This is a genomic window from Streptomyces sp. JLBT605 (genome assembly GCF_058215555.1).
Genome location: NZ_CM177087.1, coordinates 5,461,364 through 5,519,034 on the forward strand (window position 1 = coordinate 5,461,364; position 57,671 = coordinate 5,519,034).

The window sequence follows — 57,671 nt, forward strand, 5'->3', positions numbered from 1 at the left end:
GCTGCGATACCGCGAGGTGGAGCGAATCTCAAAAAGCCGGTCTCAGTTCGGATTGGGGTCTGCAACTCGACCCCATGAAGTCGGAGTCGCTAGTAATCGCAGATCAGCATTGCTGCGGTGAATACGTTCCCGGGCCTTGTACACACCGCCCGTCACGTCACGAAAGTCGGTAACACCCGAAGCCGGTGGCCCAACCCCTTGTGGGAGGGAGTCGTCGAAGGTGGGACTGGCGATTGGGACGAAGTCGTAACAAGGTAGCCGTACCGGAAGGTGCGGCTGGATCACCTCCTTTCTAAGGAGCACAGCACCGTCTGCGAGCGAATGTCTCGCACGGTCAGCTCATGGGTGGAACGTTGACTACTCGGCAGGATCGTCTGATCCGTCTTCCTAGTACTGCTCTTCGGGGCGTGGAACGGGACGCGGGGATGGGGATTGTGTCGGGCACGCTGTTGGGTGTCTGAGGGTGCGAGCGTTTGCTTGCCCTTCAAACGCCGGCCCCGGTAAAGCATCGCAAGTTTTGTGGTGTGTGACGGGTGGCTGGTCGTTGCTTGAGAACTGCACAGTGGACGCGAGCATCTGTGGCCAAGTTTTTAAGGGCGCACGGTGGATGCCTTGGCACCAGGAACCGATGAAGGACGTGGGAGGCCGCGATAGGCCCCGGGGAGCTGTCAACCGAGCTTTGATCCGGGGGTGTCCGAATGGGGAAACCCGGCAGTCGTCATGGGCTGTCACCCATACCTGAACACATAGGGTATGTGGAGGGAACGCGGGGAAGTGAAACATCTCAGTACCCGCAGGAAGAGAAAACAACCGTGATTCCGGGAGTAGTGGCGAGCGAAACTGGATGAGGCTAAACCGTATGTGTGTGATACCCGGCAGGGGTTGCGCATGCGGGGTTGTGGGAGTGAGCTTCAGTCGTCTGCCGGCGGCTGGGCGAGTCAGAAACCGTATGGATAGGCGAAGGACATGCGAAAGGTCCGGCGTAGAGGGTAAGACCCCCGTAGCTGAAATCTGTACGGCTTGCTTGCTTATTTCCCAAGTAGCACGGGGCCCGAGAAATCCCGTGTGAATCTGGCGGGACCACCCGCTAAGCCTAAATATTCCCTGGTGACCGATAGCGGATAGTACCGTGAGGGAATGGTGAAAAGTACCGCGGGAGCGGAGTGAAATAGTACCTGAAACCGTGTGCCTACAAGCCGTGGGAGCGTCGCATGCAAGCTTGCTTGTATGTCGTGACTGCGTGCCTTTTGAAGAATGAGCCTGCGAGTTTGCGGTGTGTTGCGAGGTTAACCCGTGTGGGGAAGCCGTAGCGAAAGCGAGTCCGAATAGGGCGATGTAGTAGCGCGCTCAAGACCCGAAGCGGAGTGATCTAGCCATGGGCAGGTTGAAGCGGAGGTAAGACTTCGTGGAGGACCGAACCCACCAGGGTTGAAAACCTGGGGGATGACCTGTGGTTAGGGGTGAAAGGCCAATCAAACTCCGTGATAGCTGGTTCTCCCCGAAATGCATTTAGGTGCAGCGTCGTGTGTTTCTTGCCGGAGGTAGAGCACTGGATAGGCGATGGGCCCTACCGGGTTACTGACCTTAGCCAAACTCCGAATGCCGGTAAGTGAGAGCGCGGCAGTGAGACTGTGGGGGATAAGCTCCATGGTCGAGAGGGAAACAGCCCAGAGCATCGACTAAGGCCCCTAAGCGTACGCTAAGTGGGAAAGGATGTGGAGTCGCAGAGACAACCAGGAGGTTGGCTTAGAAGCAGCCACCCTTGAAAGAGTGCGTAATAGCTCACTGGTCAAGTGATTCCGCGCCGACAATGTAGCGGGGCTCAAGCGTACCGCCGAAGTCGTGTCATTGCAGTACATACCCCCAACGGGGACTGTGATGGGTAGGGGAGCGTCGTGTGCCGGGTGAAGCAGCGCCGGAAGGTAGTTGTGGACGGTTCACGAGTGAGAATGCAGGCATGAGTAGCGATTCACACGTGAGAAACGTGTGCGCCGATTGACTAAGGGTTCCTGGGTCAAGCTGATCTGCCCAGGGTAAGTCGGGACCTAAGGCGAGGCCGACAGGCGTAGTCGATGGACAACCGGTTGATATTCCGGTACCCGCTTTGAAACGCCCAATATCGAGCCCATTAATGCTAAGGCCGTGAAGCCGCCTCTGATCTCTTCGGAGTGAGGGGGAGTGGTGGAGCCGCTGACCCAAGGTGGTAGTAGGTAAGCGATGGGGTGACGCAGGAAGGTAGTCCAGCCCGGGCGGTGGTTGTCCCGGGGTAAGGGTGTAGGCCGTGTGGTAGGCAAATCCGTCACACGTTAAGGCTGAGACCTGATGCCGAGCCGATTGTGGTGAAGTGGATGATCCTATGCTGTCGAGAAAAGCCTCTAGCGAGTTTCATGGCGGCCCGTACCCTAAACCGACTCAGGTGGTCAGGTAGAGAATACCGAGGCGTTCGGGTGAACTATGGTTAAGGAACTCGGCAAAATGCCCCCGTAACTTCGGGAGAAGGGGGGCCATTTCCGGTGATGGAATTTACTTCCTGAGCTGGGGGTGGCCGCAGAGACCAGCGAGAAGCGACTGTTTACTAAAAACACAGGTCCGTGCGAAGCCGTAAGGCGATGTATACGGACTGACGCCTGCCCGGTGCTGGAACGTTAAGGGGACCGGTTAGCTCTGTTTCGACGGGGCGAAGCTGAGAACTTAAGCGCCAGTAAACGGCGGTGGTAACTATAACCATCCTAAGGTAGCGAAATTCCTTGTCGGGTAAGTTCCGACCTGCACGAATGGCGTAACGACTTCTCGACTGTCTCAACCATAGGCCCGGTGAAATTGCATTACGAGTAAAGATGCTCGTTTCGCGCAGCAGGACGGAAAGACCCCGGGACCTTTACTATAGCTTGATATTGGTGTTCGGTTCGGCTTGTGTAGGATAGGTGGGAGACTGTGAAGCATGCACGCCAGTGTGTGTGGAGTCGTCGTTGAAATACCACTCTGGTCGTGCTGGATGTCTAACCTGGGTCCGTGATCCGGATCAGGGACAGTGTCTGGTGGGTAGTTTAACTGGGGCGGTTGCCTCCTAAAGGGTAACGGAGGCGCCCAAAGGTTCCCTCAGCCTGGTTGGCAATCAGGTGTTGAGTGTAAGTGCACAAGGGAGCTTGACTGTGAGACCGACGGGTCGAGCAGGGACGAAAGTCGGGACTAGTGATCCGGCGGTGGCTTGTGGAAGCGCCGTCGCTCAACGGATAAAAGGTACCCCGGGGATAACAGGCTGATCTTCCCCAAGAGTCCATATCGACGGGATGGTTTGGCACCTCGATGTCGGCTCGTCGCATCCTGGGGCTGGAGTCGGTCCCAAGGGTTGGGCTGTTCGCCCATTAAAGCGGTACGCGAGCTGGGTTTAGAACGTCGTGAGACAGTTCGGTCCCTATCCGCTGTGCGCGTAGGAGTCTTGAGAAGGGCTGTCCCTAGTACGAGAGGACCGGGACGGACGAACCTCTGGTGTGCCAGTTGTTCTGCCAAGGGCATGGCTGGTTGGCTACGTTCGGGAGGGATAACCGCTGAAAGCATCTAAGCGGGAAGCCTGCTTCGAGATGAGGACTCCCACCTCCTAGAGAGGGTAAGGCTCCCAGTAGACGACTGGGTTGATAGGCCAGATATGGAAGCCGGGTAACCGGTGGAGTTGACTGGTACTAATAGGCCGAGGGCTTGTCCTCAGTTGCTCGCGTCCACTGTGTGGTTCCCGGGTTGCGAACAGTCGCACCGGCACACCACACCATTAATTGAAGAGTGTGCTTGTTCGCTCGAACCCGATAGGGTTTCGGTGGTCATTGCGTTAGGGAAACGCCCGGTTACATTCCGAACCCGGAAGCTAAGCCTTTCAGCGCCGATGGTACTGCAGGGGGGACCCTGTGGGAGAGTAGGACGCCGCCGAACAATCTTTCAGGACCCTTGGTCCCAGCGTTCACGCTGGGACCAAGGGTCCTTTTGTTTTGCCAAGACGCGCCGAAAAGCCAGGTGCGCGAGAATGACTGCGGTACCTCATGACAGGAGTCACGTCGATGACCAACAACTCCCCTGACGACAGGCCGGAGCGCGAGCCGCGACGGCGCGACAGCGGCGACCGGCGTGATTTCCGCAGCTCGGGACCGCGCCGGGACGACCGCGACCGTGGGCCGCGTCGGGACGACGACCGCGGCGGTCGGTTCGGCGGCGGCTACGGCCGCCGTGACGATCGCCGCGATGACCGCCGTGACGACCGGCCGGCGTACCGCCGGGACGATCGGCGCGATGACCGCCGTGATGACCGGCGTGACGATCGTGGCGGCTTCCGGCGCGATGACCGCCGGGATGAGCGGCGTGACGAGCGCCCCGCGTTCCGCCGTGATGACCGGCGTGACGAGCGCCGTGACGAGCGTCCCCGTGGGCCGCGTCGGGACGACCGTGCCGGCGGGTTCCGCCAGGACCGGGAGCGCGACGACCGTCCGCGTTTCCGTCGCGATGACCGCGACCGTGATCGGGACCGTGGGCCTCGCCGCGACGACGACCGTGGTGGCTTCCGCCGCGACGATCGCCGGGACGACCGGCGTGACGAGCGTCCCCGCGGGCCGCGTCGGGACGATGACCGTGGTGGGCGTCCCGGTGGCTTCGGCCACCGCGATGACCGCGACCGCGATCGCGGCGGTCGCCCGGGTGGCTTCGAGCGCCGTGACGACCGGCCGGCGTACCGCCGGGACGATCGGCGCGATGACCGCCGTGATGACCGGCGTGACGATCGTGGTGGCTTCCGGCGCGATGACCGCCGGGACGAGCGGCGTGACGAGCGCCCCGCGTTCCGCCGCGACGACCGCCGTGACGAGCGGCCGGGATTCCGCCGGGAGGAGCGTCCCGCGTTCCGCCGTGACGACTTCCGCCGGGACGAGCGTCGGGATGACCGCCGTGACGAGCGGCGTGATGAGCGGCGTGACGACCGCCGTGATGAGCGGCCGCGTGGGCCGCGCCGGGACGACCGGGACGGTGGTTTCCGTGGTGGCCGTGACGACCGGGACCGCGGGCCGCGCCGTCCGTACGGGCAGGGGCGTGGGCGGGACGACCGCGAGCGCTCCGGTGGCTACGGGCGTCGTGACGACCGCGGCTACGGTCGCCGGGACGATCGGGGCCGTGACCGCGACCGCGACCGTGACCGCGAGCCGGTGAAGCGGCTGCCGATCCCCGAGGACGTGACCGGCTTCGAGATCGACAAGGACGTCCGGCAGGAGCTCCTGAGCCTGCCGAAGACGCTGGCCGAGGACGTCGCGAGGAACCTCGTGATGGTTGCCAGGCTGCTGGATGAGGACCCGGAGCAGGCGTACGGGTACTCGCGCGTGGCGCTGCGGCTGGCGTCCCGCGTGGCGGCTGTCCGAGAGGCGGCGGGCTTCGCCTCTTACGCCGTCGGCAAGTACGCGGAGGCCCTGGCGGAGTTCCGCGCGGCGCGCCGTATGACGGGCTCCGCGGAGCTGTGGCCGGTGATGGCCGACTGCGAGCGTGGCATGGGCCGCCCCGAGCGGGCCCTGGCCATGGCCGGTGAGCCGGAGGTGCAGAAGCTGGACCGGGCCGGACAGGTCGAGATGCGGCTGGTCGCGGCCGGTGCGCGGCGTGACATGGGGCAGGCCGAGGCCGCGGTGGTGACCCTCCAGAGCTCCGAGCTGGCCTCGCACTCCATCCAGCCGTGGACCGCGCGGCTCCGCTACGCCTACGCCGACGCGCTGCTGGCCGTCGGCCGTGAGGACGAGGCGCGCGAGTGGTTCGCGAAGGCGCTCGAGGCGGACCAGAGCGGTACGACGAACGCCTCCGACCGGCTCGCCGAGTTGGACGGGGTGGAGTTCGTGGACGCGCTGGCCCCCGAGGCCGAGGACGACCTCGCGGACGAAGAGGCCACCGGCGACGCCGAGGCCGGGGCGGCCGCGGGCGGGGAAGCGCGCGCTGCGGACCTGGACGAGGCGCCGTACGACGTCGACGACGCGGCCGAGAGCGACGACGAGAACGGCGGCGAGAGCGACGACGAGAACGGCGGCGAGGACGCGGCCGAGAACGTCGCCGTCGCCAAGGCGGAGGCCGAGGACGCGGAGCGCGACGGAAACGACGGCTGACAGCTGACAGTCGACGTCTGCCGCAGCCGGGTAACGCGCCCGGCTGCGGCAGCCGCGTAAATGATGAAAAGCGAGGGCGGAACCCGGTGGGGTTCCGCCCTCGCTGTGTAGGGGGCCGGGCCGGGTACGCGGCCCGGGGGGCGTCAGCCGAGTGCGAGGCTGCGCAGCACCAGACCGGTGGCCGGTTTGGGACCGAAGGAGGTCGACTTGTGCGGCATGGCGACCCCCTGCCGGGCGAGGTCGTGCACCACCTGCTCACGCACCGGACGGAGCAGGACGGCGGTGCCGCCGTGGCGCTCCGCCTGCTCCACGGCCGCCTCCGCGTCGTGGATGTAGCCGATGTCGCTGGGGGCGTCGGGGACCTTCCAGAGGTGATCCAGCAGTACCGAGTGGAGGACCGTGGCGTCCAGCGTGCGCCACTCCTCCGGCCGGTCGGTGGGGACGGTGCCGGCCAGCAGCGCCGGATTCGGGCGGTCGAGGAGATGGAACCGGCCCTCTCCGGCCAGCAGGAAGGCGTTTCCGCTGATGGCGAGGTCGGTCGCCCCTCCGGCGCCCCCGGAGCCGGCGGCGGCCGGGGCGTTGAGGACCTCCAGCGCGCGGGCCAGCGGGCCGTCGATGGTCCGTACCCGGAAGGCGTCGCCGAGTGCGTCGAGTGCGGTGGCGATGGGCAGTTGGTGCAGCAGGCGGTGGATGGCGCGGACCCGCAGCGGGTAGCGGGCGGTGTCCACGAGCAGCACCAGGCCGAAGTCCCAGGGGCCCGGACCCTGCTCGGCGCGCAGCCGCAGATAGGTGGCCCAGCGGTGGTGTCCGTCGGCGATGAGCGCCTGGTGGTGGGAGAGGTCGGTGGTGATCTCCGAGAGCTCGGCCGGGTCGGTCACCTGCCACAGCACGTGGCTGAAGCCGTCCTCGGTGGTCGTCGACAGCAGCGGCGGCCGGGTGGCGACCTGCTCGATGACCCGCGCGGCGCTGGGCGCGGGGATGGCGCCGGCCGCCGGTGCGCCGCCGACGGCGTCCTCGGCGGGGGCGCTGCCGTTGCCGCGGTAGGCGAGGAGCAGCGGATCGAGGTTGGCCCCGGTGGCGCGCAGCAGCGCGGCCCGGTCCTCGACGACGTGCGGCATCACCTCCTCGTGCGGCAGGACGACGCCCTCTTCCCGGGGACTCAGTCGCAGGGCGCCGATCAGGCCGCGTTGCAGCATGCCGTCGCCACGCTGCTCGTACACATAGAGCGCGGGCTCGGGATCGGGTGCGAGGATGCCCTCGGCCTGCCAGCGGCGCAGGGTCTCCGCGGCCTGCCGGTGCCGGTCGGCGGGGGTGTCCGCCTGCGGGAGGATGAGCCGGACGATGTTGTACGGGTCGGCGGTCTCCAGCTGACGCAGTCCGTCCGGCCGGACCACCACGTCGTAAGGCGGGGAGGTGACGGCGGCGAGGGAGCCGACGCGCTCCGGGACGTACCGCAACGCACGGAACGGGGCCAGCTCAAGGCCGTGCCCGACAAGCCCTGGAATGCTCATCAGTGCATGTTATGCCGCGTCGGAGCATGAGCGATGATCGGGGGGACTCCCGCGGCGGATCCGGCGTCATCCGGCCATGGATCCGCCGGCGGGAGAAGTCCACGATTCGCCAGCGATCCGCTAAGGAGCGGCCACCTCATGAACGACACGGTCCGGACCCGGCCCGATGCCAGCGCACAGCCGCTGAGCGAGGCGTACGACACCGCGCTGCTGGATCTCGACGGGGTCGTGTACGCGGGCGGGGAGGCGATCCGGCACGCCGTCGAGTCGCTGGGCGCGGCGCGGGACGGTGGTATGCACCTGGCCTACGTGACCAACAACGCGCTGCGCACCCCGCAGGCGGTGGCCGGGCATCTGACCGAGCTGGGGGTGCCCGCCGAGCCCACCGACGTGATCACCTCCGCGCAGGCGGTGGCCCGGCTGATCGCGGAGCAGGTACCGGCCGGGGCGCCGGTGCTGGTGATCGGCGGTGAGGGGCTGCGGGTGGCGCTGCGCGAGCGCGGCCTGCGGCCGGTGGAGTCCGCGGATGAGGACCCGGCCGCGGTGGTGCAGGGCTACGGCGGTCCCGAACTGCCGTGGGGGCGGCTGGCGGAGGCGTCGTACGCGGTGGCCCGGGGGGTGCCGTGGTTCGCGTCCAACACCGACCTGACCATCCCCAGCGCGCGCGGCATCGCCCCGGGCAACGGCGCCGCGGTGGAGGTGGTGCGGATCGCCACCGGCGGCACTCCGCAGGTCGCGGGGAAGCCGCTGCCGCCGATGCACCGGGAGACCATCCTGCGGACCGGGGCCCGGCATCCGCTGGTCGTCGGGGACCGGCTCGACACGGACATCGAGGGCGCCTGGGCCGGTGGGGTCGACTCGCTCCTGGTGCTGACCGGGGTGACCACGGCGGCGCGGCTGCTGGCCGCCGAGCCGAAGTACCGGCCGACGTATGTCGCGGCGGATCTTCGGGGGTTGCTGACCGGGCAGCCCGAGGTGGTGCCGGTGTCCGGGCCGAGCGAGGGCGGGTTCGGCTGCGGTGGCTGGGTGGCCCGGCTCGATCACGGCGTACTGCTGCTGGAGGGTGCGGGTGACGATCCGCTGGACGGGCTGCGCGCGCTGTGCGCGGCGGCCTGGACCGCCGCCGGAGCGGGCAGCTGTGCCGCGGACGCGGGGAAGGCGCTGGCCAGGCTGGGTCTTTGACGCCCGCTCGGAGCCGGGGACCGGGCGGGGCCCGGAACGGGCTGCCGGGCGGGGGCCTTCGGCGGCGACCGGGCGGGGGCCTTGAACGGCGGCAGTAAGATTAGGTTAGCCTAACCTCGCCATTCTGTTCCGGTTGTGCTGCTGCGAGGTGGAGTTCCGCGTGTCCCTGGCCAGTCCTCCCCGCGCCGGGGTCGCGGCAAAGCCCTCGCCGCCGCCCCGGCCGCGCACCTCGCGCCGCGCGACCGGGCTTCTGCTCTCCCTCGCCGCGCTGGCCCTGGTCACGGCGGCGAGCATCGCGGTGGGGGCCAAGCCCATCCCGCTGGACCAGGTCTGGCACGGCCTCTTCGCCTACGACGGCGACAAGACGGACGTGGTGATCCGGGACGTGCGGGTGCCGCGCACCCTGCTGGGGCTGCTCGTCGGCGTCGGCCTCGGGCTCGGCGGCGCGGTGATGCAGGCGCTGACCCGTAATCCGCTCGCCGACCCCGGGCTGCTCGGGGTCAACGCGGGCGCCTCCGCCGCCGTGGTCTCGGCCATCAGCTTCCTGGGCGTCACCTCGCTGACCGGCTATGTGTGGTTCGCCTTCGCGGGTGCGGCGGTGGTCTCCGCCCTGGTCTACCTGCTGGGCGGCAGCCGCGGCGCCACACCGGTGCGGCTCGCCCTGGCCGGTACCGCGACCTACTCCGCCCTCTACGGCTACGTCTACGCCGTGCAGCTGCTGGACACCGCCGCGCTGGACAAAGTGCGCTTCTGGACGGTCGGTTCGCTGGCCTCCGCGAACATGTCGGTCGTCGAGCAGGTCGCCCCGTTCATCCTGGCCGGCGTGGTCCTCGCGCTGGCCCTCGGCCGCCCGCTGAACGCCATCGCGCTCGGCGACGACACCGCGCGCGCCCTGGGTGCCCGGCTGGCTCTCACCCGGGCCCTCGCCATGGTGGCGATCACCCTGCTGTGCGGGGCCGCGACCGCCGCCTGCGGCCCGATCGCCTTCGTCGGACTGATGGTCCCGCACATGGTGCGCGCGCTCACCGGCCCCGACCTGCGCTGGATCATGCCGTACGCGGCCACCCTCTCCCCGGTGCTGCTGCTCGGCTCCGACATCATCGGCCGGATCGTCGTCCGCCCCTCCGAACTCCAGGTCGGCGTCGTCACCACCCTCATCGGCGGCCCCGTCTTCATCTACCTCGTACGCCGCCGAAGGATGGCTCAGCTGTGAGTGCCCGCAGGGATGACAAGATCAGCGCGCGCGGCTTCCGCGGCACCACCCTGCGCGCCGGCGGCCTGTCGGTGCGGGTGGACACCCGCGCCCTGCTGGTGGGGCTGCTGCTCGCCGCCGCCGCGCTCGCCATGAGCGTGGTGCTCATCGGAACCGGCGACTTCGACATCCCGCCGGCCGATGTCGTGCGGACCCTGATGGGCGACGGGACGGTGGCCCAGGACTTCATCGTCAACGAACTGCGGCTGCCGCGGGTGCTGGTGGGACTGCTCGTCGGCGCCGCGCTCGGGCTGTCCGGCGCGATCTTCCAGAGCGTCTCGCGCAACCCGCTGGGCAGCCCGGACGTGGTCGGCTTCGGGCAGGGTTCGGCGGCCGGCGCGCTCACCGTCATCGTGCTCTTCCAGGGCGACACCACCGCCGTCGCCCTCGGCGCGATCGGCGGCGGCCTGCTGACCGGGCTCGCTGTCTACGCCCTGGCCTGGCGCCGCGGCGTCAACGGCTACCGGCTGGTGCTCGTCGGCATCGGGGCCTCCGCCATGCTCAGCGGCGTCAACAGCTATCTGCTGACCAAGGCGGACCTGGTGGACGCCGCCCGGGCGCTGGTGTGGGTGACCGGCTCGCTCAACGGACGGGACTGGGAGCAGGTCTGGCCGCTGCTGGGCGTCTGCGCCGTCCTGCTGCCCGTGGTGATCGGACACTCCCGGGCGCTGCGCATGCTGGAGATGGGTGACGACAGCGCGTACGCCCTGGGGGTGCCGGTCGAGCGGACCCGCTTCGTCATGATGGTCACCGCCGTGCTGCTGACCGCCTCGGCCGCCGCCGCGGCCGGCCCGATCGCTTTCGTCGCCCTGGTCGCGCCCCAGGTCGCCCGGCGGCTGACCCGCGCGCCCGGCCCCAACCTGCTGCCCTCCGCCCTGCTGGGCGCCACGCTCCTGGTCACCTCCGACTGGGCCTCGCAGCGGGTCTTCGGCACCGATCAGCTGCCGGTCGGCGTGCTCACCGGCATCCTCGGTGGCGTCTATCTGCTGTGGCTGCTGGTCAGCGAACGCCGGGCGGGCCGGATATGAGCGGGCAGCGCGGCGCCGAGACGCCGCGGGCACCCGGGGACGCACAGCGGCCCGGGGACGCACAGCGGCCCGAGGACCCACAGCCTCGCGAGCAGCCTGAGAAGTCCGAGCAGCCCGAGAACCCCCAGAGCGCCGAGACGGCCGAGAACGCCGGGCCGGCTCAGACCGCCCAGAACACCGAGAACGCTGAGAATCCCGTGGACAAGGACACCCGACCGACCGTGCCTGCCGCAGCCGCCCGCCAGCGCCTCACCGCGCAGGGCCTCACCCTCGCCTACGACGGCCGCACGGTCGCCGAGAACCTCTCCGTCACCATCCCCGACCACTCCTTCACGGTGATCGTCGGGCCCAACGCCTGCGGCAAGTCCACCCTGCTGCGCGCTCTGTCCCGGATGCTCAAACCGGCCGCCGGCTCGGTGCTGCTGGACGGCGAGGCGATCGGCAGGATGCCGGCCAGGAAGGTCGCCCGCACCCTCGGCCTGCTCCCGCAGTCCTCCATCGCCCCGGACGGCATCACCGTCGCGGACCTGGTGGCGCGCGGCCGCTATCCGCACCAGGGGCTGCTGCGGCAGTGGTCCGAGGCGGACGAGCGGATCGTCGAAGAGTCGATGGCCGCCACCGGTGTCGCGGACCTGGCCGACCGCTATGTGGACGAGCTCTCCGGCGGCCAGCGCCAGCGGGTGTGGATCGCCATGGCCATCGCCCAGCAGACCCCGCTGCTGCTGCTCGACGAGCCCACCACCTACCTGGACATCCAGCACCAGATCGACGTCCTGGACCTGTGCGCGCAGCTCCACGAGGAGCAGGGCCGCACCCTGGTCGCGGTGTTGCACGACCTCAACCACGCCGCCCGCTACGCCACCCACCTCATCGCGATGCGCGGCGGCACGGTGGTCGCCGAGGGCGCGCCCCGGGAAGTGGTGACCGCCGAGCTGGTGGAGGAGGTGTTCGGGCTGCGCTGCCAGATCATCGAGGACCCGGAGACGGGCACCCCGCTGGTGATCCCCGCCGCCCGCAAGCCCCGGAACACGGCCCTGGGCGGGCAGAAGGCGCCCAGCGGCCAGAAGGCGCCCGATGATCAGCAGAAGCCCGATGGTCGTCAGACGTCGGCTGGTCAGCGGACGCCGGGTGGTCAGCAGAAGCCCGGCGCTCAGCGGACCCCGGGTGGTGCCTCCGAGGTGAGCCTCACAGCAGCTTCCGCAGCCGCAGCAGATCCCGCAGGCCCGCTTCCAGCCTGACCCGGCCGCTCGCCCAGGCGCGGGCGAAATGCAGCTCACCGGCGACCAGGGCGAGCAGATCGTCGCCGCTCATCGCCAGCCGGATGTCGGCCCGGCCGGGCGGAGGGCCGGGCACCGGCGTCACATCGGTCAGCCGGCCGCCCGCGAGCCGGCCGGTGAAGGTGGTGTCGAGGTCGGTGATGCGGCAGCTGAGCGAGCGGTCGAGCGCGGCGGCGCTGCGCAGGTCGCCCTCGGCCCCCGCGAGATTCTCCGCCAGCTGGTCGAGCGCGCCCCGGCACTCCTCGATGGTCGCCATGGTCATGGACCGTACCCCAGGGGTCCGTACGCCGGAGAACGGCTGGTTCGCGGTAGCGTCGGGACCATGAACGAGCCGATGCCGGACGCACCTCCGCGGCCCAGCGCCACGGAGCCCGCTACTCCGGATCCTGTCGCCGCCCGGGCCGCCGCGGCGGGTCCCGCCGCTGCCGGGCAGCCCGCCGCCGCTCAGGCCGGTACGGGGCCGTCCGCCGCTGCTCAGGCCGGTGCGGATTCGTCTGCCGCCGTGTCCGCCACCGCGGAATCGGTCGCGGAATCGATCGCGGAATCCACCGCGGAATCCGCTGCCGGGCAGACGGCCGCCGGGCAGGCCGTTCCCGAGGAGCCGGCCGCCGGTGGCCCCGCCCCGCTCGGGGTGGTGCGCACCCCCACCGGGCACCCCGGGACCGACGCGGCCCTGGACCGGCTCGCCGACGCCGACCACCTCCCCGTCGGCGGTCATCCGGAGGTGTACGAGGATGTGCACCGGGGCCTGCGCGACACCCTGACCGCACTCGACCGGCAGCCCGGTCCACCCGCCCCCTCACGCCCGCACGACATCAGGAGCTGAACCGCACCGTGGCAGCGCCCCGCAACCAACGCAGCCAGCGCCGACGACTCGACGCCGAGCTGGTGCGCCGCAAGCTGGCCCGTTCGCGCGAGCACGCGAGCCAGCTGATCGCCGCGGGCCGGGTGACCGTCTCCGGGACGACCGCCACCAAGGCGGCCACGCAGGTGGAGACCAGCGTCGCGCTGGTGGTCACCGAGGACGACAGCGACCCGGACTACGTCTCCCGCGGCGGTCACAAGCTCGCCGGGGCGCTCGCCGCCTTCACCCCGCTGGGCCTTGAGGTCGCAGGCCGCCGGGCGCTCGACGCGGGCGCCTCCACCGGCGGTTTCACCGACGTCCTGCTGCGCGCGGGCGCCGCCCATGTGGTCGCCGTCGACGTCGGCTACGGACAGCTCGCCTGGTCCCTGCAGAGCGACGACCGGGTCACCGTGAAGGACCGCACCAACGTCCGCGAGCTGACCCTGGACCAGATCGACGGCGAGCCGGTCGACCTGATCGTCGGCGACCTGTCCTTCATCCCGCTGGGCCTGGTGCTGCCCGCCCTGGTGCGGTGCGCGGCGCCCGACGCCGACCTGGTCCTCATGGTCAAGCCGCAGTTCGAGGTCGGCAAGGAGCGGCTCGGCAGCGGTGGAGTGGTCCGCAGCACCGAGCTGCGCGCCGAGGCCGTCCGCACCGTCGCCCAGCAGGCGGCCGCCCTCGGCCTCGGGGTGCTCGGCGTCACGGCCAGCCCGCTGCCCGGTCCCTCCGGCAACGTCGAGTACTTTCTGTGGATGCGCGCCGGGGCGCCGGCACTGGACCCGGCCGATGTCGACCGTGCAGTGGCGGAGGGGCCTCGTTGACCACTTCAGAAGCAGCATCAGCAGCGCAGGGAACAGCAGCGGCACCGCGGGTGTCGGCGGGGGCGCCCGTGGCGGCTCCGGCACCGGTATCGGTGCCGGCGTCCGCGTCGGTGCCGGCACCAGCCGAGGCGGGCGGACGCACCGTTTTCCTGCTCGCCCACACCGGCCGCCCGGCCGCCGTACGCAGCGCCGAACTGGTCGTCCAGGGGCTGCTGCGCAACGGCATCGGGGTGCGGGTGCTCGCCGAGGAGGCCGCGGACCTGCCGCTGCCGTCCGAGGTCCAGCTCGTCGACGGCGGCGCGGACGGCCTGGACGGCTCCGAACTGCTGGTGGTCCTCGGCGGGGACGGCACGCTGCTGCGCGGCGCGGAGTTCGCCCGGGTCTCCGGGGTGCCGATGCTCGGCGTCAACCTGGGCCGGGTCGGCTTCCTCGCCGAGGCCGAGCGGGACGACCTGGACCGGGTGGTGGAGCGGGTGGTCAGCCGCGACTACGAGGTCGAGGAGCGGATGACCCTCGACGTCCTGGTCCGCACCGACGGCAAGGTCGTGCACACCGACTGGGCGCTCAACGAGGCGTCCGTGGAGAAGGCCGCCCGCGAGCGGATGCTGGAAGTCGTCACCGAGGTCGACGGGCGCCCGGTCTCCCGCTTCGGCGGCGACGGAGTGGTGTGCGCCACACCGACCGGCTCCACGGCCTATGCCTTCTCCGCCGGCGGACCGGTGGTCTGGCCCGAGGTCGAAGCCCTGCTGATGGTGCCCATCAGCGCCCACGCGCTGTTCGCCAAGCCGCTGGTCACCGCGCCGGACTCGGTGCTCGCGGTGGAGGTGCAACCGCAGACCCCGCACGGCGTGCTGTGGTGCGACGGGCGGCGCACGGTCGAACTGCCCGCCGGCGCGCGGGTGGAGGTCCGGCGCGGGGCGGTGCCGGTGCGCCTGGCGCGGCTGCACCACGCCTCCTTCACCGACCGGCTGGTCGCCAAGTTCGCGCTGCCCGTCGCGGGCTGGCGCGGCGCCCCGCAGTGACCCGCACGGATGCCTGCTCGGGCGCCCGTTCGTCCAGCGGCCGGGCCCGCCCGTCGCATCACACGCCCTGAACCTCGTAAGGTCATGGGCGTGCTGGAGGAGATGCGGATACGTGCGCTGGGCGTCATCGAGGACGCCGTGGTCGAGCTGTCCCCGGGATTCACCGCGGTGACCGGCGAGACCGGCGCGGGCAAGACCATGGTCGTCACCAGCCTCGGCCTGCTGCTGGGCGGGCGCGCCGACGCGGGCCTGGTGCGGATCGGGGCCAAGGCCGCGGTGGTCGAGGGCCGGATCTCGGTCGACGGGCGGTCGCCGGCGGCGGTCCGCGCCGAGGAGGCCGGGGCCGAGCTCGACGACGGCGCGCTGCTCATCAGCCGGACGATCTCCGCCGAGGGACGGTCCCGGGCGCACGTCGGCGGCCGGTCGGTGCCCGTGGGGCTGCTCGGCGAGCTCGCCGACGAGCTGGTCGCCGTCCACGGCCAGACCGACCAGCAGGGGCTGCTGCGCCCGGCCCGCCAGCGGCAGGCGCTGGACCGCTACGCGGGCGACGCGGTCGCCGGGCCGCTGGAGAAGTACGCCGGCGCCTACCGCAGGCTGCGGGCCGTCGCCGCCGAGCTGGACGAGCTGACCACCCGTGCCCGGGAGCGCGCCCAGGAGGCCGACCTGCTGCGCTTCGGGCTGGACGAGATCGCCGCCGCCGAGCCGCGGCCGGGCGAGGACGCCGAACTCGCCGCCGAGGCCGAGCGGCTCGGGCACGCCGAGGCGCTCGCCTCCGCCGCCACCGCCGCGCACGCCGCGCTGGCCGGCGATCCGGAGGACCTCGAGGGCGTCGACGCGGCCACCCTGGTCGCCGGGGCGCACCGGGCGCTGGAGGCCGTCCGCTCGCACGACCCGGCGCTGGCCCAGCTCGCCGACCGGATCGGCGAGGTCGCCATCCTGCTGTCCGACGCGGCGGGCGAACTGGCCGGATACGCCGACGACCTGGACGCCGACCCGCGCCGGCTGGCCGCCGTCGAGGAGCGGCGGGCCGCGCTGACCCAGCTGACCCGCAAGTACGGCGACACCATCGCGGACGTGCTGGCCTGGGCCGAGGCGGGCGCGGCGCGGCTGGCCGAGCTCGACGGCGACGACGACCGGATCGGCGAGCTGACCGCCGAGCGGGACGCCCTCCGCACCGAGCTGGGCGAACTCGCCCAGACACTCACCGACGCCCGTACCGAGGCGGCCCGGCGGTTCGCCGACGCGGTCACCGCCGAACTCGCCGAACTCGCCATGCCGCACGCCCGGGTGAGCTTCGCCATCCGGCAGACCGAGGTCACCGAGGAGAGCGCGGGCATCGAGGTCGGCGGCCGCGCGGTCCAGTACGGCCCGCACGGCGCCGACGAGGTCGAGCTGCTGCTCGCCCCGCACCCGGGCGCGCCGCCCCGGCCGATCGCCAAGGGCGCGTCCGGCGGTGAGCTGTCCCGGGTGATGCTCGCGGTCGAGGTGGTCTTCGCCGGCTCCGATCCGGTGCCCACCTATCTCTTCGACGAGGTGGACGCCGGCGTCGGCGGCAAGGCGGCGGTCGAGATCGGCCGACGGCTGGCCAAGCTCGCCAGGACCGCGCAGGTCGTGGTGGTCACCCACCTGCCCCAGGTCGCCGCCTTCGCCGACCGTCATCTGGTGGTGGAGAAGACCAACGACGGCTCGGTGACACGCAGCGGCGTCCTTGCGATGGAGGGGGAGGACCGGGTGCGCGAACTCTCCCGGATGCTCGCCGGCCAGGAGGACTCGGCCCTGGCCCGCGCCCACGCCGAGGAGCTCCTGGAAGCCGCCCGCACCACCCGCTGACCGCCCGCCGGCCGCGCCTTGGTGCGAGGCCCGCGTCCCGGTGCGCGGCTCGCGCTTCGCGCTGCCTCGCGGTTGGCCGGGCCTCGCGTCGCCTCCCGGCCGTCCGGCGCTGCGCATCCGCCCGGCGCGTGGTGCTGCTCGAGTTTCGGACGTGCGCATGGGGTGTCACTCGTACGGGTGACGGCGTGGCGGGGTGGGTGAGCCAGGCGCTGCTGGTGTGGCCGGACCTGGTCGGTGAGGGGCGTGGGGACTGGCATCCTGGGCACAGCGCATCACCGAGCGGCGAGGCACGGCGTCCGCGTCCGGCGAGCGGCGTCCGCGTCGCGGCACCGGCGTGGCCCCACCCGCGCCCTCCTTTCGTCCCCGCCCCGACACCGCCTCAGGAGTCTCGCCCGCGTGAGCAGCACACCGGACCCGCCGCCGCACGGGCAGCCGCCGCTGCATGCCGTGCAGGTGCTGGGCAGCGGGGACTCCGGAAGCGGTGTGCATGTGCGCTCCCTGACCGCGGGGCTGGTGGCGCGCGGCGTTCGGGTGACCGTCTGCGGGCCGCGCGAGGCCGAGTACGGATACGGCTTCACCGCGGCCGGCGCGCGCTTCACCCCGTTCGACGCGCGGACCGGAGCCGGCAGCCTCGCGGTGATACGGGCGGTGTGCGCCGAAGCCTCCCTGGTGCACGCCCATGGGCTGCGGCCGGGGCTGCTCGCCGCCCTGGCGCTGCGCGGCCGGCGTACCCCGCTGATCGTCACCTGGCACACCCGGCCGACCGCCCGGCGCGCGGCATCCCGGCTGGTCCGGCTCACCGAGCGGACCGCGGCCCGGGCCGCCACCGTGGTGCTCGGCGCCTCCTCCGATCTGGTCGACCGGGCGCGCCGGCGCGGTGCCCGGGACGCCCGCCTGGCGCCGGTCGCGGTGCCCGCGCCCGGACCGGTGCCCGCGCGGGAGGACGGCTGGCGGCAGAAGTTCCGCGCCGAACTGGGGGTCCTGGACCGCCCGTTGCTGGTCACGGTCGGCCGGCTGGAGGAGGGCCGCGGCTTCGGCCCGCTGTTGGACGCCTCGCGTGCCTGGCTCACCCTGGACCCGCCGCCGCTGCTCGTGGTGGCGGGGGAGGGGGCGGGGCGGGCCGAGTTGCAGCACCGGATCACCGCCGAAGAGCTGCCGGTGCGGCTGCTGGGCCGCCGTGACGACGTCCCCGAGCTGCTCGCGGTCGCCGACGTCGCCGTGCTGTGCAGCCCGTGGGAGGCGCGGCCGCTGCTGGCGCAGGAGGCGCTGCACGCCGGGGTGCCGCTGGTGGCCACCGCGGTCGGTGGCGTCCCGGAGCTGGTGGGGGAGGCGGCCGACCTGGTGCCGTACGGCGATCCGGTGGCTCTGGGGGCGGCGGTGACCCGGCTGCTGGCCGATCCCGGCCGCCGCGCCCGGCTGGCTCGGGCGGGCCCCGCGCAGGCCGCCGGCTGGCCCACCGAGGACGACACGGTCGCTCATGTGCTGCGTGTCTACGACGAGTTGGCGCAAGGGTGAGGCGTGCGCGGCCGCGCCGGGCGGAAAGTCCGAGCCGCTGCGCGGAGGGTTGACGCGCGCGCCGTGGGTGGGCAAGGTGCTGGCACTGAGAGAGCGCTCTCACGACGCTTCCGGCGCCTCCCGGTCCGGGCCGCCCGGCCTGCCCCTGCCCGCGCCACGGGATCCGGCCCGCCTGGTGGATCCGGTGCGCCGCCGGCGTCGACACCCCCCACACCTCGCTGAGGAGCTGCGACATGCGCCCAGACCGAACGGGTTCCCCAGACCGAACGGATCCCCTCGCCCGAACGGGTTCCCCCGCCCGAACGGGTTCGCTCGCCGCCCGGCATGTCGCCGGGATGCCGCTCAGCCGCCGGAAACTGCTCGGCGGGCTGGCGGCGGGCACGGCCGCCGCCGGCGGGCTCGCCCTCGTCGGCGGCCGCGCCCAGGCCACGCCGTCTGGCGCCACCCTGCCGCTCACCGTGGTCAACCGGACCGGCGAGTTCGGCAATACGTCGATATGGCTGTACATCGTCGGCAACCAGGACGGGCGGCAGGTCCGGGTGACCCCGGACGGCGTCCTCGCGCCCGTCTCGCCGGCCGACAACGGCCCCGACGGCTTCACCGACTACGCCATTCCGCTCAGCCCCACCGGTGACACCCGGCTGACGCTGCCGCGGATGTCCGGACGGATCTACGTCGCGCTCGGCGCCAGACTCAGGTTCAAGGCGGTCACCGACGGGGCGGGCCGCCCCGCCCTCCAGTACCCGGCCGGCTGGGTGAGCGGCGACCCGAACGACCAGGTCCTGCACGACTGCGCCGAGTTCACCTTCAACGCCGCGGGCATGTTCTGCAACACCACCATGGTCGACATGTTCAGCGTTCCGCTGGCCATCCGGCTCACCGGCGCCAAGGACCAGACGACCGGCACCCTCAAGGACGGCGCCCGCGCTCGGGTCTTCGCCACGCTGGCCGCCGTCGAGGAGTTCGCGCCGCTGATCACCGGCAGCGACCTGCGTGTGATCGCACCCGGCCACGGCCTGGACGCCGGGCGCTTCCCCCGCGACTACCTGGCCGGCTACATCGACCAGGTCTGGGACGCCTACACCGCCCGCGACCTCACCGTCACCACCAACGCCGGGACCTTCACCGGCCGGGTCAGCGCCGGACGGCTGACCCTCAACGGGCCCGGCACCGTCTCCTTCGCCAAGCCCTCCACCCGGGACGTGCTCTTCTGCGACGGAGCACTGGCCGCGCCCAACGACGGGGTGAGCGGGCCGGTCGCGGCCATCCTCGGCGCGGCCTTCAACCGCACCACCCTGCACGACACCCCGGCCCAGCCCACCACCGACCCGGCCGGCTTCTACCGGCCCGCGGTCACCCACCACTACGCCAAGGCGATGCACGCGGCGACGGCCGACGGCAGGGCGTACGGCTTCGCCTTCGACGACGTCGCCGACTTCGCGTCCTACATCCAGGACACCGCGCCGACGGGGATCACGCTCACCCTGACGCCGTTCTGACCGACGCCGATCCGACCGGTGCCGGATCCGTCACTGCGCGTGGCGACGGGCCTGGAGGGCCAGGCCGAGGGCGAGCATGGTCTGCGGGTCTTCCAGGTCGCTGCCGAGCAGCCGCGCGATCCGCGCCAGCCGGTCGTACAGCGTCTGCCGGTTCAGATGCAGCTCCCGCGCGGTCTCCGCCTTGCGCCCGGCGTGGGCGAGATACGCCTCCAGGGTGGGGATCAGCGGCGGCCGCGCGGTGCGGTCGTGGGTCAGCAGCGGCCCGATCACCCTGTCGACAAAGGCGGCCAGGTCGCCGTGCTCGCGAAGTCGCCACAGCAGTACGTCGACTTCGGTGCGGCGCACGTCGTGCCACGGCCGGTCCGCCAGCCCCTGCGCCGCGCACGCCGCCTCCGCCGCGTGCCGCAACTCCCCGCCGACCGTCTCCCAGCCGCCGGCCACGCCCACCACCACGGTCGGCGGCCGGGAGCCCGCCCGCTCCGGCCAGGCCCGCCCCACCCCGGCGCGCAGCGCCGCCGCGACCCGCTCGGCGACCGGGACCCGCTCGGCCACGTCCCGCAGTCCGACCAGCAGCGGTACGCGGCTCTCCGGCAGCCGGACGCCCAGCAGCACCGGCACCCCGGCGGCCGCCAACTCCTCCTGCACGGCGTGCGCCAGCGCCGCCCAGCTCTCCTGCGGGCCGGCCGGCAACCCTGCCGACAGCCGCGTCGACACCCGCACCACCACCGGCAGCAGCAGCCCGTCCGGCGGCGGCCGGAAACCCAGCACCCGGGCCTGCGCGGGCGCGTCGGACGCCTCGATCCGCCCCTCGGCGAGGTCGGTGAGGAAGTCCCCCCGGCCGCGCGCCGCCAACTCCTCCTCCTGACGCGCCTGGAGCAGCACCACGGCCAGCAGGTCCGCGGTCCGCTCGGCGGCGATGCGGTGCACCGGGGCCAGCTCCCCGGCCACCGGAAGCACCGTCAGCCGGGCCCGCGCCGAGCTTCCGGGCCCCGGGCCGCCGCCGGGGACGTCCACCAGCACACTGCCGGCCGGCGGCTCGGGGCGGCGCGCCGCCCGCTGCGCCATCAGCCCCTCCCACACCTGGAGCGGGTCGGCCATGCCCGGCTGGGCCGCAGGCCCCGGTCCGGCGGCGTAGAGCAGCTGTCCGTCGGGCGTCTCCAGGAAGACCGGGTTGCCCGCGAAGGCCGCGAAGAGCCGCAGGATCTCCGGCACCCCGCCGCCGCCCAGCAGTGCCTGGGTGCACTGCCGGTGCACCTCCTCGGCGCGCCGCAGCAGGGCGTAGTGCTCGTTGATGATCTCGGTGTGGATCTCCTCGGTGACCGCCACGAACGGCACCTCGCGGCGGAGCTGCACCAGGGGCAGCCCGCAGCCGCGGGCGGTGTCCACCACCGCGGCGGGCAGCGTGGTGAAGCGGGAGCCCAACTCCACCACCAGGGCGGCGATCTTCCGCTCGGCGAGGGTGCGGACGAAGGCGCGCTGCTCGGCCGGGCGCGGCCCGAGCCCCAGGCCGGTCGTCAGCAGCAGCTCGCCGCCCCTGAGCAGGGAGGCGATGTTGGGCACCTCGCCGGCGTGCACCCACCGCACCGGCCGGCGCAGCTGGTCGGCGGCGGCCACCACCTCGGGCAGGCCGCGGCGCAGCGCGGGAAGCTCCAGCGCCCGCGCCACGGTGATGGCGCCCTGGGGGTCCCCGCGGACGACGTCCGGGGGCGGGGGTCCCCCTGGGGGCACCTCCCGGACGAAGTCTGGGGGAGGTGGCTGGGGGAGGCCGGGCGCGATCTCTTCGCCGCTCACGTGTCCGACGGGATGGTCGTCGTTCAGCCGCCGTACGCGCCGGAGGCGGTCAGGCGCAGTGCGGTGTCGATCAGCGGCACGTGGCTGAACGCCTGCGGGAAGTTCCCCACCTGGCGCTGGAGCCGCGGGTCCCACTCCTCGGCGAGCAGCCCGAGGTCGTTGCGGAGCGAGAGCAGCTTCTCGAACAGCTGCCGGGCCTCGTCCACCCGGCCGATCATCGCCAGGTCGTCCGCGAGCCAGAACGAGCAGGCCAGGAAGGCGCCTTCATCGCCCTCGAGGCCGTCCACGCCCGCCTCCTCGCCGGCCGTGGGGTAGCGCAGGACGAAGCCGTCCGGGGTGGACAGCTCGCGCTGGATCGCCTCGATGGTGCCGATGACCCGCTTGTCGTCCGGCGGCAGGAAGCCCATCTGAGGGATCAGCAGCAAGGAGGCGTCCAGCTCCTTGGAGGGGCCGTCCTCGCCGTAGTACTGGGTGAAGGTGTTGCGCTGCGGGTCGTAGCCCTTCTCGCACACCGTCCGGTGGATCTCGTCGCGCAGGTCGCGCCAGCGCTCCAGCGGCCCGTCCACCTCACCGGACTCGATCAGCTTGATGGTGCGGTCCACCGCCACCCAGGCCATGACCTTGGAGTGCACGAAGTGGCGGCGCGGGCCGCGCACCTCCCAGATGCCCTCGTCCGGCTCGTCCCAGTGGTCCTCCAGGTAGTTGATCAGCTTGATCTGGAGCAGCTGTGCGTAGTCGTTGCGCGCCAGACCGGTCATGTGGCCCAGGTGCAGCGCCTCGATGACCTCGCCGTAGACGTCCAGCTGGAGCTGGCCGGCGGCGCCGTTGCCGATGCGTACCGGCTGGGAGCCTTCGTAGCCGGGCAGCCAGGGCAGCTCGTTCTCGCCCAGCTCCCGCTCGCCGGCGATGCCGTACATGATCTGGAGGTTCTCCGGGTCGCCGGCGACCGCGCGCAGCAGCCACTCACGCCAGGCGCGGGCCTCTTCGCGGTAGCCGGTGCGCAGCAGCGAGGAGAGGGTGATCGCCGCGTCCCGCAGCCAGGTGAAGCGGTAGTCCCAGTTCCGGGAGCCGCCGATGTCCTCGGGCAGCGAGGTGGTGGGGGCGGCGACGATGCCGCCGGTGGGGGCGTAGGTCAGCGCCTTGAGGGTGATCAGCGAGCGGATCACCGACTCGCGGTAGGGGCCGTGGTACGTACAGTGGTCGACCCACTCGCGCCAGAACTCCTCGGTCGCCTCCAGCGCGCCCTCCGGGTCGGGCAGGCCGGGCGGCTCCTTGTGCGAGGGCTGCCAGCTGAGGGTGAAGGCGACGCGGTCACCGGGCGCGATGGTGAATTCGGAGTAGGTGGTCAGGTCCTTGCCGTAGGTGTCGGCCTCGGTGTCCAGCCACACCGAGTCGGGGCCGGCCACCGCGACGGTCCGGCCGTCGATCTGCTGCACCCAGGGCACCACCCAGCCGTAGGCGAAGCGCATCCGCAGCGCGGAGCGCATCGGCACCCGGCCGCTGACGCCTTCCACGATGCGGGTCAGCTGCGGGGCGCCGTCGCGCGGCGGCATGAAGTCGGTGATCCGGACCGTGCCGCGCTGGGTGTCCCACTCCGATTCCAGGATGAGGGAGTCGCCGACGTAGCGGCGGCGGGAGGCGGGCGGCGGGGTGGAGCCTGCGGGGTGGGCGGGGCCGAGCCGCCAGAAGCCGTGTTCCTCGGTGCCCAGCAGCCCGGCGAAGGCCGCGGGGGAGTCGAAGCGCGGCAGACACAGCCAGTCGACCGTGCCGTCCCTGCACACGAGCGCGGCGGTCTGCATGTCCCCGATGAGTGCGTAGTCCTCGATGCGCCCGGCCACCTGCATCCCCATTCGAACGGCCTCGCCCCGCGGGGCGCGTTTTTGCGGTCTCGGATTACCCGACGAGCTCGTCTTCCGGGGCGTTACAGACAGGTAGAAGCCTGGTAGGTGCCTTGCCGACCGCAGCTCGCAGCGTGTGTGTCCGAGCAGGATACGACTAAGGCCGGTGCCGCGCTGGCCTCGTTCCACAATGTGGCTGGGCCGTTCGAGTGGTCGAACACGGCCGGTCTTCGCAGGGTTCCCACACCCTCCGCACGCGTCGCCGGACGCGGCCGCCCCGGGGCGCTGATACCCTGGTAGCCCGTGGACCGGTGGGCACGACAACCCCCGAACCGCAGCGACGGCACCACCCCTGGAATTACCAGTGAACCAGGGAATGAGCCGATCCGCTTCTCACCTCGCGACCACGGGAGCCCCCCTTTGGCACTTGCCGCTAAGCCCATGACGACCAAGCACATCTTCGTCACCGGGGGTGTCGCTTCCTCACTCGGCAAAGGCCTCACCGCCTCAAGCCTCGGTGCCCTGCTCAAGGCGCGCGGTCTGCGCGTCACCATGCAGAAGCTCGACCCGTACCTGAACGTCGACCCCGGCACCATGAACCCGTTCCAGCACGGCGAGGTCTTCGTCACCAACGACGGCGCCGAGACCGACCTGGACATCGGCCACTACGAGCGCTTCCTCGACGTCGACCTCGACGGCTCCGCCAACGTCACCACCGGCCAGGTGTACTCCCAGGTCATCGCCAAGGAGCGGCGCGGCGAGTATCTGGGCGACACCGTCCAGGTCATCCCGCACATCACCAACGAGATCAAGCACCGCATCCGGCGGATGGCCACCGACGACGTCGACGTGGTGATCACCGAGGTCGGCGGCACCGTCGGCGACATCGAGTCGCTGCCCTTCCTGGAGACCGTCCGCCAGGTCCGCCACGAGGTCGGCCGGGACAACGTCTTCGTCGTCCACATCTCGCTGCTGCCGTACATCGGCCCCTCCGGCGAGCTGAAGACCAAGCCCACCCAGCACTCGGTGGCCGCGCTGCGCAACATCGGCATCCAGCCGGACGCCATCGTGCTGCGCGCCGACCGCGACGTGCCGACCTCCATCAAGCGCAAGATCTCGCTGATGTGCGACGTCGACGAGGCCGCGGTGGTCGCCGCCATCGACGCCAAGTCGATCTACGACATCCCCAAGGTGCTGCACACCGAGGGCCTGGACGCCTACGTCGTGCGCAAGCTGGACCTGCCCTTCCGCGACGTGGACTGGACCGTCTGGGAGGACCTGCTGGACCGGGTCCACAACCCCGACCACGAGGTCACCGTCGCGCTCGTCGGCAAGTACATCGACCTGCCCGACGCCTACCTGTCGGTCACCGAGGCGATCCGGGCCGGCGGCTTCGCCAACAAGGCCCGCGTCAAGATCAAGTGGGTCACCTCGGACGACTGCAAGACCCCGGCCGGCGCGGCCAAGGTCCTCGGCGACGTCGACGCGATCTGCGTCCCCGGCGGCTTCGGCGAGCGCGGGGTCAACGGCAAGGTCGGCGCGATCACCTACGCCCGGGAGAACAAGATCCCGCTGCTCGGCCTCTGCCTGGGCCTGCAGTGCATCGTGATCGAGGCCGCGCGGAACCTCGCGGGCATCGAGGGGGCCAACTCCACCGAGTTCGAGGCCGCCGCGAGCGACCCGGTGATCTCCACCATGGCCGAGCAGCTCGACATCGTGGCGGGCGAGGGCGACATGGGCGGCACCATGCGTCTGGGCATGTACCCGGCCAAGCTCGCCGAGGGCTCGATCGTCCGCGAGGTCTACGACAACGAGCCGTACGTCGAGGAGCGCCACCGCCACCGCTACGAGGTCAACAACGCCTACCGCGGTGAGCTGGAGAAGAAGGCGGGCATCGTCTTCTCCGGCACCTCCCCGGACAACAAGCTCGTCGAGTACGTCGAGTACCCGCGCGAGGTGCACCCCTACCTCGTCGGCACCCAGGCGCACCCCGAGCTGCGCTCCCGCCCGACCCGTCCGCACCCGCTCTTCGCGGGTCTGGTGAAGGCGGCCATCGAGCGCCGGCAGACCGCGCAGGGCTGACCGATACGGTGGTGAGATGCCGGGGTGCGCGCCGCTGCGGTGCGCACCCCGGCATCCGTTTCACATGAGCACTGGCTGGCACTGGCTAAGGACGGCACGCATGGGCATCCAGGACACCCCCGAGGAGTGGCAGGTCACCGAGACCGCCACCCCCTTCACCGGCAACAAGACCGGTGTGCGCACGGACCGGGTGGTCATGCCCGACGGCAGCAGCGTCACCCGCGACTACCAGGTGCACCCCGGCTCGGTCGCCGTCCTCGCCCTCGATGACACCGGCCGCGTCGTCGTGCTGCGCCAGTACCGGCACCCGGTGCGTCACAAGCTGTGGGAGATCCCGGCCGGGCTGCTGGACGTGCCCGGGGAGAACCCGCTGCACGCCGCCCAGCGCGAGCTGTACGAGGAGGCGCACGTCAAGGCGGAGGACTGGCGGGTGCTCACCGATGTGTTCACCTCGCCCGGCGGCTGCGACGAGGCGGTGCGGATCTTCCTCGCCCGGCAGCTCTCCGCGGTGGAGGGGGACCGCTTCGAGGTCTTCGAGGAGGAGGCCGACATGGAGCTGGCCCGGGTCCCGCTGGACGAGCTGATCAGCGGCGTCCTCGCGGGCGAGCTCCACAACACCTGCCTGGTCGTGGGCGCCCTGTCGCTGAAGGCCGCGCTGGCGGCCGAGGGCGGCCTGGACGCGCTGCGCCCGGCGGACGCCCCCTGGCCGGCCCGGCCCTACGAGGCGTAGCCCCGGCGAGGCGTACTGCCGGAGGCCACGCGCTTGGAGGCGGCCCCGCGAGGCGGTTCCTCGCGGGGCCGCTTCGTGCTCCAGCAGTGGCCGCCTCCTCGCTCCGGCCGGGGTCACCTTCGTGCTCCGGCAGTGGCTGCTTCGTGCTCCGGCCGGGACCGGCGCCGGTGCGAACATCGGTGGATCCGATCAGGTGATCTTTCTCCGGTGGTGTCGGCCGGGAGTGCCCAGCGCATGACTCCGGGTGAACTACGCTCGTCCAGACCCGGACCGCGGCCGCGGTCGGGCTCAAGGGCGCAGGTGGACGGGAGTGGGGCCCGTGGCGGAGCAGGCGGTCGGCACGGAGGGCGCGACGAGCACGCCCCGGAACCGGCGGCCGGTCGCCGCTGACCCCGGCAGCCAGGTGGCCCCGGAGGACGGTCGTACCGACTCGGCCGGGAGCCACGCAGGGGCCGACGGGGCCAACGTGACGGCCGGCAGGAGCCATGGAAGGGCCGACGGGGGCCGCGTGATGACATCCGGAACCGCCGTCCCCCAGCCGCCGCCTGCCGGATCCGGGAAGCCGGCGTCCGGCACCTCCCAGCCGACGTCCGGCACCTCCCAGCCGGCACCCGGCACCTCCAAGCCGGCGCCCGGGGCGGGGCAGCCATCGGCCGGTCCGGACCGGCGCCGGTCGGCGACGGCGACGCGGCCCGGCGGGGTCGGCTCCCGGGTGCGTTTCCTGGCGTCGGCGGGCGCCGGGTTCGTGGGACGGCGGCGGGAGCTGGCCGCGCTGCGGTCCGACATCGGCCGGGCCGGTCTCGACACCATCGCCGGCCGTACGGTCCCGCGCGGCCGGGTGCTGCTCATCGCGGGACGGCCCGGCTCCGGGCGCACGGCGCTGGCCGAGGAGCTCGTCCAGCGGCTGCGCGGCGACTACCCCGACGGCTTGCTGCGGATCCGCCTGACCACCTCCGGCGGCGAGCCGGTGCTGCCCACCCGCGCCGCCCGGCAGCTGCTGGACGCGATCGGCGCCACCGCCCATCCCGGCGCGGACGAGGAGGAGCTGTCCGAGCGGCTGCGTACGGCCTTCGCGGGGAAGCGGGCAATCCTGCTCTTCGACGACGCGGACAGCGCCGAGCAGGTGGATCCGCTGCTGCCGCACGCGCCGGACTGCCTGGTCGTCGCGGTCTCCCGCGGCCCGCTGACCGGCATCCCCGACGTCCGGCCCTGCACCCTGGGCGGGCTGGACTCAGATGCCGCCCTGGACATGCTCGTGCAGTACGCCGGGCCGACCCGGATCACCTGCGACCCGGTGGCTGCCGAGTCCCTGGTAGAGGAGTGCGGGGGACAGCCCGCCGCGCTGGCGCTGGTCGGCGGCTGGCTCGCCGCCCGGCCCCAGGCGTCCGTCGCCGATGTGGCCAAGCGGCTGCGCGAGCAGCAGCCCGGGCCCGGCGCGCACGAGTACACCGGACGGTCGCTGGCCCGCGCCTTCCGGCTGGCCTACGAGTCCCTGCCGGGCCCGGCCGCCCGGATACTGCGGCTGCTCGCGCTCGCCCCGGACGCCACCGCGGACGCGCTGAGCGCCTCCGCGCTGGCGGGCTGCTCGGTGTCCGCCGCCCAGGCCACGCTGGAGGAGTTCGTCGCCCACGGGCTGCTGCGGCGGCTGCCGGCCCCGGCCCGTACCGGTCAGCCCCAGCCGGCCGGCGGCGGCACCGCGCCACCTGATCCCGAGCCCGGCCCCGAGGCGGCCCGTCCGGACGCGGCCGGCGGTGACGCCCCGCGCCCCGAAGGGGCGCGATCGCAGACGGCGGGTGCCGACGCGGCGGGCGGCGACCCGCGGCGGGCCGGCTCCTCGGCCGTCCCCGGCGCGGCGGCCGAGCCGTCCGCGTACCCGGTGGCCGGGCCGGCCCCCGGCGCACTGCGGGCGCCGGGGGCGTCGACCGGGCACCGCTATCAGCTGCCCGGCTGCCTGGAGCCGCTGATGCACACGGTGCTGCGGGAGCAGGAGCGCCGGACCGAGGTGGACCTGGCCCGCGCCCGGATGCTGGAGCGGACCGTACGGCAGCTGCACGCCTGCCGGCTGGCGGCCGAGACCGCCGATCCGGAAGCCCGCGGGAAGCTGGACACGATGCCCAGGGCGCTGCGGTTTCCGTCGCCGGCCGCCGCGCGGGAGTGGCTCGACGAGCGGCTGGGGGAGCTGCACGAGGCGGCCCGGCTGGCGGTGGAGGACGGCGGGCTCGACACCCTGGCCCGCCGGCTGGTGGCCGCCCTCACCCAGGCGCTGGTGGTGCACCGGGGTGCCGCGGGCGCCGCGCCGGAGCTGTACGAACTCCATCAGCTGGTGCTGGACGTGGCCGAGCGCGGCGGGCTGGCCCTGGAGGAGGCGGCGGCACTGCTGAACCTGGGCGACCTGGACGCGCGGGCCGGGCGGACCACCGAGGCGCTGGCCCGGTACAAGGGTGCGCTGGAGGCGGCGCGGATGGCCGGCGACCCGTACGCGACCGGGCGTTCGCTGGAGTCCATCGGCAGCACCTACCAGGAGCTGCGCGACTGGAACCGGGCCGCCGACTGGTACGGCCGGGCCCTCGCCCAGTACCTGACGCGCCGTGACCTCGCCGCCGAGGCCCGGCTGTACGCGCGGCTCGGCGCTGTCCACACCTATGCCGGGCGGTGGGGCGAGGCGCTGCGCGGCTGGCGCGCGGCGGCCGCGGCCTGCCGCCGGCTGGGCGATCTCACCGGGCACGCCCGGGCGCTCAGCGAGACGGCCCGGGTGCAGGAGTACGCGGGGCGGCCCCGGGAGGCGCTGCGCACCTGCCTGGAGGCGGTGGAGAGCGCGCGGCGGGCGGGGGACCTGCGGCTTCAGGCGGCAGTGCGGATGCGGACCGCGGACACCCTGGAGCGGCTGGGCGAGGGAGGGGCGGCTGAGCTGCACCGGAAGGCCGCGGAACGGCTGCTGGCCCGCGCGTCCGGGGGCGAAGCGGAAGATCCGGAAGATGCGCCAGAGCCTACCTACGAAATCAGTAGTAGCTCCGCGAAAGATTGATGCAAACAAAGGCTAGACAGCGCGACATCCTTCATTAGACTGGCTGACGTAGCGACCCCCGCTCACTCTTCCGTCATGTTCGAACATGTCGGTAATGCCAGGAACCCCCCAGATTCAAGGACCGTGATCGACGTGAAGGTCGGCATCCCCCGCGAGGTCAAGAACAACGAGTTCCGCGTGGCCATCACGCCCGCCGGCGTGCACGAGCTCGTCCGCAACGGCCACCAGGTCTTCGTCGAGCAGGGCGCCGGTCTCGGCTCCTCCATCACGGACCAGGAGTACGTCTCCGCCGGTGCGACGATCCTCGGCACCGCCGACGAGGTCTGGGCCACCGCCGACCTGCTGCTGAAGGTCAAGGAGCCCATCGCGGAGGAGTACCACCGCCTCCGTAAGGACCAGACCCTCTTCACCTACCTGCACCTGGCCGCCTCCCGTGAGTGCACGGACGCGCTGCTGGAGTCCGGCACCACCGCCATCGCCTACGAGACGGTGGAGACCGCGAACCGCGCGCTGCCGCTGCTCGCCCCGATGTCCGAGGTCGCGGGCCGGCTCGCCCCGCAGGTCGGCGCCTACCACCTGATGCGCGCGGCCGGCGGCCGTGGCGTGCTGCCGGGCGGCGTCCCGGGCGTCTCCGCCGGCAAGGCCGTGGTCATCGGCGGCGGCGTCTCCGGCTGGAGCGCCACCCAGATCGCCGTCGGCATGGGCTTCCACGTGACCCTGCTCGACCGGGACATCAACAAGCTGCGCGAGGCCGACAAGATCTTCGGCACCAAGGTGCAGACGGTCGTCTCCAACGCCTACGAGCTGGAGAAGGCCGTCGTCGAGGCCGACCTCGTCATCGGCGCGGTGCTCATCCCGGGTGCCAAGGCCCCGAAGCTGGTCACCAACGAGCTGGTCGCCAAGATGAAGCCGGGAAGTGTCCTTGTCGACATCGCGATCGACCAGGGTGGCTGCTTCGAGGACTCGCGTCCCACCACGCACGCCGAGCCGACCTTCAAGATCCACAACTCGATCTTCTACTGCGTCGCCAACATGCCGGGCGCGGTGCCGAACACCTCCACCTACGCGCTGACCAACGCCACGCTGCCGTACATCGTGGAGCTGGCGAACCGCGGCTGGCGCGAGGCGCTCCGCCGTGACCAGGCGCTGGCCAAGGGCCTCAACACCCATGAGGGACAGGTCGTTTACGGTCCGGTGGCCGAGGCGCACGGGCTGCCCAGCATCGAGCTCTCCACCCTGCTCGGCTGAGTCGGGCGGTTGTTCGGTCCGTCAACCGGAAGCGTCAACACGGCGTAGCAGGCCGGGTCTTGCCAGAGGCGGGACCCGGCCGCAGCCATGCCCGTACACACCCGAAAAGTGATGGTGTGTGTCTTTCGTGAGGCTCGGTCAAGTCGCCGCGAAGGTATCGCTTTAACCGGTTCGCGGGCCCGACGAAACGTCTCCGACAGGGTGGTTGGACTCTTGACATCCGGGCGTTCGGTTGCCGACACATCCCGCCGTGTCCGGCGGATTGTGTTGCTGTGAACCGCCGACACGCCATAGAGTCGCAAACCGTCGGCATGGTGTCACGCTGACCAATCGAGAAATTTCCTGGTCACCAAGGAGGTAGGACGACTTGTGAATGAGTCGACATTTTCTCCCGGGGGTGGTCAACCAGGATCGGCTGCGCGGGGCCAGACTCCTCCGGGACTCGCGGCTGTCGGCTCCGTCGCTGTCCAAACAACCGCCACTCACCAGAGCATGACGACAGCCCACCAGAGCATGGATGGCCACAACGTGAACGCCATGGCCGGCGATCAGCGCGGCATGGATCCCGCCCTCGCCGACTACGACCTGCCCGAAGGGCACTTCTACGACCCCGACGCGGAGTACGAGCCCGACCCCGAGTACGCGGCCACGCTCGCTCCGGACGCCGCCCGCCAGCGCCGGGAGCGCATCGGCCCGACCGGCCGGCCCCTCCCGTACTTCCCGATCCCCGGGCCGCTCACCGACCACGGCCCCGCGAAGATCATCGCGATGTGCAACCAGAAGGGCGGGGTCGGCAAGACCACCTCGACCATCAACCTGGGTGCCGCGCTCGCCGAGTACGGACGCCGGGTGCTGCTCGTCGACTTCGACCCGCAGGGGGCCCTCTCGGTCGGCCTCGGGGTCAACCCGATGGAGCTGGACCTGACGGTCTACAACCTGCTCATGGAGCGGGGCATGTCGGCCGACGAGGTGCTGCTGAAGACGGCCGTGCCCAACATGGACCTGCTCCCCAGCAATATCGATTTGTCAGCCGCTGAAGTGCAGTTGGTCAGCGAGGTCGCCCGTGAGTCGACCCTCCAGCGCGCGCTCAAGCCGCTGATGGCCGACTACGACTACATCGTGATCGACTGTCAGCCCTCGCTGGGCCTGCTCACGGTGAACGCGCTCACCGCCGCGCACAAGGTGATCGTGCCGCTGGAGTGCGAGTTCTTCGCCCTGCGCGGCGTGGCCCTGCTCACCGAGACCATCGAGAAGGTCCAGGAGCGGCTCAACCCCGATCTGGAGCTGGACGGCATCCTCGCCACGATGTACGACTCGCGCACCGTGCACAGCCGCGAGGTGCTGGCCCGCGTGGTCGAGGCGTTCGACGACCACGTCTACCACACGGTGATCGGCCGCACGGTCCGCTTCCCCGAGACCACCGTCGCGGGTGAGCCCATCACCACCTACGCGTCCAACTCCGTCGGCGCCGCCGCCTATCGCCAGCTCGCCAGGGAGGTGCTCGCCCGGTGTCACGCCGAGTGAGTCTGCCAGGCGCTGACGAACTGTTCCGTACCACCGGGGGGATGGGCCTGCAGGCTTCGCCACCGTCGTCCTCCCGCCGGCCGGCGGCCGGGGAGGCCGCCCGGGTGCCGGGCCCGGCCGGCGAGAGCGACCCCGCGGCCGCCGACGCGCCCGGCGGCGCGACCGAGGCCGCCCCGGCCGCGGGCCGCCCCGCGGCGCCGGGATCCGAGGAGCACGGCGGACGGGAGACCGGACCGCAGGACGCGCCCGGCGACCGCCGCGCGGCGCCCGGTCCGGACCGGGCGGGCAGCCGCCAGCCACAGGACGCCGCCGGGCATGGGCAGGCCGGCCAGGCGGCCCAGGCCGGGCAGCCCGGACAGGCCCGCCGCCGCGGCGGCCGCACCGCCGGGCGCCGGCCCAGCGGCCGGGAGCGCCACGACGAGAAGATCACGGTCTATGTCTCCGCCGAGGAGCTGATGGACCTGGAGCACGCGCGGCTGGTGCTGCGCGGCGAGCACGGGCTCGCGGTCGACCGCGGCCGGATCGTCCGGGAGGCGGTCGCGGTCGTGCTGGCCGACCTGGAGTCGCGCGGCGACGCGAGCATCCTCGTGCGCCGTCTGCGCGGGCGCTGACGGTAGCCTGCGGGCTGCCGCCCGTGCCCGTACGCCCCCTGGACCGCGATGCCCCCGTCAGACGACTCCGCCCCCGCTCCTGCCCGCCGCCGCGCGCTGGGGCGGGGCCCGGGGGCAGCACCGCCGTCCGCGCCGGCCGCCGCCGAAGCGGTGGAGACCACTGAGCACGAGCCCCGCCCCTCCCACGCCCCGGCCCCCGCCGTGGCCGAAGCCCCGGCCCCCGCTGAGCCCGGCCCCGCCGAGGCGGCGGACGAGGACACCTCCGAGCCCCCTGCCCCGTCCGGCTCCGCCGAGCCGGCAGCGGGCGAGCCCGTCGAGGCGGTGGACGAGGACACCTCCGAGCCCCTGGGCCCGTCCGGCTTCGACGAGGCGGCTGACGTGGGCAGGCCCGCGCGGACCGGTGTCGCCGGGGCTGGGGCTGAGGGCCGGGGGGACGGTGCCCCTGGAGAGGCGCGGGACGGGGCGGGGGAGGACCGGCCGAGGGGCGAGGACGGCCGGTTCACCGTGCGGCTGGCCAACTTCGAGGGGCCCTTCGACCTGCTCCTCCAGCTGATCTCCAAGCACAAGCTGGACGTCACCGAGGTCGCCCTCTCCAAGGTCACCGACGAGTTCATGGCGCACATCCGCGCCATGGGACCCGACTGGGACCTCGACCAGACCACCGAGTTCCTGGTGGTCGCCGCGACCCTGCTGGACCTCAAGGCGGCCCGGCTGCTGCCCGCCGCCGAGGTCGAGGACGAGGCGGACCTGGCCCTGCTGGAGGCCCGGGACCTGCTCTTCGCCCGGCTGCTGCAGTACCGCGCGTACAAGCGCGTCGCGGACATCTTCAGCGAGCGGATGGACGCGGAGGCCCTGCGCCACCCGCGCACCGTGGGGCTCGAGCCCCACCACGCCGACCTGCTCCCCGAGGTCGTCATCAGCATCGGCGCCGAGGGCTTCGCCAGACTCGCGGTGAAGGCGATGCAGCCCAAACCCGAGCCGCAGGTCTACGTCGACCACATCCACGCCCCGCTGGTGAGCGTCCGTGAGCAGGCCGAGGTGATGGTGGCCCGGCTGCGGGCGGCCGGCGAGGCGAGTTTCCAGGAGCTGACCGAGGACGCCCCGGACACCCTCACCGTGGTGGCCCGCTTCCTGGCGCTGCTGGAGCTCTACCGCGAGAAGGCGGTGGCCCTGGACCAGACCGAGGCGCTCGGGCCGCTGCTGGTGCGGTGGGCCGGGGACGCGGTCACCCAGCCGCTGGTCACCGACGAGTTCGACCGGGAGCCGGAGCCGGACCCCGAGGAGGAGAAGAGATGAGCGAGGAGATCCCCCAGGGGCCGCGCACGGTCGCGGACCTCGACCTCAAGCCCGCCCTGGAGGCGGTCCTGATGGTGGTCGACGAGCCCGCCACCGAGGAACACCTCGCCAAGATCCTCCAGCGGCCCCGGCGCGAGATCGCCGACGCCCTGCGCGAGCTGTCGGACGAGTACACCCTCCAGCGCCGCGGCTTCGACCTGCGCCACATCGCCGGAGGCTGGCGTTTCTCCACCCGCCCCGAGTACGCGGCCGCCGTCGAGGGCTTCGTCCTCGACGGCCAGCAGGCCCGCCTCACCCAGGCCGCGTTGGAGACCCTCGCGGTGGTCGCGTACCGTCAACCGGTCAGCCGTTCCCGCGTCTCGGCCGTCCGTGGTGTCAACTGCGACGGCGTGATGCGGACCCTCCTGCAGCGGGGCTTGGTGCAGGAGGCGGGCACGGAACCCGAAACAGGTGCGATCCTGTACAGGACGACGAACTACTTTCTGGAGCGGATGGGCCTGCGCGGCCTGGATGAGCTCCCCGAGCTCGCGCCCTTCCTCCCCGAGGCGGACGCGATCGAGGCAGAGACACAAGAGGGTGTGCCGTCGTTCGATCCGGACGGACCGGACACCGACGCAGACCACACGACGACGACGGAACTTTGATGCGAAGCAGCGGCAGGAACAGCGGTAGCGGCAACCGGGGCCAGCGGGGCACGGGCGCGGGACGCCCCCGGCCGGGCGCCGCGGGGCGGCGTGACGACAAGCAGGGGCAGCGCCCACGCCGGCCCCGGCCCGAGGAGCGCCGCTACGACGTGGACGGCATGGCCGGTTCCGCCGAGGACGGCGGCCGTAAGAGCGGCGGCGGCGCCCGCGGCACGTCCGCGCGCGGCGGCGCCAAGGGCGGCCCCAAGGCCCCCCAGGGCGGCACCCGCGGCGGTGCGGGCCGCGGCCGGCAGGGCAGCCCGTCCCGCCCCCGCGAGCTGGACGCGAAGATCGAGCAGCGCAACCGCGACCGGTACGCCGACAAGCCGCAGATCAAGACCCCCAAGACCTTCCCCGGGGCGGAGCAGGAGGGCGAGCGGCTGCAGAAGGTGCTGGCCCGCGCCGGAATGGGCTCGCGCCGCGCCTGCGAGGAGCTGATCGACCAGCGCCGCGTCGAGGTCAACGGCAAGATCGTCACCGAACAGGGGCTCCGGGTCGACCCGGAGAAGGACGAGATCAAGGTCGACGGGCTGACCGTCGCCACCCAGTCCTACCTCTTCTTCGCGCTGAACAAGCCGGCCGGCGTGGTCTCCACCATGGAGGACCCGGACGGCCGCCAGTGCCTCGGCGACTACGTCACCAACCGGGAGACCCGGCTCTTCCACGTCGGCCGTCTCGACACCGAGACCGAGGGCATCATCCTGCTCACCAACCACGGCGAGCTGGCCCACCGCCTCACCCACCCCCGGTACGGCGTGCAGAAGACCTATCTCGCCGCCATCCAGGGCCCGCTCCCGCGCGAGCTGGGCAAGCGGCTGAAGGACGGCATCCCGCTGGAGGACGGCTACGCCCGCGCCGACCACTTCCGGGTCGTGCAGAACACCGGCAAGAACTACCTGGTCGAGGTGACCCTGCACGAGGGCCGCAAGCACATCGTGCGCCGCATGCTCGCGGAGGCCGGCTTCCCCGTCGACAAGCTCGTCCGCACGCACTTCGGGCCGATCGCGCTCGGCGACCAGAAGTCGGGCTGGCTGCGGCGGCTGACCAACACCGAGGTCGGCATGCTGATGCGCGAGGTCGATCTGTAGCATCCGCGCGCCGGCCGCCGAAGCCGGCGCCTGGCTGCGGCCAGGCCCCGGACACCGCCGGGGCCCGGCCACCGAAGCCAGGGCCCGGTTGCGGCCAGGCCCGGCCATGGCGGACCCGGCTCAGGCCGGCTTGGGCTACGACCACACGGCGAGCCCGGTGGCGCGTCCCTCCGCGTCCCGCTCGACCTCCAGTATCCCGACCACCGCGGTGCGGATGATGTGCCCGTAGACGTGCGGGAACAGGGTCGTGGCAGGGACTCCGGGGGGCGGCGCGGGGTCCGCCGCCTCCCAGCGCACCATGACGTCGAGCCTGTGCTCGTCGATCATCAGGACCATCAGCGGCCCCGGAGTCTCCCGGTAGAAGGCGCCGGCGACGGCCAGCGTGGTGCTCTCGTCCGGGGAGCAGTGCACGAAACCGTCCTCCGCCAGGGTCGGTGGGGCGTAAGGGCGGTCCGGAGCGACCAGCCAGTCGTCGAGGCGCACCAGGTGGAAGATCATGCCCATCGTTGTACCGGACTTCGTGCCCGTCCGTCTCGCGTAGCGGGCGCGGCAGCAACCTCCCGACCAGCTCGTTAGGCTGATCAGGCAGCAAGGGACGACGCGCGTGTGCAGGGGAGCGAAGAGACGTGGCGGTACGAGCGGTCCGAGGGGCGGTCCAGCTGGACCGGGACGAAGCGGAGCACATGCATGAGCGGGTCTCCGACCTGCTCACCGCCATCCTGGAGCGCAACGGGCTCACCCCCGAGGATCTGATCAGCGTGTGGTTCACCGCGACCCCGGATCTGCACTGCGATTTCCCGGCCGTCGCCGCGCGCCGGATCGGCATCACCGACGTGCCGCTGATCTGCGCGCAGGAGCTGGACATCGCGGGAGCCATGCCGCGGGTCGTGCGGATCCTCGCCCACGTCGAGACCGACCTGGCCAGGTCCGAGGTCGCCCATGTCTACCTGGGCGCCGCGGCCGCTCTGCGCAAGGACATCGCCCAGTGAGAACCGCCCTCGTCATCGGCACCGGCCTGATCGGCACCTCGGCGGCGCTCGCCCTGGCCGGCCGCGGCGTCCAGGTCCACCTCAGCGACCACGACCCGAGCCAGGCGCGGACCGCCGCGGCCCTGGGCGCGGGCACGGACGCGGCACCGGAGGGCCCGGTCGACCTGGCGGTCGTCGCCGTGCCGCCGGCGCACGTCGCGGCCACCCTGGCCGAGGCGATGCGCCGGGGCGTGGCCCGCGGCTACATCGACGTCGCCAGCGTCAAGGGCACACCGCGCCGCGAGCTGGCCGCGCTCGGCTGCGACCTCACCCGCTACCTCGGCACGCACCCGATGGCGGGCCGGGAGCGCTCCGGGCCGCTGGCGGCCACCGCGGACCTCTTCGAGGGCCGCCCCTGGGTGCTCACGCCCACCAGCGGCCCCTCCGGCTCCACCGACACCGAAGTGCTCAACCTCGCCCTGGAACTGGTCGCGCTCTGCCGCGCCGTCCCGGTGGTGATGGACGCCGACGCGCACGACCGCGCCGTGGCCCTCGTCTCGCACACCCCGCAGCTGCTGTCCAGCATGGTCGCGGCGCGGCTGGAGAACGCCGACGAGACCGCGGTACGGCTGTGCGGCCAGGGCATCCGCGACGTCACCCGGATCGCGGCCTCCGACCCGCGCATGTGGATCGAGATCCTCTCCGCCAACCCGGGGCCGGTCGCCGACGTGCTCGCGGCCGTCGCCACCGACCTGGACGAGACGGTCCGCGCGCTGCGGGCCCTGGAGTCCGCCGACGAGGCCAGGCGGCAGGCCGGCGCGGGCGGGATCGAGGACGTGCTGCGGCGCGGGAACGCGGGCCGGGACCGGGTGCCGGGGAAGCACGGCGCGGCACCCGCGGCCTACGAGGTGGTGGCCGTGTACATCGGCGACCAGCCCGGCGAGCTGGCCCGGATCTTCGCCGACGCCGGACGGGCCGGGGTCAACATCGAGGACGTGCGGATCGAGCACGCCACCGGCCTCCAGGCCGGAGTGATCCAGCTCATGGTGGAGCCCAAGGCGGCCCCCGGTCTGATCGCGGCGCTGCGCGAGCAGGGCTGGTCCATCCGGCAGTAGACCGCCCCGGGGCGCGGGCGGCGGGCGGCGGCCACCGGCCGACTGTCCGTGGCGGTCGTGCGAACCAGTAACCTTGTCCGAGGTGCCGTAACGGCCCGCGAACCCCGCCCCGCGCACATGGAAGGTGTCAGTCACCGTGGAAACCGTCGACCGGACCGCCCCGGCAGCAGTGATTGTCGCGATCGACGGCCCCGCGGGCACCGGCAAGTCGAGCACCTCCAAGGCCGTCGCCGCCGAGCTGGGCTTCGGTTACCTGGACACCGGCGCCCAGTACCGCGCGATCACCTGGTGGATGCTGAACAACGGCATCGACGTGGCCGACGCGGAGGCCATCGCGGTCGCCGCGGCCAAGCCGGTGATCGTCTCCGGCACCGACCCGGCCGACCCGACCATCACCGTGGACGGGGTGGACGTCGCCGCTCCCATCCGCACCCAGGAGGTCACCTCGAAGGTCAGCGCGGTCAGCGCGGTCCCGGAGGTGCGGACCCGGATCACCGAGCTGCAGCGGTCCATCGCGGCCGGCGCCGAGCGCGGCATCGTCGTCGAGGGCCGGGACATCGGCACCACCGTCCTGCCCGACGCCGACCTCAAGATCTTCCTCACCGCCTCGGCCGAGGCGCGTGCCGCCCGCCGCAGCGGTGAGCTGGGGGGCAAGGAGGCCGCCGACCTGGCCGCCACCCAGGCCGCCCTCGCCAAGCGGGACGCCGCCGACTCCGGCCGGAAGACCTCCCCGCTGGCCAAGGCCGACGACGCGGTCGAGGTGGACACCACCGACCTGACCCTCCAGCAGGTCATCGAGTGCGTGGTCACCCTGGTCGAGGAGAAGCGGCAGGCCCAGTGAGCTCATCCGGGTCGCCCTCCGCGGCCGGCGCCGCGTTCGGCCGCCGCCTCGGCATCGGTCTCATGCACGGGCTGTGGAAGCCGCGGGTCCTCGGCGCCTGGCGGGTCCCGCCCGCCGGTCCCGTGATCCTCGCGGGCAACCACTCCCACAACCTCGACGGCCCGATGCTGATGGGCACCGCACCGCGACCGGTGCATTTCCTGATCAAGAAAGAGGCCTTCGTCGGCCCGCTCGACCCGTTCCTGCGCGGCATCGGGCAGCTGAAGGTGGACCGGGCCGCCGCCGACCGGGCGGCCATCGGCGACGCGCTCGCCGTGCTGCGCGACGGCGGGGTGCTGGGCATCTTTCCGGAGGGCACCCGCGGCGAGGGCGACTTCGCGTCGCTGCGCGCGGGCCTGGCGTACTTCGCGGTGCGCTCCGGCGCGCCGATCGTCCCGGTCGCGGTGCTGGGCAGCAACGACAAGCGTGGCCGGCTGATATCCGGGCTGCCGCCGCTGCGCAGCCGGATCGACGTCGTCTTCGGCGACCCCTTCGAGGCCGCGGCGCCCGGCGGGAGACGGACGAAGGCCGCGCTGGACGAGGCGACCGCCCGCATCCAGCGGCGGCTGAGCGCGCACCTGGAAAACGCCAGGCGTTCCACCAGCAGCTGAGACAGACTTGACGGTGGTGACCGCTGAGGGTCACCACGGACGAACGACGAGGAAAAACGCTTCATGAACGACCAGATCCACACCGGCGACGAGCACGGTGAGCTTGGCGACGCCGAGTACGCGGAGTTCATGGAGCTCGCCGCGCAGGAAGGCTTCGACGCCGAAGAGGTCGAGGGCGCGCTGGAGGAGGCCGGACACGGCCCGCTGCCGGTGCTCGCGGTCGTCGGCCGCCCCAATGTCGGCAAGTCGACCCTGGTGAACCGCGTCCTCGGCCGCCGCGAGGCCGTCGTCGAGGACCGCCCGGGCGTCACCCGCGACCGCGTCACCTACGAGGCCGAGTGGGCCGGCCGCCGCTTCAAGGTCGTCGACACCGGCGGCTGGGAGCAGGACGTGCTCGGCATCGACGCCTCGGTGGCCGCGCAGGCCGAGTTCGCCATCGAGGCGGCCGACGCCGTGGTCTTCGTCGTCGACGCCACGGTCGGCGCGACCGACACCGACGAGGCCGTGGTCAAGCTGCTGCGCCGGGCGGGCAAGCCGGTCGTGCTCTGTGCCAACAAGGTCGACGGCCCCAGCGGTGAGGCGGACGCCGCCATGCTGTGGTCGCTGGGCCTGGGCGAGCCGTACCCGGTCTCCGCCCTGCACGGCCGCGGCACCGGCGACCTGCTGGACGCCGTCCTCGGCGCGCTGCCCGAGGCCCCGGCGCAGACCTTCGGCGGCGGGGTCGGCGGCCCGCGCCGGATCGCGCTCATCGGCCGCCCGAACGTCGGCAAGTCCTCGCTGCTCAACAAGGTCGCCGGCGAGGAGCGGGTGGTCGTCAACGAAATGGCCGGCACCACCCGCGACCCGGTCGACGAGATGATCGAACTCGGTGGCAAGACCTGGAAGTTCGTGGACACCGCCGGCATCCGGCGGCGCGTCCACCTCCAGGAGGGCGCCGACTACTACGCCTCGCTGCGCACCGCGGCGGCCGTGGAGAAGGCCGAGGTCGCGGTCGTCCTGATCGACACCAGCGAGTCGATCAGCGTCCAGGACCAGCGGATCATCACCATGGCCGTCGAGGCCGGGCGCGCGCTGGTGATCGCGTACAACAAGTGGGACACCCTCGACGAGGAGCGCCGCTACTACCTCGAGCGTGAGATCGAGACCGAGATGGGCCAGGTCGCCTGGGCCCCGCGGGTCAACGTCTCGGCCCACACCGGCCGCCACATGGAGAAGCTCGTCCCGGCGATCGAGACCGCGCTGGAGGGCTGGGAGACCCGGATTCCCACCGGGCGGCTCAACGCCTTCCTCGGCGAGCTGGTCGCCTCCAACCCGCACCCGATCCGCGGCGGCAAGCAGCCCCGCATCCTCTTCGGGACCCAGGCCGGCACCAAGCCGCCGCGGTTCGTGCTCTTCGCCTCGGGCTTCCTGGAGGCCGGCTACCGGCGCTTCATCGAGCGGCGGCTGCGCGAGGAGTTCGGGTTCGAGGGCACCCCGATCCACATCTCGGTGCGGGTGCGCGAGAAGCGCGGCCGCAAGAAGTAGCGAACCGCGGGCGTGCGGCCGCGCCTTGGTGGCCGCACGCCGGGAATCTCAAAAGCCGCTGCCGCGTCCGTCGCGGGGGGCCGGGGGCAGCGCCGCGGGGCGGTAGCCGACGCGGTAGGGCCGCGCCGCCGACCGGTCCGAGGAGGGCTGTTCGCTCTCGCTCTGCCGCTGCCAGGCGGGCTGCGCACCGCTTGACCCCAGGGCCGCGAACGCGGTGAAGCCCAGGTCCTCGTCGCCGGTGCGGTCACCGGGCAGCGCCCGGAACAGCCTGCGGTACTCGGCGTACAGCGCGTCGTAGATCGGCGTCGCCGACCAGCGGCGCGGATATTCCGCGGGCGGGTCCTGGGACGGCCGCATGCCGGGGATCGGGCTCGGATACGGGGAGCGGGAGGCGGAGTCGTATGCGTGCACGTAGGAGCCAACGACGACGCCGCCGGACGGATGCGGTCGCTGCGTCGAATGGGCCACCGGCGTGGGGCGCGAAGGGTGCGCCGGTTGGGGCCCCGAGGGGCGCGCGGGGCCGTTCATGTGCCCGACAACGGCAGTACGCCGGCGACCAGCAGCCCGTTCGCCGCGGCCCGGTCCAGGGCGTCCCGCAGCTGGTCCTCGCGCGGCTGGCTGCCGATCGAGCCGACCGGGGCCGCGAAGACCAGCACGGAGGGCGACTTGTTGACCGCCGCCCGCCACCCCTCGCTCACCGGCATCGGCCGGTGCGCCTGCCACCACGCCACCTGACCGCCGCCGGGGGCGGGCATCAGCACCGAGTGCAGCTGCCCCATCGCCATCAGGACCGACCAGCCGTGGATCGGCGGCGGAGTCTGACCGAGGTCGCGGACCGGCTGGAAGCCCCGCTCCAGCAGCAGTTGGAGGAACTCGTCGTGCGGGCTGGTGGAGCCGGGGCGGGCGATCGGCCCGGTCGGCTCGACGACCAGCGCCGGACGCGATTCGTCGTCCAGCAGCACCAGGCCGCAGGTGACGTGGAGCACCGCCTGCTGGGGAGCCGGCTGCGCCCCGCCGGGCGCCGGGATGCCGGTGACCTCGCCCGGCCCGGGGAGGCCACCGCCCGGGAATCCCGCGGCGGGGTAGCCGTCGGCCGGGGCGCCGGGGTAGGAGCCGGCGGCGTACGGATCGCCGGCGGCGGGCGGGACCGGCTCCCCGGTGATCGAGGCGACCGCCCCCTGCAACTGCTCCTCGGAGACCGGGACGACCTGCGAGGGCACACAGCTGGCGTGGGCGAAGGCGAGGACGGCGGTTTCCCGGCCGACGAAGAGCACCGTGCTGGTCCGCTCCTGCTCCGCGTCGCCCGGCGTGCGGCAGGAGGTGCAGTCGTAGCTGCCCGGGGCGTTCTCCCCGGCGAGCAGCCGGTTGGCTTCTTCGTCACCGATCTCGGCGCGTACGTCGTCGCTGACGTCGAGCATGCGGGGCACGGGTGGCTCCTGAGGTCTCGGGCTCAATGCCGGGCGGTCCCCGGGCGCCCTGTTCAACGGCCGATCGGTGGCGTGGGTCACGCCGCGGACGGTCCACGCCCCGGCGCCCGGCCGGGCCGCTGCGCCAACCCCCGGGCCGGCGGCCACCGTTGGCCGGACCGGCCCGCGGCTCCCCGGCCCCTGGGCCGGAACGGCCTCTCCATCCGCCCTGATGGACATCGCCGCACAAAGGTTCCCGAGTCCGGTTACCGATTCGGCATCCGTTCTGGAACAAGACGGTGATAGCTGCCAACCCTTGGGCACCTGTACTGGTCTAACCCAGTGCTAGGTGGACGAGACACGCCGTCCGCGCAGAAACGGTGGGAAACGGTGGGGCACGGGGACGGATGCATATCTCATTCCTTATTCACAACGCGTACGGCATCGGCGGCACGATCCGGACCACCTTCAACTCCGCGCGTACGCTCGCCGAGCACCACGATGTCGAGATCGTCTCCGTCTTCCGCCACCGTGACGTGCCGGTCTTCGACCCCGGCCCCGGCGTCCGGCTCAGGCACCTGGTCGACATCCGCAAGGACAGCCCCACCTACGACGGCACGGACCCGGAGTACGCCCGGCCGGCCGAGGTCTTCCCCAGTACCGAGGGCCGCTACAAGCAGTACAGCGCGCTGACGGACCGCCGGATCGCCGACCACCTGCGGCAGTTGGACGCCGACGTGGTCGTCGGCACCCGCCCGGGCCTCAATGTGCACATCGCCCGGGAGGCCCGGCGCGGCCCGGTGCGCGTCGGCCAGGAGCACCTGACCCTCAGCACCCACTCGCAGGGCCTGAAGCGCTCGCTGCGCGCCGTCTACCCGCGGCTGGACGCGGTGACCACCGTCACCGAGGCGGACGCCGCCACCTACCGCCGGCAGATGCGGCTGCCCGGGGTGCGGGTCGAGGCGGTGCCCAACAGCGTGCCCAAGCCCGCGCTGGCGCCCGCTGACGGCACCGGCAAGTGGGTCGTGGCGGCCGGCCGGCTCGCGCCGGTCAAGCGGTACGACCTGCTGATACGCGCCTTCGAGAAGGTCATCCGGCAGCGGCCCGACTGGCGGCTGCGGATCTACGGCGGCGGTGGCCAGCACGCCAAGCTGCGCGCCCTGATCGACCGCCTCGGCCTGTACAACCACGTCTACCTGATGGGCCCCGCCAACCCCCTCGACCCCGAGTGGACCAAGGGCTCCATCGCCGCCGTCACCTCCAGCCTGGAGTCCTTCGGGATGACCATCGTCGAGGCGATGCGCTGCGGCCTGCCGGTCGTCGCCACCGACTGCCCGCACGGCCCGGCCGAGATCATCGACGACGGGGTCGACGGCCGGCTGGTGAAGTCCGGCGACGTCGGCGCCATCGCGGGCGGTCTGCTCAGCCTGATCAACGACGACGAGCTGCGGCAGCGGATGGGGCGCAAGGCGCTGGAGCGCTCCGCCCGTTTCGACCCGGCGAACATCGCCGGCCGCTACGAGTCCCTCTTCAACGACCTGGTCGCCCGCGGCGGGCTGCGCGGTGCGCTGCACCGGACCCGGGGCACCCTGCTCAGCGGTGCCTTCGTGACCAAGGACGCCGGCCGCAGCGCCCTGCGAAAGGTCCGTGCCGCGTGACCACCACCGTGCTGCCCACCACCGCGACCACCCTCGAGGAGTCCGCCACCGTGACCGTCCCGCTCCGCGCCGACTGCATCGCGGACTCCGCCGGGGGACTCACCTTCGAGATGGCCGGCGCCGAGAGAGCCGGCCGGGGCGCGGCGGCGGGCGGCGACGGAGCCGAGGGTGCGGCGCTGGTGCTGCGCCTGCGTGGCGCGGACGCCGCGGCCGACGAGGTCCGGCTGCCGCTGAGCCCGGCCGCCGACGGGCGCCTGCGGGCGCACCTGCCCGCCTCGCGGACGCTGCCGGAAGGCCGCTGGGACGTCCACCTGGCCCCAAGCGGCTCCACCGACATCCACACCGACGCCGACTCCCACGCCGGCCTGCAGCGGCTGATGCCCGGCCTGAACGACCTGCGGGCCCTGGTCGACCGCGAGCCGGAGCCGGGCACCGGCCCGCTGACCGTGCGCATCCCGTACGCCACCAAGCACGGCAACCTCTCGCTGCGCAGCTGGCTGCGCGCGGTGCACGCCGAGGCGGGGGAGATCCGCGTCGACGACGGCGTGCTGTCGGTGCGCGGCCGGGTGCACCGGGTCGAGCGGCCCGCCGACTGGCTGTCCGGCGCGGTCGCCGAGGCCCGGCCGCGCGGCGGGGGAGAGCCGGTGTCCGCGCCGGTGACCGCCGTGGAGGGTGACGCCTTCGCCTTCACCCTGCCGTACGCGGAGCTGACCGCCGGCGGGTCGGGCGGGGCGGAGGTGTGGGACCTGTGGCTGCGCCCCACCTCCGGCGCGCGGGTCCGGATCGCCCGGCTGCTGGACGACGTCGCGGACAAGAAGGAGATCTTCAGCTACCCGGCGCGACGGGTGGCGGTCGGCGAGTCCACGGTCCAGGCCGGCCCGTACTACACCGTCGACAACGATCTGTCGGTGCGGGTCGGGCGGACCGGCTGAGCGAGAGGCCGTTCCGGCTGTCACCGCTGCCCCGCGCCCGCCGGTGAGCCGTGTTCCGGGCTGATTCAGGCGCGTTGCGGCAACTGGTCCGATGTGTGCGACAAGAGGCCGGAAGTGTGCGTTCCGTGCAGGCCGCGCACCGATATTCGGGCAGTCATGGAATTTCTCCGCGAAGAAGCCGCCCGCACCGCGGAAGGCGGGCAATTCCGTATGGCCGGAAGTGTTTTCCCGGTAAGCCGTACCGGCCCTTCCGGGCGGGTACGGAAGAGCACGTACGAGTGAAAGCGCAAGCGTGACACCGGCCGTCAATTCCGTGACACAAGTGTGACACGTGGCGGATCTGTGACGGGTGGGGTCGCTCGGGGCTCGCCTTCCACCGGCGTGCGCCGACGCCTACGGTGGCGTCATGGCACCTCAACCCACCCCCGCGACGGAACCCGACGACATCCCGCAGCGCTACGCCGGGATGGACGCCGACACCGCCGAGCGGCAGGCCAGGGCGCGCGGCTGGACCACCGTGCGGCGGCTGCCGCCGGGCGCGATCATCACCATGGAGTACCTGACGGGCCGGCTCAACCTGGAGGTCGAGGACGGCGTCGTACGCCGCTCCTGGAAGGGCTGAACTCCCGCACTCGGGCACCCCCTTGGTCCCGGCCATCCCTTGGCCCCCGGCCACGCCGTTGGTCCCGGACGCGCCCTGGCTCCGGACGCGCCGACGGCCCCGGTCCACTCCGACGGGAGTGGACCGGGGCCGTCAGGCCGCGGGGAGCGGGCGGTGCGTACCCTCCCCGCGACGATGGGACCTTGGCCCGGCGAGCCGGCCTCGGCTCAGCCGCCGCCGGTGCGGCCGCGGGCCGGGCCGGGGCCCACCGGGGCGGCGGTGCGCGGCGCGCGGTCCGCGTGCGGCGGGCGGCGACTGCCGGTCGGGGTGACCGGGGTGCGCTCCGCACGGGTGGTGTGCGGCCGGGCCGGGTGATGCGGCCGGGCGTCCGGCACCCGCGCGGCGGTGCCACGGCTTCCGACGCCCACCGTCTCGCGGGCGGGCGGCTCGTCGTCCTGCGCGGTGCGCGGGGTGGCCAGGGTCGCGCCGGAGGCTTGCGGGACGGCGGCCACCGGCACGGGCGGCGCCGCGCCGCGCAGCCGGCGCCAGAGCGCCACCAACGGCATCTCGGCGCGCGCCATGGCCGGTTCCAGCCAGGGCAGTGCGAGCAGCACCAGCAGGCCGGCGGCCCAACCGAGCAGCACATCGCTGACCCAGTGCGTGCCGAGGTAGACGGTGGTCATGCCCACCCCGAGGGCGAAGATCGCCGCGATGACCGAGGCGACCCTGCGGGCCTGCGGGGTGGTCGCCAGGTAGGCCAGCACACCCCAGGTGACCACCGCGTTCGCGGTGTGACCCGAAGGAAATATATCGCCGCCGGCGGCCATCTCGTTCGAGCCGACGGTGGTCGCGTAGTGCGGGCCGAGTCGCCCCATGCCCAACTTCGCGGCGCCGACGGTGACGTTCAGCATCAGCAGGGAGGTGCCCAGCACCAGCAGCGGGCGCACGGAGCGCTGCCGCCAGGAGCACCAGCCCAGCCAGGCGGCGACGGCCACCGCGGTCGGACCGCGCTGGCCCAGGACCACGAAGTAGTCCAGGAAGGTGTGGATCTGGGGCCACTGCTTGTACGGCCGGAAGAGCATGACCTGCCAGTCGAGCCGCACCAGCCACGAGGTGGTGACCACGCCGATCACGGTCGCCGCGTAGACCGCGAGGGTGGACCCGAGCAGCCAGCGGCGGACCCGGGTCATGCCCGGCGGCGCGAGAGCGGCGGGGCGCCCCTGCGGCCGGGGGAGCTTGTCATCGGTACGCACTCAATCGACGTTACATTGCGTCACACGCCGGTTCTGACGATCAGGTCGGTTTGTGATGACGATGTGATGTGGAGTGCGTCTCGTTCGAGGCATTGGAACGAGTCATTCCGCGAAATCCGCAAAGTTTTAGGGGATTCCCCGGAAGGGGCATCCACCGGTGTCGCCCATCCCTTTTTATGCTTTTCGAGAGAGTGGGTTTATCGGTGATTGGCCGGGGTGTTCCCCAGGGTTTCCCTGGCCGTCGCCTGCCGCTCGGCCGCCCGGGGTTGGCCGGATCCCGACCCCTGTGGCGGCGCGGAACCGTGTAGCCGGAGCGCGCCGTGGAACGCCGAGGCCAGCCCAACCAAGCCCGGTGCCAGGGGCGTTCGCGCCGGTCCGGCCCGGGCCAGGTTGACCGAGAGCGGGAGCGGCGGCGGGAAGGCGGGTATCGGCAACCGCGGTTTCGAGCCGATATGGCCCTTGGCGGCCGGCGCGAGAACCACCACCACGCCGCCATGGACGAGCGGCGGCAGCGGCCGGTGCCGCCGGATGCCCGGGGCGTACAGCCACAGCGGCAGCAGCCCCACCCCGATCAGCAGGCCGATTTCGGCCGGAAAGGCGCTGGAGGCCGGCCGCTCCCCGATGAAGGCGGCGAATGCCGTGCCACCGTCGAAACCGTTTCCCCGGCCGCCTTGGACGTCCGGACAGCCGGTCACGGATGCCGAGAACCACCAGGCCGAGCAGCCGCGTCCCCGCATACGCGAGCAGCGCGGGCGCGGCCCGGCGCAGGGCGGCCCGCGCCAGGGGGTCGCCGGAGCCGCGCGCGAGGGCGGACGGACGGGCCAGAGCGGTCATGATCTTGATTATCCGGTATGGCCGAGCCCGGTCGAGCCGCCTGTGGACAACCCGAAACGGCGGGGGACAAATGGGAACAGCGGCACGGACGCCCCGGTCACCGGGGAGCGACGTGGGTCTCAAGATGACCTGCGGCACACGCCGCACCCGGGGACTCGCGTACTCTGACGTCTCACTCGCCTACGCCACCGGGCCGCCGGGACAGTGTCTCCACGAGTCCCCGCCAAGCCCGGCCACGGTCGCGAGCGCAAGACAGGGAGGTGCGTACATGCCCGGGACGACGACGGCCGGCAATCGGCGGACGGCGGGCGTTTCCCGGCATTGGCGCCAAGCCCGCGAGGACGGCGGGGCCAATCGCTGGATCGTGCTCGTCATGCTCTGCGTCAGCCTGCTGCTGGTCGCCGTCGACGGCACGGTGCTGCACGTCGCGGTCCCCGCGGTCAGCGAGGACCTGCGGCCCGGCGCCATCGAGCTGCTGTGGATCGTCGACGCCTATCCGCTGGTCTGCGCTTCCCTGCTGATCCTCTTCGGCACCCTCGGCGACCGGGTCGGGCGCCGCCGCATCCTGCTGCTCGGCTACGCCCTCTTCGGCGCGGCCTCGGCGCTCGCCGCCTTCGCCGGCTCACCGCAGATCCTGATCGTGGCCCGGGCACTGCTGGGCATCGGCGGCGCCATGATCATGCCCGCCACCCTGTCGATCCTGCGACAGGTTTTTCCCGACCGCAGGGAACGCGCTCTCGCGATAGGCATCTGGAGCGCCGTGGCGGGCATCGGCGCCGCCGGCGGCCCGCTGCTCGGCGGCTTCCTGCTGGAGCACTTCTGGTGGGGCTCGGTCTTCCTGATCAACATCCCGCTGATGGCGGTCGCCCTGCCGGTGGGCCGCTGGCTGCTGCCGGAGTCGGCCGGCGACCGGAACGGGCCGTGGGACGTGCTCGGCGCACTGATGGCCGCCGTCGGACTGGCCGCGCTGGTCCTGGGCATCAAGCGGGTGGGCAACGGCGTGGACCCGCTGGACCTGCGCACCCTGGGCCTGATAGCCGTCGGCGCCGCGCTGCTGGCCGCGTTCGTCCGCCGACAGCGGCGCCGGGCCCACCCCCTGGTCGACCTCACCCTCTTCGCCCGCCCGGCCTTCGGGATATCCGTCGGCTGCATCGTGCTGGCCCTGCTCGCGCTCGTCGGCCTGGAGCTGATCGCCGCGCAGTACCTGCAACTCGTCCTTCACCTCACCCCGCTGGAGACCGGCCTGCGGCTGCTGCCGCTCACCTGCGCCGCCATGGCCGCGGGCGTCGTCGGATCCCGGATGCTCCACCGGCTCGGCCCGCGGAAGATGGTCGGCACCGGCTTCCTGCTCACCGCCCTCGCCGTCGCCTCGCTCACCCTGATGGGAGAGTCCGACCGGCCCGCCATCATGCTCTGCGGGTTCGTGGTCCTCGGCTTCGGCCTCCAGATGACCCTCTTCGGCGCTTACGAGTCGATGCTCAACGAGGCCGCGGCCGAGTCGGCGGGCGGGGCGGCCGCCATCGGTGAGACCTCCTACCAGCTCGGCGCGGGCATGGGCATCGCCTTCCTCGGCAGCGTGATGAACGCCGCGTACAAGCCCGGTGTCTCCTCCGTCCCCGGCGTGCCGGACGACTCCGCCACCGCGGCCCGGCAGTCGCTCGGCGAGGCGTACGAGGTCGCCGACCGGCTCGGCGGACCGGTCGGTGAGGCCCTGCGCGCGGCCGCCCGCGAGTCCTTCGTCCACGGGCTGCACGTGACCATGGCGGTCAGCTCCGGACTGCTGCTGCTCGGCGCGCTGGCGGCGCTCCGGCTGCCGCGCGTGATGGAGTGCGCGACCACGCAGGACACCCCGGACACCGCCGCGCGGGCGGACGCCGCACCCGGCACGCCGACCCAGGAGAGCGCCCAGACCGCGCCCGGCGTGCCCGTGGTGCCCGAGCCACGGGAGCGCGCCGCCGTCGTGGTGGAGTCCTCGGGCAGCTGAGCACGCCCCCGGCGGAGCCGTCGGCGGTGTGCCGCGGGCGGCCCGCACCCGGCGGGAGGGGGGTCTGGACGCGAAGGGTTACCCGGCCGTAACGTCGGGCCCGAGCCGTGAAGATCCGCTGCCGGAGGCGTACAGATGTCCGCGAGTAGCTTGCCGCCCTTCGATCCCGCCGACCCGCTGGGCATCGACGACCTGCTGGATCCCGAGGACCTCGCCGTCCGGGACACCATCCGGCAGTGGGCCGCCGACCGTGTGCTGCCGCACATCGCCGACTGGTACGAGCGGGGTGAACTGCCCGTCATCCGGGAGCTGGCCCGCGAGCTCGGCTCCCTCGGCGCCCTCGGGATGTCGCTGACCGGCTACGGCTGCGCGGGCGCCAGCGCGGTCCAGTACGGCCTGGTCTGCATGGAGGTGGAGGCCGCCGACTCGGGCATCCGCTCACTCGTCTCCGTCCAGGGATCCCTGGCGATGTACGCCATCCACCGCTTCGGCTCCGAGGAGCAGAAGCAGCGCTGGCTGCCCGGCATGGCGGCCGGCGAGATCATCGGCTGCTTCGGACTGACCGAGCCGGACCACGGCTCCGACCCGGCCGGGATGCGCACCTACGCCAAGCGTGACGGCTCGGACTGGGTGCTCAACGGCCGCAAGATGTGGATCACCAACGGCTCGGTGGCCGGGGTCGCGGTGGTCTGGGCCCGCACCGACGAGGGCATCCGCGGCTTCGTCGTGCCCACCGACGCACCGGGCTTCTCGGCCCCGGAGATCAAGCACAAGTGGTCGCTGCGCGCCTCGGTCACCAGCGAGCTGGTGCTGGACGACGTCCGGCTGCCCGCCGACGCGGTGCTGCCGGAGGTGACCGGCCTGCGCGGCCCGCTGAGCTGCCTGGGCCACGCCCGCTACGGCATCGTCTGGGGCGCGATGGGCGCGGCCCGCTCGTCCTTCGAGAGCGCGCTGGAGTACGCCCGCACCCGCGAGCAGTTCGGCCGGCCCATCGGCGGGTTCCAGCTCACCCAGGCCAAGCTGGCCGACATGGCGGTGGAGCTGCACAAGGGCGTTCTGCTCGCCCACCACCTGGGGCGGCGGATGGACGCCGGCAGGCTCCGTCCCGAACAGGTCAGCTTCGGCAAGCTCAACAACGTCCGCGAGGCGATCGAGATCTGCCGCACCTCCCGCACGATCCTGGGCGCCAACGGGATCTCGCTGGAGTACCCGGTGATGCGGCACGCCACCAACCTGGAATCGGTGCTCACGTATGAGGGCACGGTCGAAATGCACCAGCTGGTGCTCGGCAAGGCGCTCACCGGGCTCGACGCCTTCCGATGAGCCGGGCCTCTCGCTGAGCCGCCCGGTCCCGCCCCCTTCTGCCGGCCAGGGGGCGGGACCGGGCGGCTCTGGTTACCGAGTCCTCCGGGGGGGGCACCCCCGGCCGGAAAGCCCCCGCGGCTCAGCTCTGGTTACCGAGTCCTCCGGGGGCCAACCCCCGGCCGGAAAGCCCCCGCGGCTCAGCTCTGGTTACCGAGTCCTCCGGGGGCCAACCCCCGGCCGGAAAGCCCCCGCGGCTCAGCTCTGGTTGAAGAATCCGCCGGTCGCGCGGCCGGACTCGCCGCTCACGACGCGGTAGTCCGCGGGCGTCAGCAGGAACACCCGGGTGGCGACGCGCTCGATCGATCCGCGCAGGCCGAAGGTGAGCCCCGCCGCGAAGTCCACCACGCGCTTGGCGTCGCTGGGCTCCATCGCCGTGAGGTTCACGATCACCGGAACACCGTCCCGGAAGAGTTCACCGATGGTGCGGGCGTCCCGGAAGCCGTCCGGGGTGACCGTCGCGATGCGGGTCCCCTGATCCTGCGCGGCCTGGTCGGTGACCCGCACGCGGGGATCCGTCACCCAGGAGTCGCTGGGCTCGGGCCCCTCGGCGTAGTCGTCGTCGTAGTAGCGCTCGTCATCGCTGTCGTCGACGAGGCCAAGCCAGGCACTCGCCTTGCGTACCGATCCCATGGACGCCTCCTTTCACTGACGGTGTGTACTGTCCGCTCCTCTATGGTCGTCCATGGTGTGGATGGTGTGCCAAGTGGTTTGCCGCCGCACAGGGGATTCGTGACGGTACTGGTGCAGAACGTTTGGCTGACGATCAGAGTTCCTATCACGGACGGGAACTGACAGGGACATGGATAGACTCCGCGGGCCGGACGGGTGAAGTCCGCGGCGTTTGGGTGATGGGGGACCATGTTCGGGATTATTCGGCCTTGTCGGCATCGGCTGTCGGAAGGCATGCGCACGGAGTGGATGGCGCATATGTGCGGTCTGTGCCTCGCGTTGCGTACCGACCATGGCCAGTTCGCGAGAGTCGCCACCAACTATGACGGTCTGGTCATATCCGTGCTGACCGAGGCTCAGTCGGAGCGGCCGGGCAGCGCCGGTGGCTGGCGGCGCACCGCGGGTCCCTGTCCACTGCGCGGGATGCGCACCGCCCCGGTGGCGCGGGGCGAGGGGGCGCGACTGGCCGCGACCGTCTCCCTGGTCCTCGCCTCGGCCAAGGTGCGCGACCATGTGGCCGACCGGGACGGCCTGCTGGCCCGCCGGCCGATCGCCGCCGCGGCGCGCCGGGTGGCGGCCAAGTGGGACCGCGCGGGCGCCAGGTCGGGCGCGGACATCGGCTTCGACACCGCCGTGCTGCTCGACGCGGTCGGGCGGCAGGAGGGTATCGAGCGCGCCGCGGGGCTGGGCACGCCGTTGCTGGAGATCACCGAGCCGACCGAGACCGCCACCGCCGCCGCCTTCGGGCACACCGCCATCCTGGCCGGGCGGCCCGGCAACCAGGCGCCGCTGGAGGAGGCGGGCCGGCTCTTCGGTCGTCTCGCGCATCTGCTGGACGCCGTCGAGGACCTGGCGGAGGATGCCCGGACCGGCGCCTGGAACCCGATCGCGGCCACCGGTACCGAGCTGGCCGAGGTGCGCAGGCTGTGCGACGACGCGGTGCACGGGGTGCGGCTGGCGCTGCGGGACGCGGAGTTCGCCAAGGGCGCGGACAAGCTGGCGCACCTGCTGCTGGCGCACGAGCTGAAGCACGCGGTGGACCGGGCGTTCGGCCCGACCTGCTCGCATCTGCCCGGCCCGGGGCAGGGGCATCCGGGAAATCCCTACGGGCAAGGGGATCCGTACGGCCAGGGGAACCCGTACGGGCAGGGCGGGCCGTACACCGACCAGTACGGCAACCCGTACGGGAACCAGCCCGGTCATCCCTACGGGGCCGGCCCGCAGGGGCCGTACGCCGGTGGGCCGTACCCCGGTGGGCCGGGCGCACCGGCCGGTGCCGGTGGCCCGTACGGCGGTGGCCCCTACGGCGGCGACCCCGGTGGCGGCGGCGGGCACGGTCCGCACCCCGGGCACGGGCCGTCCGACCCCTACCCCCGCAAGCGCGGCACGATCGCCGGATGCGCCGTCTGGCTGGGGCTGTGCTGCACCTGCCAGGTCTGCTGCCGGGAGCACTACGACGACCCGTGGCGGCACAACAAGAGGCGCGAGGGCTGCTGCCACCAGGTGGGCGACTGCGGCTGCTGCGGGTGTTGCGAGTGCTGTGAGTGCTGCGACTGCGGCTGCTGACGCGGCATGAAGGCGGGCCTTTGCCCCTCCTTCGCTCCGCCCGGTGCCCTCCTTGGGTTCGATGTCCTGGCGGGGGAACGGAACCGGATCACCCGACGACCCGTCTGACGGAACGACCCGAGGGGAAGGGTTGGGTGCACAGCCCCGGTGGCCGAACAGGCCGCCGGGGCTGTGCCGTATCCGGTGACCGGGGTCCGATTCGCGGTCTTGCGCGAGAAGGTTCTCTGCGCAAATACTTCCCGCAGCGCTTGTCAGGGACACGACGGGAAGCGGAGTCCCGGTCGTGTGCTGACTGCGCCTCACGGGCCCGCGCCCCCCACGGGCCCCTCCCTGCCCGTTCGCGGGCAAGGAGGGAGGACCCCCGATTCCCCTCGGAGGAAGAGTTGAGGATCAAGCGCAACACCCCCCGCACCGCCGGTTCCAGACGCATCCGGCTGATCGGAGCCTCCTCGGCGATCGTGGCGGTCGCCGCGCTGGCCGTCCCGGCCGCCGCCAACGCGTCCGACAGCTCGGCGAAGACCCACAGCGCGTCCGAGGCCAAGGCCGCGAGCGCCGCCCTGCTCAAGGCCGACGTCCCGGGCACCGCCTGGTACGTCGACGCAGGCACCAACACCCTCGTCGTCACGGCCGACAGCACCGTCTCGCAGGCGGAGATAGCCAAGATCAAGAAGGCCGCGGGCGGCAGCGCCGACGCCATCGAGATCAAGCACACGCCGGGCAGGTTCAACAAGCTCATATCCGGCGGCGACGCCATCTACGCCAGCAGCTGGCGCTGCTCGCTGGGCTTCAACGTCCGCAACAGCAGCGGTACCAACTACTTCGTCACCGCCGGGCACTGCACCGACGGCGCGGGCACCTGGTACTCCAACTCCGGGCGCACCACGGTGATCGGCCCGACCGCCGGCTCCAGCTTCCCGGGGAACGACTACGGCCTGGTCCGCTACAGCGGCTCGGTCTCGCCGTCCGGCACCGTCGGCAGCCAGGACATCACCCGCGCGGCCAACCCGACCGTCGGCCAGACGGTCACCCGCCGCGGCAGCACCACCGGCATCCACAGTGGCCAGGTCACCGGCCTGAACGCCACCGTGAACTACGGCGGCGGCGACATCGTCTACGGCATGATCCAGACCACCGTCTGCGCCGAGCCCGGGGACAGCGGCGGCCCGCTGTACTCCGGCACCACCGCGCTGGGTCTGACCTCCGGCGGCAGCGGCAACTGCTCCTCCGGCGGCACGACCTTCTTCCAGCCGGTCGTCGAGGCGCTGAACGCCTACGGCGTGAACGTCTACTGATCCACCCCGATCGGCGTCGCGAGCCGATCGTCACCCACCCCCGGGGCACGAACCCCCGCACGACCGCGGAAGCCGGCAGCAGCAGGAGAGCCCCCGCCCGGGACGCCGGGCGGGGGCTCCTCCGCGCCCCGGGGCGAGAGGCCGCCGGGCCTCCCCGGCCCGCATCGCGCGGGACTATCGTGGACCTCAAGACCCTTATGGGGGTATTTGCTCGCAATCGGGACGGGCGGTGGCCGTGATGGTCGGAGAGCTCGTGGCAGCAGGTGCGGTGGCGCTCTCGGGTGCGGCGGTGTATGTCATGGCGGCGGCCCGGGTGGTCAAGCAGTACGAGCGGGGCGTCGTCTTCCGGCTCGGCAGGCTCCGGTCCGCGGTCCGCGGTCCGGGATTCACCACGGTCGTGCCGATCATCGACCGGCTCCGCAAGGTCAACATGCAGATCGTGACGATGCCCGTGCCGGCCCAGGAGGGCATCACCCGCGACAACGTGACGGTCCGCGTCGACGCGGTCGTCTACTTCAAGGTCGTGGACCCGGCCGACGCCGTGGTGCAGGTCGAGGACTACCGCTTCGCGGTCTCGCAGATGGCGCAGACCTCGCTGCGCTCGATCATCGGCAAGAGCGACCTGGACGATCTGCTCTCCAACCGGGAGAAGCTCAACCAGGGCCTGGAGCTGATGATCGACAGCCCGGCGGTCGGATGGGGAGTGCACATCGACCGGGTCGAGATCAAGGACGTCTCGCTGCCGGAGACGATGAAGCGGTCCATGGCCCGGCAGGCCGAGGCGGACCGGGAGCGGCGGGCCCGGCTCATCAACGCGGACGCGGAGCTGCAGGCGTCCCGCAAGCTGGCGGAGGCCGCCGCGCAGATGGCGGACACCCCCTCGGCGCTCCAGCTGCGGCTGCTGCAGACGGTGATGGCGGTGGCCGCCGAGAAGAACTCCACCCTGGTGCTGCCCATCCCGGTGGAGCTGCTGCGCTTCCTGGAGAAGGGCGCCGGTGGGCCGGGGGAGCCGCATCCGGAGCAGGCGGCTCTGGCGGAGCCGCACCCGGACGGCCCGGGTCCGGTCCGGGTACCGGAGAACGAAACCGGAAGGGCGGTTACCGGACAGGGCTGACCGTCACCGGTTGTCGACAGGGCGATCGCGAGGTGTGCCCGCGCACGGACTGACGTGCGCGGGCACCGGTGTGTCCGGGCGCCTCGGCGCCCTCCGGCTCCGGCCCCCTCGACCGGATCGTGACCTTGTGCGCGCGGACGCGCCCTCGGAATACTCGATCTGCACGTTGGCATGGACGCGACTGCCCGGTGCGACCGCAATGACGCGATCGCCTGCCGGGCGCGTCCATGGTCGCTGGTCCTCCGGGCCCACCCCCCCACCCCGGGCCCATCCCCCCACTGGAGGTCTGACTTGAAGCACCGACGTACATCCAGCCGACGCGGAGTCATAGCCGGCGCCGGTGTGGCGGCCCTCGCGGCCGCGACCCTCACCCTGCAGAACGCGAACGCCGCGCCGTCCCCCACGACGCCGGACACCCTCTCCGCCGCCGCGGCCGGTGAACTCGCCACCCACCTCGCCTCCGCGCTCAAGGGCGACGCCGCGGGCTCCTACTACGACGCGAAGACGCACCGGCTCGTGGTCAACGTGGTGGACCGGGCCGCGGCCGACCAGGTGCGGGAGGCGGGCGCCCGGCCCCGGCTGGTCGAGCACTCGCTGGCCCGGCTCGACGCGGCCCGCGCCGCCCTGAAGGAGAAGGCCGCCATCCCCGGCACCGCCTGGGCGATGGACCCTCGGCTCAACAAGGTCGTCGTCACCGCCGACCGCACGGTGAGCGCTGCCCGGCTCGCCGAACTCGACCGGGTCACCGACGCGCTGGGCGACCGGGTCGAGGTGCGCCGCTCGGCCGGGGCGTTCCGGACGGTCATCGGCGGCGGCGACGCGATCTGGGGCGACGGCGCGCGCTGCTCGCTCGGCTTCAACGTCGTCAAGGACGGCCGGCCGTACTTCCTGACCGCCGGGCACTGCACCAACGCCATCAGCAGCTGGTCCGACACCCAGGGCGGCGAGGAGATCGGTGCCACCGAGGACGGCACCTTCCCCGGTGACGACTTCGGGATCGTGAAGTACACCGCCGAGACCGAGCACCCCAGCGAGGTGAACCTGTACGACGGCGGGTCCCAGGCCATCACCAAGGCGGGCGAGGCGACGGTCGGCCAGCAGGTGCGGCGCAGCGGCAGCACCACCCAGGTGCACGACGGCGAGGTCACCGCGCTCAACGCCACCGTCAACTACCAGGAGGGCACCGTCGAGGGGCTGATCCAGACCACCGTCTGCGCCGAGCCCGGCGACAGCGGCGGCTCGCTCTTCGCCGACGACACCGCGCTGGGCCTGACCTCCGGCGGCAGCGGTGACTGCTCCTCGGGCGGCGAGACCTTCTTCCAGCCGGTGCCCGAGGCGCTGTCCGCGTACGGCGCCGAGATCGGCTGACGCCCGCGGGCCCGCGGAGCCGGCCGACGCTTAACCGGCCGCCGGTGGCCCGGGTCGCGGACGGTCCCGGGCGGCTGGGCCCAGGTGCTGCCCGGGACCGCGGACGGCCCGTAACCGCGCCGGGCCGGGGCCGTTGAAGCGGGCGGAGCCCCCGGACACCTCTCCCGTGTCCGGGGGCCCGCTCATGTTTCCGCCGGCTCGGTCCTCGGCGGCGACGGCTGTCGCTCAGCGCCGGATGGTCCTCAGAACTCGAAGGCCATCGACGAACCGTCCTTCATGCAGTTGTTCGAGAAGGTGTGGCTGTACCACACTCGCTTGCCCTTCCAGACGCCCTGCGCGGTGACGGTGATCGGGCGGTACTCCTTCGTACAGAACTTGCCGGGCGCGGACTTGATGCCCGGCAGCTCCCGGAAGTCGCCGCCGACGGTTGCCAGTTCGGCGCAGGCCGCGGCCGGGTCGGGGTGGGTGCCGGTGGGCCTGGGGGCGCAGCTGAGGGTCACCGCGCGCTGCACGGCGGCGGTCGCGGGGTCGTCCCCGTTCCCGACGGTGAGCACCAGCGCCGACGGCGAGTACAGGCTGCGCGGCTGGGCGGGCTCGGCGTTCGCGCCTCCGGCCGAGACCAGGCAGCCCATGGTCAGTGCGGCGCCCAGGCCCATCGCTCCAGCGATCTTCCGCATTCCGAACACTCCTTTGGGTCGCGGTTGCAGATACCGGACGG

The 57,671-nt window shown here is 72.4% G+C and carries 46 protein-coding genes and 3 rRNA genes (1 of these 49 cut by a window edge); 38 read left to right on the forward strand and 11 right to left on the reverse strand.

What is annotated here, in order from left to right:
* The 5 genes from AC4BDD_RS23835 to AC4BDD_RS23855 all read left to right on the forward strand — a co-directional run.
* Nucleotides 1-292: ribosomal RNA gene (locus tag AC4BDD_RS23835) — 16S ribosomal RNA — on the forward strand (it extends 1,236 nt beyond the left edge of the window).
* 288 nt (nt 293-580) lie between these two features.
* Nucleotides 581-3,704: ribosomal RNA gene (locus AC4BDD_RS23840) — 23S ribosomal RNA — on the forward strand.
* 103 nt (nt 3,705-3,807) lie between these two features.
* A 5S ribosomal RNA gene (gene rrf, locus AC4BDD_RS23845) occupies nt 3,808-3,924 on the forward strand.
* Together the 16S, 23S and 5S rRNA genes form the textbook arrangement of a ribosomal RNA operon.
* A 306-nt stretch (nt 3,925-4,230) precedes the next feature.
* The gene (locus AC4BDD_RS23850; protein ID WP_490687507.1) at nt 4,231-5,184 is read left to right on the forward strand and encodes a hypothetical protein; all 954 of its coding nucleotides are present in this window, start codon (nt 4,231-4,233) and stop codon (nt 5,182-5,184) included.
* On the forward strand, nt 5,181-6,116 hold the full coding sequence (locus AC4BDD_RS23855; protein ID WP_490687508.1) for a tetratricopeptide repeat protein: 936 nt from the start codon (nt 5,181-5,183) through the stop codon (nt 6,114-6,116). Before AC4BDD_RS23850 ends, AC4BDD_RS23855 begins: the two co-directional genes overlap by 4 nt.
* Before the next feature lie 143 nt (nt 6,117-6,259).
* Here AC4BDD_RS23855 and AC4BDD_RS23860 read toward each other — a convergent pair whose 3' ends face one another.
* Nucleotides 6,260-7,627: a DUF1015 family protein gene (locus AC4BDD_RS23860; RefSeq protein WP_490687509.1), complete on the reverse strand. Its 1,368-nt coding sequence runs from the start codon at nt 7,625-7,627 to the stop codon at nt 6,260-6,262.
* Nucleotides 7,628-7,765: 138 nt separating this feature from the next.
* Between AC4BDD_RS23860 and AC4BDD_RS23865 the strand changes: the two genes are divergently transcribed.
* The 4 genes from AC4BDD_RS23865 (at nt 7,766) to AC4BDD_RS23880 (ending at nt 12,327) form a co-directional block, all read left to right on the forward strand.
* Nucleotides 7,766-8,809: an HAD hydrolase-like protein gene (locus AC4BDD_RS23865; protein WP_490687510.1), complete on the forward strand. Its 1,044-nt coding sequence runs from the start codon at nt 7,766-7,768 to the stop codon at nt 8,807-8,809.
* A gap of 160 nt (nt 8,810-8,969) precedes the next feature.
* A complete protein-coding gene (locus AC4BDD_RS23870; RefSeq protein WP_490687511.1) occupies nt 8,970-10,022 on the forward strand; it encodes a FecCD family ABC transporter permease in 1,053 nt (350 codons plus the stop codon).
* A gap of 20 nt (nt 10,023-10,042) precedes the next feature.
* Nucleotides 10,043-11,089, forward strand: coding sequence for a FecCD family ABC transporter permease (locus tag AC4BDD_RS23875; RefSeq protein ID WP_490691915.1), 1,047 nt, complete (start codon nt 10,043-10,045; stop codon nt 11,087-11,089).
* Between the two features lie 197 nt (nt 11,090-11,286).
* Nucleotides 11,287-12,327, forward strand: coding sequence for an ABC transporter ATP-binding protein (locus AC4BDD_RS23880; RefSeq protein WP_490691916.1), 1,041 nt, complete (start codon nt 11,287-11,289; stop codon nt 12,325-12,327).
* Here the strand turns inward: AC4BDD_RS23880 and AC4BDD_RS23885 are convergent.
* Entirely contained in the window at nt 12,275-12,622 is a 348-nt protein-coding gene (locus AC4BDD_RS23885) for an SCP2 sterol-binding domain-containing protein (RefSeq protein ID WP_490687512.1), read from the reverse strand. The two genes, AC4BDD_RS23880 and AC4BDD_RS23885, sit on opposite strands and share 53 nt — an antisense overlap.
* A gap of 279 nt (nt 12,623-12,901) precedes the next feature.
* On the opposite strand from AC4BDD_RS23885, the gene AC4BDD_RS23890 reads away from it, so the two are divergent.
* The 6 genes from AC4BDD_RS23890 (at nt 12,902) to AC4BDD_RS23915 (ending at nt 19,897) form a co-directional block, all read left to right on the forward strand.
* Nucleotides 12,902-13,192 carry a hypothetical protein gene (locus tag AC4BDD_RS23890; RefSeq protein WP_490691917.1) on the forward strand — a complete coding sequence of 97 codons (291 nt, stop codon included), beginning with the start codon at nt 12,902-12,904 and terminating at the stop codon, nt 13,190-13,192.
* Between the two features lie 8 nt (nt 13,193-13,200).
* Complete coding sequence (locus AC4BDD_RS23895; protein ID WP_490687513.1) at nt 13,201-14,031, forward strand: TlyA family RNA methyltransferase; 831 nt, start codon at nt 13,201-13,203, stop codon at nt 14,029-14,031.
* 110 nt (nt 14,032-14,141) lie between these two features.
* The gene (locus tag AC4BDD_RS23900) at nt 14,142-15,053 is read left to right on the forward strand and encodes an NAD kinase (RefSeq protein WP_490687514.1); all 912 of its coding nucleotides are present in this window, start codon (nt 14,142-14,144) and stop codon (nt 15,051-15,053) included.
* A 102-nt stretch (nt 15,054-15,155) separates the two neighbouring features.
* Nucleotides 15,156-16,883 carry a DNA repair protein RecN gene (recN, locus tag AC4BDD_RS23905; protein ID WP_490691918.1) on the forward strand — a complete coding sequence of 576 codons (1,728 nt, stop codon included), beginning with the start codon at nt 15,156-15,158 and terminating at the stop codon, nt 16,881-16,883.
* Between the two features lie 396 nt (nt 16,884-17,279).
* Nucleotides 17,280-18,398: a glycosyltransferase family 4 protein gene (locus AC4BDD_RS23910; protein WP_490687515.1), complete on the forward strand. Its 1,119-nt coding sequence runs from the start codon at nt 17,280-17,282 to the stop codon at nt 18,396-18,398.
* Between the two features lie 335 nt (nt 18,399-18,733).
* Nucleotides 18,734-19,897 (forward strand): glycoside hydrolase family 64 protein, encoded by a 1,164-nt coding sequence (locus AC4BDD_RS23915; RefSeq protein WP_490687516.1) that lies wholly within the window; start codon nt 18,734-18,736, stop codon nt 19,895-19,897.
* A gap of 30 nt (nt 19,898-19,927) precedes the next feature.
* Here AC4BDD_RS23915 and AC4BDD_RS23920 read toward each other — a convergent pair whose 3' ends face one another.
* Nucleotides 19,928-21,625: a PucR family transcriptional regulator gene (locus AC4BDD_RS23920; RefSeq protein ID WP_490691919.1), complete on the reverse strand. Its 1,698-nt coding sequence runs from the start codon at nt 21,623-21,625 to the stop codon at nt 19,928-19,930.
* A gap of 86 nt (nt 21,626-21,711) precedes the next feature.
* Entirely contained in the window at nt 21,712-23,526 is a 1,815-nt protein-coding gene (locus AC4BDD_RS23925; RefSeq protein ID WP_490691920.1) for a glycoside hydrolase family 15 protein, read from the reverse strand.
* A gap of 441 nt (nt 23,527-23,967) precedes the next feature.
* Between AC4BDD_RS23925 and pyrG the strand changes: the two genes are divergently transcribed.
* From pyrG to AC4BDD_RS23970, 9 genes are all read left to right on the forward strand, one after another.
* Entirely contained in the window at nt 23,968-25,608 is a 1,641-nt protein-coding gene (pyrG, locus tag AC4BDD_RS23930; RefSeq protein WP_490687517.1) for a CTP synthase, read from the forward strand.
* A gap of 100 nt (nt 25,609-25,708) precedes the next feature.
* Nucleotides 25,709-26,338, forward strand: coding sequence for an NUDIX domain-containing protein (locus AC4BDD_RS23935; protein ID WP_490687518.1), 630 nt, complete (start codon nt 25,709-25,711; stop codon nt 26,336-26,338).
* Nucleotides 26,339-26,849: 511 nt separating this feature from the next.
* Nucleotides 26,850-29,363, forward strand: coding sequence for a tetratricopeptide repeat protein (locus AC4BDD_RS23940; protein WP_490687519.1), 2,514 nt, complete (start codon nt 26,850-26,852; stop codon nt 29,361-29,363).
* A gap of 132 nt (nt 29,364-29,495) precedes the next feature.
* Nucleotides 29,496-30,611, forward strand: a complete 1,116-nt coding sequence (gene ald, locus AC4BDD_RS23945) for an alanine dehydrogenase (RefSeq protein ID WP_490691921.1) — start codon at nt 29,496-29,498, stop codon at nt 30,609-30,611.
* Nucleotides 30,612-31,103: 492 nt separating this feature from the next.
* Nucleotides 31,104-32,135, forward strand: coding sequence for a ParA family protein (locus AC4BDD_RS23950; protein WP_490687520.1), 1,032 nt, complete (start codon nt 31,104-31,106; stop codon nt 32,133-32,135).
* Between the two features lie 41 nt (nt 32,136-32,176).
* Nucleotides 32,177-32,746 (forward strand): hypothetical protein, encoded by a 570-nt coding sequence (locus AC4BDD_RS23955; RefSeq protein ID WP_490687521.1) that lies wholly within the window; start codon nt 32,177-32,179, stop codon nt 32,744-32,746.
* A gap of 48 nt (nt 32,747-32,794) precedes the next feature.
* Entirely contained in the window at nt 32,795-34,042 is a 1,248-nt protein-coding gene (locus AC4BDD_RS23960; protein WP_490687522.1) for a segregation and condensation protein A, read from the forward strand.
* On the forward strand, nt 34,039-34,686 hold the full coding sequence (gene scpB / locus AC4BDD_RS23965; protein ID WP_490687523.1) for an SMC-Scp complex subunit ScpB: 648 nt from the start codon (nt 34,039-34,041) through the stop codon (nt 34,684-34,686). The genes AC4BDD_RS23960 and scpB overlap by 4 nt, the downstream gene beginning before the upstream one ends.
* Nucleotides 34,686-35,813 carry a pseudouridine synthase gene (locus AC4BDD_RS23970; RefSeq protein WP_490687524.1) on the forward strand — a complete coding sequence of 376 codons (1,128 nt, stop codon included), beginning with the start codon at nt 34,686-34,688 and terminating at the stop codon, nt 35,811-35,813. Before scpB ends, AC4BDD_RS23970 begins: the two co-directional genes overlap by 1 nt.
* A 135-nt stretch (nt 35,814-35,948) precedes the next feature.
* On the opposite strand, the gene AC4BDD_RS23975 is transcribed toward AC4BDD_RS23970, so the two are convergent.
* Nucleotides 35,949-36,311, reverse strand: a complete 363-nt coding sequence (locus AC4BDD_RS23975; RefSeq protein ID WP_490687525.1) for a DUF952 domain-containing protein — start codon at nt 36,309-36,311, stop codon at nt 35,949-35,951.
* Nucleotides 36,312-36,439: 128 nt separating this feature from the next.
* Here AC4BDD_RS23975 and aroH point away from each other — a divergent pair, with 128 nt between their 5' ends.
* The 5 genes from aroH to der all read left to right on the forward strand — a co-directional run bounded on the left by aroH (nt 36,440) and on the right by der (nt 40,911).
* Complete coding sequence (aroH, locus tag AC4BDD_RS23980; protein ID WP_490687526.1) at nt 36,440-36,802, forward strand: chorismate mutase; 363 nt, start codon at nt 36,440-36,442, stop codon at nt 36,800-36,802.
* Nucleotides 36,799-37,896 carry a prephenate dehydrogenase gene (locus AC4BDD_RS23985; RefSeq protein WP_490687527.1) on the forward strand — a complete coding sequence of 366 codons (1,098 nt, stop codon included), beginning with the start codon at nt 36,799-36,801 and terminating at the stop codon, nt 37,894-37,896. Before aroH ends, AC4BDD_RS23985 begins: the two co-directional genes overlap by 4 nt.
* A gap of 124 nt (nt 37,897-38,020) precedes the next feature.
* Complete coding sequence (gene cmk / locus AC4BDD_RS23990; RefSeq protein ID WP_490687528.1) at nt 38,021-38,737, forward strand: (d)CMP kinase; 717 nt, start codon at nt 38,021-38,023, stop codon at nt 38,735-38,737.
* Nucleotides 38,738-38,799: 62 nt separating this feature from the next.
* Nucleotides 38,800-39,387 carry a lysophospholipid acyltransferase family protein gene (locus AC4BDD_RS23995; protein WP_490691922.1) on the forward strand — a complete coding sequence of 196 codons (588 nt, stop codon included), beginning with the start codon at nt 38,800-38,802 and terminating at the stop codon, nt 39,385-39,387.
* Between the two features lie 63 nt (nt 39,388-39,450).
* Nucleotides 39,451-40,911, forward strand: a complete 1,461-nt coding sequence (gene der, locus AC4BDD_RS24000) for a ribosome biogenesis GTPase Der (RefSeq protein WP_490687529.1) — start codon at nt 39,451-39,453, stop codon at nt 40,909-40,911.
* Between the two features lie 48 nt (nt 40,912-40,959).
* Here the strand turns inward: der and AC4BDD_RS24005 are convergent, their stop codons facing one another.
* Both AC4BDD_RS24005 and AC4BDD_RS24010 read right to left on the reverse strand, forming a co-directional pair.
* A complete protein-coding gene (locus AC4BDD_RS24005; protein ID WP_490687530.1) occupies nt 40,960-41,268 on the reverse strand; it encodes a hypothetical protein in 309 nt (102 codons plus the stop codon).
* A gap of 167 nt (nt 41,269-41,435) precedes the next feature.
* On the reverse strand, nt 41,436-42,338 hold the full coding sequence (locus AC4BDD_RS24010; protein WP_490687531.1) for a DUF8842 C-terminal domain-containing protein: 903 nt from the start codon (nt 42,336-42,338) through the stop codon (nt 41,436-41,438).
* 386 nt (nt 42,339-42,724) lie between these two features.
* On the opposite strand from AC4BDD_RS24010, the gene AC4BDD_RS24015 reads away from it, so the two are divergent.
* The 3 genes from AC4BDD_RS24015 to AC4BDD_RS24025 all read left to right on the forward strand — a co-directional run bounded on the left by AC4BDD_RS24015 (nt 42,725) and on the right by AC4BDD_RS24025 (nt 45,529).
* Complete coding sequence (locus AC4BDD_RS24015) at nt 42,725-43,975, forward strand: glycosyltransferase family 4 protein (RefSeq protein WP_490687532.1); 1,251 nt, start codon at nt 42,725-42,727, stop codon at nt 43,973-43,975.
* Nucleotides 43,972-44,907, forward strand: coding sequence for a hypothetical protein (locus AC4BDD_RS24020; RefSeq protein ID WP_490687533.1), 936 nt, complete (start codon nt 43,972-43,974; stop codon nt 44,905-44,907). The genes AC4BDD_RS24015 and AC4BDD_RS24020 overlap by 4 nt, the downstream gene beginning before the upstream one ends.
* 406 nt (nt 44,908-45,313) lie before the next feature.
* Complete coding sequence (locus AC4BDD_RS24025) at nt 45,314-45,529, forward strand: I78 family peptidase inhibitor (protein ID WP_490687534.1); 216 nt, start codon at nt 45,314-45,316, stop codon at nt 45,527-45,529.
* 206 nt (nt 45,530-45,735) lie between these two features.
* Here the strand turns inward: AC4BDD_RS24025 and AC4BDD_RS24030 are convergent, their stop codons facing one another.
* Nucleotides 45,736-46,761, reverse strand: a complete 1,026-nt coding sequence (locus AC4BDD_RS24030; RefSeq protein ID WP_490687535.1) for a phosphatase PAP2 family protein — start codon at nt 46,759-46,761, stop codon at nt 45,736-45,738.
* A 197-nt stretch (nt 46,762-46,958) separates the two neighbouring features.
* Nucleotides 46,959-47,456 carry a hypothetical protein gene (locus tag AC4BDD_RS24035; RefSeq protein WP_490687536.1) on the reverse strand — a complete coding sequence of 166 codons (498 nt, stop codon included), beginning with the start codon at nt 47,454-47,456 and terminating at the stop codon, nt 46,959-46,961.
* A 407-nt stretch (nt 47,457-47,863) separates the two neighbouring features.
* Here AC4BDD_RS24035 and AC4BDD_RS24040 point away from each other — a divergent pair, with 407 nt between their 5' ends.
* Complete coding sequence (locus AC4BDD_RS24040; protein WP_490687537.1) at nt 47,864-49,579, forward strand: MFS transporter; 1,716 nt, start codon at nt 47,864-47,866, stop codon at nt 49,577-49,579.
* A gap of 135 nt (nt 49,580-49,714) precedes the next feature.
* Entirely contained in the window at nt 49,715-50,902 is a 1,188-nt protein-coding gene (locus AC4BDD_RS24045) for an acyl-CoA dehydrogenase family protein (RefSeq protein ID WP_490687538.1), read from the forward strand.
* A 237-nt stretch (nt 50,903-51,139) separates the two neighbouring features.
* On the opposite strand, the gene AC4BDD_RS24050 is transcribed toward AC4BDD_RS24045, so the two are convergent.
* Complete coding sequence (locus AC4BDD_RS24050; protein WP_490687539.1) at nt 51,140-51,574, reverse strand: cell division protein SepF; 435 nt, start codon at nt 51,572-51,574, stop codon at nt 51,140-51,142.
* Between the two features lie 228 nt (nt 51,575-51,802).
* Between AC4BDD_RS24050 and AC4BDD_RS24055 the strand changes: the two genes are divergently transcribed.
* From AC4BDD_RS24055 to AC4BDD_RS24070, 4 genes are all read left to right on the forward strand, one after another.
* Nucleotides 51,803-53,179: a DUF5685 family protein gene (locus AC4BDD_RS24055; protein WP_490687540.1), complete on the forward strand. Its 1,377-nt coding sequence runs from the start codon at nt 51,803-51,805 to the stop codon at nt 53,177-53,179.
* A 383-nt stretch (nt 53,180-53,562) separates the two neighbouring features.
* Entirely contained in the window at nt 53,563-54,471 is a 909-nt protein-coding gene (locus AC4BDD_RS24060) for a S1 family peptidase (RefSeq protein WP_490687541.1), read from the forward strand.
* Between the two features lie 238 nt (nt 54,472-54,709).
* Entirely contained in the window at nt 54,710-55,585 is an 876-nt protein-coding gene (locus AC4BDD_RS24065) for a slipin family protein (RefSeq protein WP_490687542.1), read from the forward strand.
* Between the two features lie 291 nt (nt 55,586-55,876).
* Nucleotides 55,877-56,953, forward strand: coding sequence for a S1 family peptidase (locus AC4BDD_RS24070; protein ID WP_490687543.1), 1,077 nt, complete (start codon nt 55,877-55,879; stop codon nt 56,951-56,953).
* Nucleotides 56,954-57,195: 242 nt separating this feature from the next.
* On the opposite strand, the gene AC4BDD_RS24075 is transcribed toward AC4BDD_RS24070, so the two are convergent.
* Nucleotides 57,196-57,630, reverse strand: a complete 435-nt coding sequence (locus AC4BDD_RS24075) for a subtilase-type protease inhibitor (protein WP_490687544.1) — start codon at nt 57,628-57,630, stop codon at nt 57,196-57,198.
* Between the last annotated feature and the right edge of the window lie 41 nt (nt 57,631-57,671).

Excerpts from the sequence above, each read along its gene's own strand:
- AC4BDD_RS23970 (WP_490687524.1), top strand. The coding sequence starts at position 34,686 with ATGCGAAGCAGCGGCAGGAACAGCGGTAGCGGCAACCGGGGCCAGCGG.
- AC4BDD_RS24055 (WP_490687540.1), top strand. The coding sequence starts at position 51,803 with ATGTTCGGGATTATTCGGCCTTGTCGGCATCGGCTGTCGGAAGGCATG.
- AC4BDD_RS23850 (WP_490687507.1), top strand. The coding sequence starts at position 4,231 with ATGACCGCCGTGACGACCGGCCGGCGTACCGCCGGGACGATCGGCGCG.
- recN (WP_490691918.1), top strand. The coding sequence starts at position 15,156 with ATGCGGATACGTGCGCTGGGCGTCATCGAGGACGCCGTGGTCGAGCTG.
- scpB (WP_490687523.1), top strand. The coding sequence starts at position 34,039 with ATGAGCGAGGAGATCCCCCAGGGGCCGCGCACGGTCGCGGACCTCGAC.
- AC4BDD_RS24040 (WP_490687537.1), top strand. The coding sequence starts at position 47,864 with ATGCCCGGGACGACGACGGCCGGCAATCGGCGGACGGCGGGCGTTTCC.
- AC4BDD_RS24005 (WP_490687530.1), bottom strand. The coding sequence starts at position 41,268 with ATGCGGCCGTCCCAGGACCCGCCCGCGGAATATCCGCGCCGCTGGTCG.
- AC4BDD_RS23950 (WP_490687520.1), top strand. The coding sequence starts at position 31,104 with ATGACGACAGCCCACCAGAGCATGGATGGCCACAACGTGAACGCCATG.
- AC4BDD_RS23915 (WP_490687516.1), top strand. The coding sequence starts at position 18,734 with ATGCCGCTCAGCCGCCGGAAACTGCTCGGCGGGCTGGCGGCGGGCACG.
- AC4BDD_RS24045 (WP_490687538.1), top strand. The coding sequence starts at position 49,715 with ATGTCCGCGAGTAGCTTGCCGCCCTTCGATCCCGCCGACCCGCTGGGC.
- AC4BDD_RS23940 (WP_490687519.1), top strand. The coding sequence starts at position 26,850 with ATGACATCCGGAACCGCCGTCCCCCAGCCGCCGCCTGCCGGATCCGGG.
- AC4BDD_RS24015 (WP_490687532.1), top strand. The coding sequence starts at position 42,725 with ATGCATATCTCATTCCTTATTCACAACGCGTACGGCATCGGCGGCACG.
- AC4BDD_RS23975 (WP_490687525.1), bottom strand. The coding sequence starts at position 36,311 with ATGATCTTCCACCTGGTGCGCCTCGACGACTGGCTGGTCGCTCCGGAC.
- AC4BDD_RS23885 (WP_490687512.1), bottom strand. The coding sequence starts at position 12,622 with ATGGCGACCATCGAGGAGTGCCGGGGCGCGCTCGACCAGCTGGCGGAG.
- AC4BDD_RS24025 (WP_490687534.1), top strand. The coding sequence starts at position 45,314 with ATGGCACCTCAACCCACCCCCGCGACGGAACCCGACGACATCCCGCAG.
- AC4BDD_RS24050 (WP_490687539.1), bottom strand. The coding sequence starts at position 51,574 with ATGGGATCGGTACGCAAGGCGAGTGCCTGGCTTGGCCTCGTCGACGAC.
- pyrG (WP_490687517.1), top strand. The coding sequence starts at position 23,968 with ATGACGACCAAGCACATCTTCGTCACCGGGGGTGTCGCTTCCTCACTC.
- der (WP_490687529.1), top strand. The coding sequence starts at position 39,451 with ATGAACGACCAGATCCACACCGGCGACGAGCACGGTGAGCTTGGCGAC.
- AC4BDD_RS24065 (WP_490687542.1), top strand. The coding sequence starts at position 54,710 with ATGGTCGGAGAGCTCGTGGCAGCAGGTGCGGTGGCGCTCTCGGGTGCG.
- AC4BDD_RS24075 (WP_490687544.1), bottom strand. The coding sequence starts at position 57,630 with ATGCGGAAGATCGCTGGAGCGATGGGCCTGGGCGCCGCACTGACCATG.
- AC4BDD_RS23935 (WP_490687518.1), top strand. The coding sequence starts at position 25,709 with ATGGGCATCCAGGACACCCCCGAGGAGTGGCAGGTCACCGAGACCGCC.
- AC4BDD_RS23955 (WP_490687521.1), top strand. The coding sequence starts at position 32,177 with ATGGGCCTGCAGGCTTCGCCACCGTCGTCCTCCCGCCGGCCGGCGGCC.
- AC4BDD_RS23960 (WP_490687522.1), top strand. The coding sequence starts at position 32,795 with ATGCCCCCGTCAGACGACTCCGCCCCCGCTCCTGCCCGCCGCCGCGCG.
- AC4BDD_RS23860 (WP_490687509.1), bottom strand. The coding sequence starts at position 7,627 with ATGAGCATTCCAGGGCTTGTCGGGCACGGCCTTGAGCTGGCCCCGTTC.
- AC4BDD_RS23995 (WP_490691922.1), top strand. The coding sequence starts at position 38,800 with ATGCACGGGCTGTGGAAGCCGCGGGTCCTCGGCGCCTGGCGGGTCCCG.
- AC4BDD_RS23865 (WP_490687510.1), top strand. The coding sequence starts at position 7,766 with ATGAACGACACGGTCCGGACCCGGCCCGATGCCAGCGCACAGCCGCTG.